44 protein-coding genes and 4 pseudogenes (1 of these 48 running past the window's edge) are annotated in these 57,671 nt (G+C 43.5%); 6 read left to right on the forward strand and 42 right to left on the reverse strand.

Annotated elements, in window-relative coordinates; all coding sequences use genetic code 11:
• From GHD25_RS19925 to GHD25_RS08045, 10 genes and pseudogenes are all read right to left on the reverse strand, one after another.
• A pseudogene (locus GHD25_RS19925) lies at positions 1–103 on the reverse strand (electron transfer flavoprotein subunit beta); the annotation flags it as partial.
• Between the two features lie 101 nt (positions 104–204).
• Positions 205–966, reverse strand: coding sequence for an IclR family transcriptional regulator (locus GHD25_RS08005; protein ID WP_164215863.1), 762 nt, complete (start codon positions 964–966; stop codon positions 205–207).
• A gap of 170 nt (positions 967–1,136) precedes the next feature.
• On the reverse strand, positions 1,137–1,472 hold the full coding sequence (locus tag GHD25_RS08010) for a PaaI family thioesterase (RefSeq protein ID WP_276207811.1): 336 nt from the start codon (positions 1,470–1,472) through the stop codon (positions 1,137–1,139).
• Between the two features lie 64 nt (positions 1,473–1,536).
• Positions 1,537–2,523, reverse strand: coding sequence for a hydroxyacid dehydrogenase (locus GHD25_RS08015; protein ID WP_164215865.1), 987 nt, complete (start codon positions 2,521–2,523; stop codon positions 1,537–1,539).
• 107 nt (positions 2,524–2,630) lie between these two features.
• Positions 2,631–3,824: a thiolase family protein gene (locus tag GHD25_RS08020; RefSeq protein WP_164215866.1), complete on the reverse strand. Its 1,194-nt coding sequence runs from the start codon at positions 3,822–3,824 to the stop codon at positions 2,631–2,633.
• 189 nt (positions 3,825–4,013) lie between these two features.
• Positions 4,014–5,162: an acyl-CoA dehydrogenase family protein gene (locus GHD25_RS08025; RefSeq protein ID WP_164215867.1), complete on the reverse strand. Its 1,149-nt coding sequence runs from the start codon at positions 5,160–5,162 to the stop codon at positions 4,014–4,016.
• Positions 5,163–5,174: 12 nt separating this feature from the next.
• Positions 5,175–5,960 (reverse strand): enoyl-CoA hydratase/isomerase family protein, encoded by a 786-nt coding sequence (locus GHD25_RS08030; RefSeq protein WP_164215868.1) that lies wholly within the window; start codon positions 5,958–5,960, stop codon positions 5,175–5,177.
• A gap of 1 nt (position 5,961) precedes the next feature.
• On the reverse strand, positions 5,962–6,816 hold the full coding sequence (locus tag GHD25_RS08035; RefSeq protein WP_164215869.1) for a 3-hydroxyacyl-CoA dehydrogenase NAD-binding domain-containing protein: 855 nt from the start codon (positions 6,814–6,816) through the stop codon (positions 5,962–5,964).
• A 36-nt stretch (positions 6,817–6,852) separates the two neighbouring features.
• Positions 6,853–7,500, reverse strand: a complete 648-nt coding sequence (locus GHD25_RS08040) for a 3-oxoacid CoA-transferase subunit B (RefSeq protein ID WP_164215870.1) — start codon at positions 7,498–7,500, stop codon at positions 6,853–6,855.
• Positions 7,478–8,173 carry a CoA transferase subunit A gene (locus GHD25_RS08045; protein WP_164215871.1) on the reverse strand — a complete coding sequence of 232 codons (696 nt, stop codon included), beginning with the start codon at positions 8,171–8,173 and terminating at the stop codon, positions 7,478–7,480. The genes GHD25_RS08040 and GHD25_RS08045 overlap by 23 nt, the downstream gene beginning before the upstream one ends.
• Positions 8,174–8,630: 457 nt before the next feature.
• Between GHD25_RS08045 and nfsA the strand changes: the two are divergent.
• Positions 8,631–9,380, forward strand: a pseudogene (nfsA, locus tag GHD25_RS20385) (oxygen-insensitive NADPH nitroreductase).
• A gap of 61 nt (positions 9,381–9,441) precedes the next feature.
• Here the strand turns inward: nfsA and GHD25_RS08055 are convergent.
• The 8 genes from GHD25_RS08055 to GHD25_RS08085 all read right to left on the reverse strand — a co-directional run bounded on the left by GHD25_RS08055 (position 9,442) and on the right by GHD25_RS08085 (position 18,107).
• Positions 9,442–10,392 carry a hydroxyacid dehydrogenase gene (locus GHD25_RS08055; RefSeq protein ID WP_164215872.1) on the reverse strand — a complete coding sequence of 317 codons (951 nt, stop codon included), beginning with the start codon at positions 10,390–10,392 and terminating at the stop codon, positions 9,442–9,444.
• A gap of 1,284 nt (positions 10,393–11,676) precedes the next feature.
• Positions 11,677–12,648 carry a Bug family tripartite tricarboxylate transporter substrate binding protein gene (locus GHD25_RS08060; RefSeq protein ID WP_164215873.1) on the reverse strand — a complete coding sequence of 324 codons (972 nt, stop codon included), beginning with the start codon at positions 12,646–12,648 and terminating at the stop codon, positions 11,677–11,679.
• Positions 12,649–12,991: 343 nt separating this feature from the next.
• A complete protein-coding gene (locus GHD25_RS08065) occupies positions 12,992–13,396 on the reverse strand; it encodes an acyl-CoA thioesterase (RefSeq protein WP_164215874.1) in 405 nt (134 codons plus the stop codon).
• A gap of 252 nt (positions 13,397–13,648) precedes the next feature.
• The gene (locus GHD25_RS08070; RefSeq protein WP_164215875.1) at positions 13,649–14,947 is read right to left on the reverse strand and encodes an aminotransferase family protein; all 1,299 of its coding nucleotides are present in this window, start codon (positions 14,945–14,947) and stop codon (positions 13,649–13,651) included.
• A 194-nt stretch (positions 14,948–15,141) separates the two neighbouring features.
• Positions 15,142–16,407, reverse strand: a complete 1,266-nt coding sequence (locus GHD25_RS08075) for a peptidase (protein WP_164215876.1) — start codon at positions 16,405–16,407, stop codon at positions 15,142–15,144.
• A gap of 67 nt (positions 16,408–16,474) precedes the next feature.
• Complete coding sequence (locus GHD25_RS19930) at positions 16,475–16,597, reverse strand: hypothetical protein (RefSeq protein ID WP_276207808.1); 123 nt, start codon at positions 16,595–16,597, stop codon at positions 16,475–16,477.
• Between the two features lie 11 nt (positions 16,598–16,608).
• On the reverse strand, positions 16,609–16,761 hold the full coding sequence (locus GHD25_RS20155) for a CoA-transferase (RefSeq protein WP_164215877.1): 153 nt from the start codon (positions 16,759–16,761) through the stop codon (positions 16,609–16,611).
• Positions 16,758–18,107 (reverse strand): aspartate aminotransferase family protein, encoded by a 1,350-nt coding sequence (locus GHD25_RS08085; RefSeq protein WP_164215878.1) that lies wholly within the window; start codon positions 18,105–18,107, stop codon positions 16,758–16,760. Before GHD25_RS08085 ends, GHD25_RS20155 begins: the two co-directional genes overlap by 4 nt.
• Before the next feature lie 247 nt (positions 18,108–18,354).
• On the opposite strand from GHD25_RS08085, the gene GHD25_RS08090 reads away from it, so the two are divergent.
• A complete protein-coding gene (locus GHD25_RS08090) occupies positions 18,355–20,007 on the forward strand; it encodes a PucR family transcriptional regulator (RefSeq protein WP_276207809.1) in 1,653 nt (550 codons plus the stop codon).
• Positions 20,008–20,237: 230 nt separating this feature from the next.
• Here GHD25_RS08090 and GHD25_RS08095 read toward each other — a convergent pair whose 3' ends face one another.
• From GHD25_RS08095 to GHD25_RS08105, 3 genes are all read right to left on the reverse strand, one after another.
• Positions 20,238–20,978, reverse strand: coding sequence for an amino acid ABC transporter ATP-binding protein (locus GHD25_RS08095; RefSeq protein ID WP_276207810.1), 741 nt, complete (start codon positions 20,976–20,978; stop codon positions 20,238–20,240).
• Entirely contained in the window at positions 20,971–21,639 is a 669-nt protein-coding gene (locus GHD25_RS08100; RefSeq protein WP_164215880.1) for an amino acid ABC transporter permease, read from the reverse strand. Before GHD25_RS08100 ends, GHD25_RS08095 begins: the two co-directional genes overlap by 8 nt.
• Positions 21,640–21,920: 281 nt before the next feature.
• The gene (locus GHD25_RS08105; RefSeq protein ID WP_164215881.1) at positions 21,921–22,742 is read right to left on the reverse strand and encodes a transporter substrate-binding domain-containing protein; all 822 of its coding nucleotides are present in this window, start codon (positions 22,740–22,742) and stop codon (positions 21,921–21,923) included.
• Between the two features lie 546 nt (positions 22,743–23,288).
• Between GHD25_RS08105 and GHD25_RS08110 the strand changes: the two genes are divergently transcribed.
• The gene (locus GHD25_RS08110) at positions 23,289–23,513 is read left to right on the forward strand and encodes a hypothetical protein (RefSeq protein ID WP_164215882.1); all 225 of its coding nucleotides are present in this window, start codon (positions 23,289–23,291) and stop codon (positions 23,511–23,513) included.
• A gap of 94 nt (positions 23,514–23,607) precedes the next feature.
• On the forward strand, positions 23,608–24,240 hold the full coding sequence (locus GHD25_RS08115) for a putative periplasmic lipoprotein (protein ID WP_164215883.1): 633 nt from the start codon (positions 23,608–23,610) through the stop codon (positions 24,238–24,240).
• A 537-nt stretch (positions 24,241–24,777) separates the two neighbouring features.
• On the opposite strand, the gene GHD25_RS08120 is transcribed toward GHD25_RS08115, so the two are convergent.
• From GHD25_RS08120 to GHD25_RS08130, 3 genes are all read right to left on the reverse strand, one after another.
• Positions 24,778–26,295 carry a tripartite tricarboxylate transporter permease gene (locus tag GHD25_RS08120; RefSeq protein ID WP_164215884.1) on the reverse strand — a complete coding sequence of 506 codons (1,518 nt, stop codon included), beginning with the start codon at positions 26,293–26,295 and terminating at the stop codon, positions 24,778–24,780.
• 24 nt (positions 26,296–26,319) lie between these two features.
• Positions 26,320–26,802 carry a tripartite tricarboxylate transporter TctB family protein gene (locus GHD25_RS08125; RefSeq protein WP_164215885.1) on the reverse strand — a complete coding sequence of 161 codons (483 nt, stop codon included), beginning with the start codon at positions 26,800–26,802 and terminating at the stop codon, positions 26,320–26,322.
• Positions 26,803–26,874: 72 nt separating this feature from the next.
• The gene (locus GHD25_RS08130; RefSeq protein ID WP_164215886.1) at positions 26,875–27,846 is read right to left on the reverse strand and encodes a Bug family tripartite tricarboxylate transporter substrate binding protein; all 972 of its coding nucleotides are present in this window, start codon (positions 27,844–27,846) and stop codon (positions 26,875–26,877) included.
• 1,009 nt (positions 27,847–28,855) lie between these two features.
• Between GHD25_RS08130 and GHD25_RS08135 the strand changes: the two genes are divergently transcribed.
• Entirely contained in the window at positions 28,856–30,460 is a 1,605-nt protein-coding gene (locus GHD25_RS08135) for a long-chain fatty acid--CoA ligase (protein WP_164215887.1), read from the forward strand.
• Between the two features lie 521 nt (positions 30,461–30,981).
• Here the strand turns inward: GHD25_RS08135 and GHD25_RS08140 are convergent.
• The 14 genes and pseudogenes from GHD25_RS08140 to GHD25_RS08205 all read right to left on the reverse strand — a co-directional run bounded on the left by GHD25_RS08140 (position 30,982) and on the right by GHD25_RS08205 (position 50,498).
• Positions 30,982–32,703, reverse strand: coding sequence for a sulfate adenylyltransferase (locus GHD25_RS08140; protein WP_205601344.1), 1,722 nt, complete (start codon positions 32,701–32,703; stop codon positions 30,982–30,984).
• Positions 32,704–33,032: 329 nt separating this feature from the next.
• Complete coding sequence (locus GHD25_RS08145; RefSeq protein WP_164215888.1) at positions 33,033–34,568, reverse strand: solute symporter family protein; 1,536 nt, start codon at positions 34,566–34,568, stop codon at positions 33,033–33,035.
• On the reverse strand, positions 34,568–34,918 hold the full coding sequence (locus GHD25_RS08150) for a DUF485 domain-containing protein (RefSeq protein WP_164215889.1): 351 nt from the start codon (positions 34,916–34,918) through the stop codon (positions 34,568–34,570). Before GHD25_RS08150 ends, GHD25_RS08145 begins: the two co-directional genes overlap by 1 nt.
• A 172-nt stretch (positions 34,919–35,090) precedes the next feature.
• On the reverse strand, positions 35,091–35,849 hold the full coding sequence (locus GHD25_RS08155; RefSeq protein ID WP_164215890.1) for a LytR/AlgR family response regulator transcription factor: 759 nt from the start codon (positions 35,847–35,849) through the stop codon (positions 35,091–35,093).
• On the reverse strand, positions 35,846–37,609 hold the full coding sequence (locus GHD25_RS08160) for a LytS/YhcK type 5TM receptor domain-containing protein (RefSeq protein ID WP_164215891.1): 1,764 nt from the start codon (positions 37,607–37,609) through the stop codon (positions 35,846–35,848). The genes GHD25_RS08155 and GHD25_RS08160 overlap by 4 nt, the downstream gene beginning before the upstream one ends.
• Positions 37,606–39,144: a solute symporter family protein gene (locus GHD25_RS08165; protein WP_164215892.1), complete on the reverse strand. Its 1,539-nt coding sequence runs from the start codon at positions 39,142–39,144 to the stop codon at positions 37,606–37,608. The genes GHD25_RS08160 and GHD25_RS08165 overlap by 4 nt, the downstream gene beginning before the upstream one ends.
• Before the next feature lie 3 nt (positions 39,145–39,147).
• Positions 39,148–39,423 carry a DUF485 domain-containing protein gene (locus tag GHD25_RS08170; protein WP_164215893.1) on the reverse strand — a complete coding sequence of 92 codons (276 nt, stop codon included), beginning with the start codon at positions 39,421–39,423 and terminating at the stop codon, positions 39,148–39,150.
• 97 nt (positions 39,424–39,520) lie between these two features.
• A complete protein-coding gene (locus GHD25_RS08175) occupies positions 39,521–39,901 on the reverse strand; it encodes a CynX/NimT family MFS transporter (RefSeq protein WP_164215894.1) in 381 nt (126 codons plus the stop codon).
• Between the two features lie 241 nt (positions 39,902–40,142).
• Positions 40,143–41,906, reverse strand: coding sequence for an L-lactate permease (locus tag GHD25_RS08180; RefSeq protein ID WP_164215895.1), 1,764 nt, complete (start codon positions 41,904–41,906; stop codon positions 40,143–40,145).
• A gap of 367 nt (positions 41,907–42,273) precedes the next feature.
• Positions 42,274–43,056, reverse strand: a complete 783-nt coding sequence (locus GHD25_RS08185; protein ID WP_164215896.1) for a fumarylacetoacetate hydrolase family protein — start codon at positions 43,054–43,056, stop codon at positions 42,274–42,276.
• Positions 43,057–43,145: 89 nt separating this feature from the next.
• Positions 43,146–44,612, reverse strand: a complete 1,467-nt coding sequence (locus tag GHD25_RS08190) for an FAD-linked oxidase C-terminal domain-containing protein (protein ID WP_164215913.1) — start codon at positions 44,610–44,612, stop codon at positions 43,146–43,148.
• A 41-nt stretch (positions 44,613–44,653) separates the two neighbouring features.
• Positions 44,654–46,032, reverse strand: a pseudogene (locus GHD25_RS08195) ((Fe-S)-binding protein).
• Complete coding sequence (locus GHD25_RS08200) at positions 46,033–47,349, reverse strand: FAD-binding oxidoreductase (protein ID WP_164215897.1); 1,317 nt, start codon at positions 47,347–47,349, stop codon at positions 46,033–46,035.
• A 971-nt stretch (positions 47,350–48,320) separates the two neighbouring features.
• Positions 48,321–50,498 (reverse strand): malate synthase G, encoded by a 2,178-nt coding sequence (locus GHD25_RS08205; protein ID WP_164215898.1) that lies wholly within the window; start codon positions 50,496–50,498, stop codon positions 48,321–48,323.
• A 154-nt stretch (positions 50,499–50,652) separates the two neighbouring features.
• Here GHD25_RS08205 and GHD25_RS08210 point away from each other — a divergent pair, with 154 nt between their 5' ends.
• The gene (locus tag GHD25_RS08210) at positions 50,653–51,534 is read left to right on the forward strand and encodes a LysR substrate-binding domain-containing protein (RefSeq protein ID WP_164215899.1); all 882 of its coding nucleotides are present in this window, start codon (positions 50,653–50,655) and stop codon (positions 51,532–51,534) included.
• A 231-nt stretch (positions 51,535–51,765) separates the two neighbouring features.
• On the opposite strand, the pseudogene GHD25_RS08215 reads toward GHD25_RS08210, so the two are convergent.
• The 4 genes and pseudogenes from GHD25_RS08215 to GHD25_RS08230 all read right to left on the reverse strand — a co-directional run.
• Positions 51,766–52,143 (reverse strand): annotated as a pseudogene (locus GHD25_RS08215) (LutC/YkgG family protein); the annotation flags it as partial.
• Positions 52,144–52,607: 464 nt separating this feature from the next.
• Positions 52,608–53,996: a leucyl aminopeptidase family protein gene (locus GHD25_RS08220; RefSeq protein WP_164215901.1), complete on the reverse strand. Its 1,389-nt coding sequence runs from the start codon at positions 53,994–53,996 to the stop codon at positions 52,608–52,610.
• Positions 53,997–54,103: 107 nt separating this feature from the next.
• Entirely contained in the window at positions 54,104–57,361 is a 3,258-nt protein-coding gene (locus GHD25_RS08225; RefSeq protein ID WP_164215902.1) for an FIMAH domain-containing protein, read from the reverse strand.
• 283 nt (positions 57,362–57,644) lie between these two features.
• On the reverse strand, positions 57,645–57,671 hold the end of the coding sequence (locus tag GHD25_RS08230) for a M14 family zinc carboxypeptidase (protein ID WP_164215903.1). It continues 3,177 nt past the right edge of the window; the window shows 27 of its 3,204 coding nt (coding positions 3,178–3,204); its start codon lies off the right edge, out of view; it ends in the stop codon at positions 57,645–57,647.

A 57,671-nucleotide genomic window follows, 5' to 3' on the forward strand; every position in this document is an offset into this window, starting at 1 on the left:
GGTTAATAATGAATTCTGCACCATCATCTTCTATCTCGCCATTGGATACATTTATTTTTTCCTCTGTATCAAAGGTTTTTTTCAATAATACATAAATATTCATGACATATCCTCCTATCTTAATCTTAATAAGCATTTTTACAGACAATTTTTTAATTCTAAATTGCAATCAATGCTTTGCTTCCTCTTATAAAAAGATAATAGCTACCTCCCCGCATAACCCAATTCCAACCAAATTCTCTCCGCCGTCTCCCCCAACTTCTCCAAAATCAATTTCTCTCTTTCCTCGGAATAATCAATTACCGGAATACTTACGCCCAAGGCAGCCACCATTTCACCATCATGGTTATATAATGGATAGGAAAAGCCGACCGTATCTTTAAAATTCTCGGAATAGCTGACTGCATATCCTTTTTCTCTTATTTTCCCTATTTCTTCTCTCAATCTTTCCTTGCTGTTCAGCGTGTTCTCTGTTAGTTTGTTCAACTCCACGTTTTCCAAATAAGCTTCCAAATCTTCATCATTCATGCTGGACAACAGCAATTTAGGTGCTGACCCGGCATACAGGGGAGCTCTTTTACCAACCTTTACGACCAGACGAACCGGCTTGGAACTATCAATGGTTTCGGCATATACTGCCTCGTCTCCTTCCAAAACGGTTATATGAACCAGTTCATCAATTTCTTCATTCAATTTCTTCATGTGCGGCAGGGCGACTTTATTATATTTAAGCTGTTCGCTTACATGTTTTCCAAGCGTTAGCAGCTTAAGCCCCAACCGGTATGTCACATCATGGCTTGACTTTCGCTCTTTTACTAAAAGTCCGGCTTCTTCCAGTGAGGAAGCCAGACGAAATACGGTTGTTTTAGGCAAATTTGCCGCTTCTGATAACTCATTAATGGTCATTTCAGGGTTTTCTATGAAACAATCCAACATTCTGATTGCTTTTACTAGACTCTTACTCATGGTTAACACCCCTATTACATCATGCAATTTGCATATGAATGCTGCGGATTCATTATATCATTTAATAATGGAATGGAAATTGGGGTACTAGTATGACCTTCCAATAAACTGCCTGTTTCAAACAATTAAATTTCAGGATCCGAAAATGATATTTACTTCCTGCCTGCGATTTATACTACCCGGAATGTACCAGTTGAATGAGCAAGCCGATTACTTTCTTCATCAAAAAGATCCGCTTCCACAAGTGCTGTTGAACGGTTTCGGTGAATCACATTCCCTTTTGAATAAACGGTTCCTTTACTCACCGCCTTCAAAAAATGAACATCCATTTCCAATGTTGTCACTTCGTCATAACCGAGAGACCGGGCGGAAAACCCCATCGTTGTATCCAAAATAGTTGCATAAACTCCGCCATGAACGGAATTTTTCACATTCAGAAACCCAGGAATGATCGGCAGTTTAAGATGGACACTTCCCTTTTCCACGGCCTCCAATTCCAACCCGATATATTCCCAAAAATTACTTTATGCAAAGTCATGTATCATTTTCTCCATCTCTTCATTCATTCCTTTAAGAGAGTTCTTCCAAATTCGCAATCGTCGGCAGTTTTTCCCCCTGCACAGCTTTTACCAGATTCGCTGCTACCGTCACGCTCATCTTTTGTGCTGCTTCCTGGCTGATCCCGCCGACGTGTGGTGTTTTTATGATTTTCTCCACATTTAGAAATGGGTGATCTGCAGGTGCCGGTTCTTTGCGGAACACATCTGCTCCCGCAGCATAGAGTTGATTATTTTCCAGTGCTGCCACCAAATCTTCTTCATTAATAATCCCGCCCCTGGCTGTATTGACCAGCACAGCATCCGGCTTCATCATATCAAAGTACGTTTTATCAATAATTCCGGCTGTTTTTTCATTTAAAGGAATGTGCAGGCTGATGACATCACAATTCCGGAAGACATCTTCCATGTTCATGGTAAGTTCTGCCCCGATATCTGCCGCTATTTGTTTTCTTTCTTCCGGTATTCTGCGTACATAGGCGAGTATTTCCATGTTAAAGCCATTTTTCATTATTTTGGCTACTTCCTGGGATATGGATCCAAATCCGATAAGACCGAGTTTTTTACCTTTCAGCTCTTTCGTATATTTCCCATCACGGTAAGCGTAATTTCCTCTTTCCATTTCCTTGTTAAAATTTACGATGTTTTTCATGACAGCAAGAATAAGGCTGACCGCATGTTCAGCTGTGGCGGTCGTATTCACTTTTGGTGCATGAAGTATAGGGATGCCTTTCCTGGTTGCATAATCGACATCAATATTATCCAGCCCGACTCCTGCGCCGGATATGGCCTTCACGCCGTCACATGCATCGAGAATATTTCGGGTAATTCTTGCCGGAGCACGCAGGGTAATCCCGTCTACTTTGTTGTTTTTTAAAAAATCGATAATTTCCTCTTCGTCAAAAGTATTAAATTTGGTTACCTTTGCATTGTCTCTCAGTACTTTTTCCCCGTCCTCATGATACATGGGGAGAATTTGCAAAATATGTATGGAATTCAAATGAATCACACCTCCGTAAATTTTAATAAGAAGAGATGGTGACCTTTGAGTGAATCACCATCTGCATGACCTTGCATTTATTACAGTGTTTTATGAGCCGTTGCCAATCAGTGGTCAAGATATTCAATAATCGTGGAAATACCCTGTCCGCCTCCAATACAAAGGGTAACCAGACCGTATCTTTCTCCTCTTCTTTCCATTTCATGAAGAAGTTTTGTCATCAGGATGGCTCCGGTTGCACCAATCGGATGTCCAAGTGCAATCGCACCGCCATTTACGTTTACTTTGTCAATATCCATTTTTGCTTCTCTGATGACTGCAAGTGACTGAGCAGCAAAAGCTTCATTCAATTCGATCAGGCCCAAATCATCCATGGAAAGATTCGCTTGCTTCAATGCTTTATAGGTGGATTCCACTGGACCGATTCCCATAATTTCTGGTGATACCCCACTCGTAGCCTGTGCAAGAATTCTTGCTTTTGGCTTCAGACCATAATCATCCAATTTTTCCTTATTCATCATGAGTACTACGGAGGCTGCATCATTTCTGCCGCTGGCATTCCCCGGAGTTACGGTACCATTTTCCTTAAATACGGCAGGCAATTTGGCGAGTTTTTCCGGATTTGTAAGGAAAGGATGTTCATCTGTATCGAACGTAATTGTTTTCTTTCGCTCTTTTACTTCATACGGAACGATCTCTTTTTTAAAACGGCCGGCTTTAATGGCATCGTCTGCAAGTGTCTGACTGCGGTGAGCAAATTCATCCTGCTCTTCGCGGGAGATATTGTATTGTTCCGCCAGGTTTTCCGCTGTTAATCCCATGGTGAGATTCCCGTATTTCTCCTGCGGCTGTGAACAAGGCTGGCTCTCCGTGTTCGGGTCCAACAAGACGCCATTCCCTGCGCGATAGCCGAAACGGGCATTCCTTAGATAGTAGGGTGCCGTACTCATGCTTTCCGCTCCGCCGGCAACGACAACATCGGATAAGCCAAGCTTAATTTGCTGGTCTGCATTGTTAATTGCCTGCAGACCGGAACCACACTGGCGGTGCACAGTATACCCGCTCACATCAATCGGCAAATCCGCCCGCAATGCAGCAAGACGCGCCAGGTTGGAAGTATCCGCACTTTGTTTCGCCTGACCAAGAATGACTTCATCCACATTCACATCTGAACCGCCATTTTGTTCCATCAGTTCACGGATTACTTTTTCAGCCAAGTGGTCCACTGTCACATCTTTCAAAGTACCGCCCATTTTTCCGACAGCAGTTCTCACTGAGCCGACTATATATGATTCATTCATGACATAACACTCCTATGTTTTCATTTTGTGGGACAAAGGGACAAATCTTTACGGTGGGACGAGCATTTAGCGTCGTCCCGGGTTTGTTGTCCTGGATTGAACAGAGGGACACTTTACAATAGCTGAGCATTTAACACAGTCCCAGGTTCCGTGTCCCTGAAAGGGGACACGGAACCTGTCCCCTTGTCCCTATTTCATTTCGCGTTTTAATTCGTTGGCGATGATATTTTTCTGGATTTCCGATGTGCCTTCGTAGATTTTTGTAATACGTGCATCCCGATAGTAGCGTTCAATCGGGTAATCCCGCATGTAGCCGATCCCGCCGTGGATCTGTACAGCAAGATCTGCGACTTTATTGTAGACTTCAGATCCGTATAATTTTGCAATGGCTGCATCTTTTACGACCCGCTGTCCCTGATCTGTCATCCAGGCCACTTTATATGTTAAAGCTTCCAGTGCGGCGATTTCTTTGCTGATTTCTGCAAGCATATGCTGAATAGCCTGCATTTCAATGATCGGCTGACCAAATTGCTCGCGCTCTGAAGCATAATCCAGGCAGTGCTCCAGCAGGCGTTTGCTTGAGCCGAGGTTTCTGGCGGCAAGTCCCGCCCGTCCATTGGCAAGGATTTTCAATGCATTCACATACCCGCGTCCTTCTTCTCCAAGCACGTTTTCTGCCGGCACTTCCATGTCTTCAAAGAAAAGCTCTGCGGAATGGGAACCGCGCAGTCCCATTTTGTCTTCCACATTTCCAAGGATGAAGCCGGGGAAATCTTTCTCCACGATAAAAGAAGTAATTCCTTTGGCGCCTTTGGATGGATCGGTAACTGCCATTACAGTAAATACATGGCCATCCACCGCATTTGTGATGTAGTGCTTGGAGCCGTTAATAATGTATTTGTCACCTTTTTTCTCTGCCGTTGTTTTCATATTCGCTGCGTTGGAACCGGCGCTTGGCTCGGTAAGGGCAAAAGATCCAATCCACTCACCTGATGCCATTTTCGGCAGATATTTTTCTTTTTGAGCATCTGTACCGAGCTCCACAATACCGACAGAGCCAATCCCGGTATGTGCACCAATCAGCGTCGTATAGCCGTTATGTGTTTTTCCCAGTTCTTCATAGATCGCACATTTTCCCACCATATCCAGGCCAAGCCCGCCATACTCTTCCGGAATTCCGAGGCTGAAAAGTCCCATTTCCTTGGATTGTTCCACTATTTTTTGCGGGATTTCATTTTTTTCCTCGATTTCCATGGCCACTGCCTCTACTTCTTCCCTTACAAACTTTCTTACATTCTGTCTCAGAAACTCAATATCCTCTGAAAAGTTAAAATCCATGGTGACATCTCCTTATCTGTTTTTAAATTCTGCCTGTCTTTTTTCAAGGAAAGCGGATGTGCCTTCCTGCTTATCCTCTGTTCCGAATGCTACAGCCTGGGAGAGTTTTTCCATCCACATTGCTGTATCTTCATCAATGTCATAGCCTTTATGCACAGCACGCTTGGCTAGCATGACTGCCACAGGTCCTTTTTTCAATATCTTTTCGGCTACTTCCCGTATTTTTTCCTGCAGTTCTTCCGCTTCTTCCACAAAATAGGACACAAGGCCAATCCGTTCCGCTTCTTCTCCGTCCATAAGTTTTCCGGTTAAAATCATATCCAATGCCCTGCCTTTTCCTACCATGCGGGATAGGCGCTGTGTGCCGCCCGCTGCAGGGACAATTCCCAGGTTCAGTTCGGGCAGACCGAACTTGGCTTTTTTCGTTGCCAGACGGATATCACAAGACATTGCCAGTTCGCATCCTCCGCCAAGGGCAAACCCCTGTACCGCTGCTATCGTAACTTTTGTGCAGTTTTCGATTTTGTTATAGAGACCTTGCATTCCGGGTACAAGTGCTTCCAGGGGTTTTCTGTCCTTCAGCTGGCGGATATCGGCACCGGCTGCAAAGGATTTTTCACCGGCCCCCTGGATCACAATCACTTTTACATCATCATTTGCTTCCGCTTCAGTGATCGCCTGATCTATTTCATTCAGCATATTGGCATCAAGTGCATTTCTGGCATCCGGACGATTAAGCGTCAGCCAGAAGATGCCCTGGTCCATTTCAGTTTTTACACTTTCAAAATTATTTCCCATGTTATCCCTCCTGGCTGTATTCATAAAAGCCGCTTCCGGATTTCTTTCCTAAACGGCCGGCTTTGACATATTTAATTAAAAGCGGACATGGCCGGTATTTCTCACCCAATGTTTCATATAAGTACTCCATGTTTCTCAGTCTCGTATCCAGTCCTACAAGGTCGGCAAGCTCCAATGGCCCCATTGGATGATTCAGGCCAAGCTTCATGGCATTGTCAATGTCTTTTGCGGAAGCTACACCTTCCATTAATAGATTCATTGCTTCGTTTCCGATCAGACAGTTCATGCGTGATGTAACAAAACCGGGAAACTCATTTACTTCCACAGTTGTTTTATTAATTTTTGCTGCTGTTTCATGAATGAATTTTACGGTTTCATCGGATGTTTCCAATCCGCGAATTACTTCAATCAGCTTCATCTTATGGACCGGGTTGAAAAAATGCATGGCCACTATCTTTTCAGGTCTGGATGTTTGTGCACCAATTTCAGTTGGACTCATGGTAGATGTATTCGTTGCCAGCACCGTTTCCGGCGGACAAATTTCATCGAGCTGCTTAAATATATCAATCTTCAAATCCATTTTTTCCAGCACTGCCTCAACTGCCAGTTCGGAACCTTCTGCCGCTGTTTTCAGATCTGATTCATATATGAGATTTTTTTTCGCAGTTTGATAGACTTCTTCTTTTAAAAATCCTTTTTCCAAACTCCCCTCAAGCAATGTATCAATATCATTTTTTGCTTTTGCCAGAATATTATCATTCAAATCGTTGACAGCTACTTCATATCCGCCGATGGCAAAAGCATAGGCAATTCCTTTTCCCATCACACCGGAACCTACTACCGTTACTTTACTCATGTCATCACCTTTTCTTTTGTCTGATTTCTTTCCTGTTTATTTTTTTACTGGATCCTTATAGGTAAAAGTCGCCCCCGTTATTTCCTTCAGCGTCTCGATACTCAAATCCGAAAGCTGCTCCACGAGTTCAGCACCGTTTGCCGTGAACTTAAACACAGCATGTTCGGTAACCAGCATATCTGCTCTTCCATTTCCGCTGCTCGGAAAATTTAATTTATCTACAAGCTTTGGTGTGCCGTCTTTTGCCTGGTGCATCGAAGCAATAATAATCCGTTTCGCCCCGGCCACCAAATCCATCGCACCGCCTACGCCTAAAATGTCTTTTCCGGGGATGGCCCAGTTGGCAATTTCTCCATATTGATCTATTTGCAGCGCACCCATGACAGCAACATCGATATGCCCGCCGCGGATCATGACGAATGAATCCGCACTGTCAAATAGAGAAGCACCTTTATCCATGGTGATCGGCTTCTTGCTTGCACTGATCAAATCCATATTAATATCCTCTTCAGCTGGTGTCGGCCCCATGCCGAGCAGCCCATTTTCTGAATGTAAATCCACCTTTTTATCACCGAGATAATCCGGAATTAGCGTTGGAATACCCACTCCCAAATTAATGGAAGCGCCATCCGGCAATTCCTTTGCAATTCGTTTGGCAATTTTAATTCGCTCCTGTTGGGACAACGTATTTACCCCCAATCTTCACATAATTATTCATGACTAGATAATCAACATACACATGTGGTGTCGTAATCTCAAACGGGTCCAGTTCGCCGGCTTCGACAATTTCATCCACTTCGGCGATCACTATTTCCCCTGCTGCGGCCATGGCCGGATTAAAGTTCCTGCCTGTGTGATCATAAATTAAGTTTCCTTTCGTATCCGCTTTCAAAGCTTTGATTAAAGAAACATCCCCTTTTATGGCCCGTTCTAGAATATATGTTTCTCCGTCAAACACCTTTTCTTCTTTTCCTTCCGCAAGCTTTGTACCGGCTGCCGTTTTCGTGTAAAATCCGGCAATCCCTGCACCACCGCATCGGATTCGTTCAGCCAATGTTCCCTGTGGCACCAGTTCAATTTCCAGCTCTCCTTTGGACCATGCTTTGACTGCATCCCTGTTTGAAGTGAAGTAAGAACCAACTGCTTTTTTCAGACATCCTGTATGCAGCAGAATGCCAAGCCCCTTATCTTTCTCACCAAGATTATTGCTCACCACGGTTAAATTCTTTTTATCCAATGCAGCCAGTTCGTCAATCAGGGTGAACGGTGTGCCCGAAAGACCGAACCCGCCGACAAGTAAAGTATCCCCATCTTTTATGTATTTGGTGAGATCCGACCTTTTTATTAGTTTATCCAATGGTTTCCCTCCCTTGTACTCCGTGAATCTTTGAAACTGTGAACCTCTCAACCATTTATGGTATGCACAAAAAATAAGAAGTATCACAATTTGTCATTCCATTTTACGGAATAATTATTCTGTTTTATGTTGGTATTAATTATAGTTCCTGAATTGTAAAAAGTCAATAAATTGTTAAAATGTTTATTATGTTTTGCTCAAATATTACATACTGAAGATGCTGCAAATATTCTCCAGTCAACATGAATCGCTATCCTTTCAGGAGGGGGTGGCACAAGTAAGGTATAGACCTTATCCTTGCTTAAAAACTGTTGGAGATTTATTTGTATATTTTTTTAAAATAATGGAGATATGATTTCCTGTTTCATTGAATCCCAATCACAGGAAATCTTCCATTTGAAATCAAAGATTCAGTGGAGTATAGTTTTTATTGAACATATAAACAAAGGAGATCACTATGAACCAAACAATAGAAACCATACTCAATCACCGCTCCATTCGTAAATTTTCAGATAAAAAACTGACACCGGAGCAAATAGAGATGATCCTTAAATCAGCCCTGCAGGCATCTACCTCCAGCCATGTCATGGCATATACCATTATTGGCATAACCGATGAAAACCTGAAATCAGAACTGCAGGCTATTTCCGGCCACCCACATGTGAAAAATAATGGGCACTTATTTGTATTTTGTGCGGATCTGCAGCGGAATTATCAGCGGACTTCCGGGGAGTAAGAAGAGGCTGTAAAACAGAACATGGAAAGTACGGAACAGTTTATTGTAGCAACAATTGATGCAGCACTTGCTGCACAAAATGCTTCCATTGCTGCTGAATCCATGGGTTTGGGAATCTGCTATATAGGCAGTTTGAGAAATGATATAAAAAGAGTGGATGAATTACTCGAACTTCCGGAGTATGTTGTCCCATTATTCGGGCTGGCAGTCGGACATCCGGAACATCAGCCGGAAATAAAACCGCGTCTGCCGCTGGAGGCAATCTACCATGAAAACACGTATGATCATGACAAGGAGAAACAGAGTAAAGTGGTAAAGGAATTTGATGAATACTTGAAGGATTATTATCAAACCCGCTCTACAAATAAGAAAATATCCACCTGGACAGAGCAGATGGAGAATAAATACAGGGTACCTACACGCATGGATGTAGGGCCATTTGTGAAAAACAAAAAATTAAATTTGCGTTAAACAGTGATTTGAACAGGTAAAGCAGCCCATGAGATGATAGGGCTGCTTTTTTCCTTTAATATTAATTCACTCTGCAAAGCGACTGTCCGCCATTCAGGACCCTGTCCACTTCCTCCGCAATCATCATCGCCGTGCGGGACTGGGCTTCCACCGTCAGTCCGGCAATATGCGGGGAAAGCCGGATGGCTTCTGACCGCAGAAGCGGAGAATCTTTTTGAACGGGCTCTTTTTCAAGTACATCAAGATAGGCACCAGCTATTAGTTTTTCCTCTACGGCTTCTACGAGATCTTCCTCATGGACGATCCCGCCTCTGGCAGAATTAATGACATAAGCATGTGGTTTCATCAGCATCATATTTTCCCGGTTGATCAGGTGCTTCGTTGCCTTGGTCAGCGGAACATGGATGGAAATGAAATCAGATTCCTTCAAGAGTTCCTCCATTTCGACTTGCTTGATCCCGGTTTCCTGGACCACATGATCAAAGGGAGCGACAAAAGGATCATAACCCACGACATTCATGCCAAATGCCTGTGCCCTTTTAGCCACACGATGTGCTATCTCACCCATTCCCACCAGTCCTAAGGTCCGATTGTTCAACTCATAGCCGGTAAAAAATTTCCGGTCCCAATTTCCCTTACGGACATCTGCATCTGCATCCTTTAGTGGCCGCGAAGCATCAAGCATTGCTGCCATCACATACTCCGCAACAGAGGTTGCGTTTGCATTTCTTGCTGAAAGGACAAGAATATTTCGTTCCCTGGCACCTTCCAGATCAATATTATCGACGCCGACACCAAGCCGGCCGATGACCTGTGTCTTTTTTGCCGCATCCAGAAATTCTGTATCTACCTTAGTTTCGTTGCGCACGATAAGGGCGTCGTACCCGGGGAGCAGGGACAACAGTTCTTCCCTTTTCCGGCTCAGCTCCATGTCATAGTCTACGGTATACCCTTTCTCTTTCAGTGCCTCTATCCCGTCTTCCCACATCAGTTCTGTAACGAGAATTTTCATTTTGTTCTCTCCTCTGTAGAATATTCTGGTTATTTATGTATCAATGTTTAATTATACTGTTAGGTTTTCAACTTGACAATATATTTTATTTTGCGTATGAATTTTGACTTTTATTATTATAAAAATAATATATACTGCGGGAAAGAAATTTTCTCAATCAGGCAACGTATGAGCGCGGTTTCTCGTTGTTCGTTTACTCTGAAGCTCAGTCTGACAAGGAATGAATGCATTTATCGTTGTTCGTTTACTGATAGGCTAAATCTGAGAAGGAATGAGCGCATTTTCTCATTGTTCATTCACTGATAAGCACAATCTGGCAATGAATGAACGCATTTTATCGTTGTTCGTCCACTCATAGGCAAAATCAAGCAATGAATAAACTCATTTTATCGTTGTTCGTTCACTCATAAGCTCAATCTGGCAACAAATAAACGCACTTTCTCATTGTTTATCCACTCATAAGTTCAATCAGGCAACGAATAAACACATATTAACGTTGTTCGTTCACTCATAAGCGCAATCTGGCAAGGAATAAACGCGATTTATCGTTGTTCGTTCACTCATAAGCGCAATCTGGCAAAGTATGAGCGCGGTTTATCGTTGTTCGTTCACTGATTAGCTCAATCTGACAACGTATAAACGCATTTTATCGTTGCTCGTTCACTCATAGGCGCAATCTGACAACGAATAAACGCGATTTATCGTTGTTCGTTCACTCATAAGCGCAATCTGGCAAAGTATGAGCGCGGTTTATCGTTGTTCGTTCACTGATTAGCTCAATCTGACAACGTATAAACGCATTTTATCGTTGCTCGTTCACTCATAGGCGCAATCTGACAACGAATAAACGCATTTTTTCATTGCTCGTTCACTGATAAGCGCAATCTGACAACGAATGAACGCATTTTCTCATTGCTCGTTCACTGATAAGCGCAATCAAGCAACGAATGAACATATTTTATCGTTGTTTGTCCACTCATAAGCGCAATCAGGCAATGAATGAACGCATTTTATCGTTGTTCGTCCACTCATAAGCGCACTCTGACAAGGAATAAACGCATTTTATCGTTGCTCGTCCACTCATAAGCGCAATCTGGCAAGGAATAAACGCATTTTATCGTTGTTCGTTCACTGATAAGTCCTGACGTGGTTACGAATAGACAACTTCCCAGGACCACAGGCTTCACCGGGAAATCCAATGATGTATTTCTTTCTCGTCGGTCATTCAGTAGCTGCAAGTTAATAAATGACAAGGGACGATGCTGTGGCACCGCCCCTTGTCATTTATTCTTCTGTATCAATTTCCGCTATGGTTTCCTCAATGATCTGGTTTTGTTCTTCCAGATAATTCGTATATTCCTCATGATTCATGAAATTTACACTAGCCCCAAGAGCAGTGATTTCTTCAATGAACGCTTCATTATTTGCCGTTTCTTCGAGTGCCTCACTCAGTATTTCAATGATTTCCGGATCTGTACCAGAAGGAGCGACATAGCCACGGTTAATTCCCATTGTCATGTCATAGCCTTTTTCCATAAGAGTAGGAACATCCGGCAAATTATCGTTCCTTTCTTCCGTACCTATTGCAATAAATTGCATATGTCCTGCTTCGACAAATTCCGAGGCAGAAGGATAATCTGTCAGCACTGCGTCTACATGTCCCCCGGCGAGTGCCTGAATTGCTTCACCCAGACCTTCGTAACCAACAAGATTGTAGTTAATATCCAGCTTTTGGCCAAGCTGTTCCAGCCATACTCGCGGAATACCGCTTACAGTTCCCCCAAAATTGATTTCATTTTCCTGGCCGTATTCAACAAATTCTTCCAGCGTTTCTATTCCGGTTTCCGTTGACACAGCAATAATATAATCTGATGCCGTCATGGATCCAATCGGTTCAAAGTCATCATAATTAATATCTGTAATACCCGAATGATGAGCTACTAGATGACCATCATGGATTTGACCAATGTGATAACCATTTGCATCTTTTTCCAGTAATTCCTCTGCTCCAATCGTACCGCCTACCCCAGGCACATTTACTACTACGACCGATTCATCGATTGTTTCCTGCGTATACTCTGCAACCGCTCTTCCTTCAATGTCACTGCCGCCGCCTGGATCCCACGGAATAGTCATTTCAATTTCCCTGTCCGGGAAGTTTTCGGCAGAATCAGCATCTCCGCCGCATGCTGCCAGGAACAAGCTTAATGAAACAATTAGCATCCCTAAAATAGTAAGTACTTTATTCTTCCCCACGACTCCCACTCCTCTTCCAGCTAGAATTTTCTGTAATTTTACGTTATAATCTGATATTAATATTATGATATTATATACCATGATTCCCTTTCGGTCAATTGCCAATTAATATAATATAACTCCATTTTGTTATGTTTTAAAAAATAAGTCAAACATTTTGTATGTGTAAAGTGGTGAAAGATCCATGGATGATGCATAAAATTATCTTCAGGAGACTATGAGGTATATGTTAAGTTATATCATTTTCATAGAAAAATATTTATGAATCAAAAACGACGCAGCCATACCAGACTGCGCCTTTTTATATCCAATATATACGTATATCTTACGAATCAAAAACAAGCTAATTCTTTTTAAAATTCCGTGCAATCTCCTCGATCACTGGCCTGCTCTTTCGTGTCGTAAAATCAATCATTACTTTGGAAACCGTAGCAACACATACCTCTTCATCTTTTTCGTTCAGAATTTTTTGTTCAAATACAAAACTGGTATTCCCGAGCTTCTTTGGCCTGGTCATTACACGAAGCTTATCATGGAGCAGTGCTTCTTTTTTATATAAAATATCTATCCGCAATACTGCCGTACCCAGATTCGCTTTATGAAAATCATCATAGGAATATCCTGCATTCTCTATGTACCAGGCCTCTCTGCCATGCTCCAGATAATTCAGGTACACACTATTGTTTACATGGTTTAGTCCATCAATATCTTTTTCACTTACCGTTATATTTTTTACCGTTTGCACCATGTTTTGTACACTCCCTGCCATTGGATATTAGATAAAAGATAATGGAAGAAGCGTATAGTGTCAAGTATCTTTCTGCGGACTAAAGTCTGTCCTCTATCAACTATACAGCAAAAAGCAAACTGATTTAAAACCCAGCCGGATTTGTCATTGATCCCTTAAGGTAAAGGTATATAGTTCCCTATTCTTTAAAAAATAAAAAGGATGAAAACCCGTCCTGCAAAAAACATTCGTCCCTGAACTCGAAAACCACTATCAAACATCCTGCATCGATTCCTGAATAATTTGTATCATATCCTCCATCTGCGCTTTCGTAATGGTGAAAGGTGGTGCGAACGCCAGCGTATCCTGGCCATCGTATACAACAGATCGGCAAATAAGCCCTTTATCCAGTGCTTTTGCCACGATATTCGGACCAATTGGTTCAGTGGATGCAGATGCTTTTTCGAATTCAATGGCACCAAGCAAGCCAAGACCCCGGACATCTTTTACCTTGCTGTTTTGTTCCTTGATCCATTTGAACCCTTCCAGCATTTGTTCTCCTGCTGCTTGAACATTTTCAATCAGGTTTTCCTCTTTAATAATTTCCAGGTTTTTTAGTCCAATCGCCGCTGAAGTCGGATGGCCGCTGTAAGTATAACCATGCCAGAAATTGCCCTCCGTTTTTTCAATAAGCTCCTGGTGGATTTTTTCCGAGACAATCATTCCGCCCAGTGGTGCATAACCGCTGGTGATACCTTTAGCCATCGTGATAATGTCAGGGATTACATCATAATGTTCAATACCGAAGTTTTTACCGGTTCTGCCAAATCCGCAAATGACTTCATCAGAAATAAATAGAATGCCATTTTCATTACAAATTTCCCGCACCTTTTGGAAGTAGCCTTCAGGCGGCATGTTGACACCGCCGGAACCTTGCACAGGTTCGGAAACAAATGCAGCGATCGTATCGGCCCCTTCTTGTTCAATAAAATCTTTTAAACTCTCTATCGAACTGTCCACATAATAAAAGTCCGGTGCAATGGAAGTGGTGAACGTATTAAATTGTTTGATTCCTGTGGCACTTGTTGCACCCATTGCCAGGCCATGGTAAGACAATCTTCTGGAAATGATTTTCTTTTTCTCCGGATGCCCTTTTATTTTCCAGTAATGACGGACGGTTTTAAATGCCGTGTCATTTGCTTCTGACCCGCCGGATGTAAAGAAAGTGGCATTTAAATCGCCTGGTGTCCAGTTGGCGATTTCAGCCGCAAGACGTATAGCCGGCTCATTGCTCCAGTTATTAAAAGCAGAAGTAAATGCCAGTTTATTCATTTGCTCTTTTGCTGCCTCCCCCATTTCTGTTCGTCCGTGACCAATATTTACATTCCACAACGAAGAAAGGCTGTCCATCAATTTTCTTCCCATGATATCCTTCAAATAAATGCCTTCCCCTTCAGTAAAAAGAAATACCGGCCCTTCCTCCTGCAGCTGTTTCATGCTTGATGTGGGATGAATGAAATGCTGTTTGTCCAGTTCTGTTAATACCTTCAATTTATGTTTTTTGTCAGACATTATTTCCGCCTCCCTAATCCGCTCCCAAGCAAGCGTCTTTTATTTGCTCCCTCTATAGGTATGTTTGCATGTCATTTGATATGCAGTCCTCAGCCTCTGGCCACTTTTCATATCCGGAAAAGGACATTCCATACTGGCCCCCCTCAACGACTGATGCCAGTATGGTAAATCTATCAATAAAGAACATGCTAATCCTATTCAGCTGCGCCACACCAATCAACGACCGTTGCAGCAATGATCTTTGCTGCCTGAAAAACTTTCTCTAACTCTATCGCCTCATTCGGAAAATGGGCAAGCCCTGTAATCCCCGGGCCAAATACAACGGATGGTGTATTTCCAACCTGGGATAACAAACCGCCGTCTGTTCCCCAAGGTGATGCTTCCATGGTTGGAACTTCATTTGTTACGGCTTCAAAATTACTGAGCAGTGAATCCATGAGTGGATGTGCTGATTCCATCTCGCCCGGAAGCCATCTCGCACCGAACCATTCCACTTGTACAGGGTGTTCCTTAAACCACGCATCTTTCTCACCTAATAGTTCCATCCATTGCTGCAGTTCCGACTGTACCGCTTCTACTTTCTCATTTGGTGCGATTCCAATTCTGCCCTCCAGTTGGACCAGGTCAGGTACAGAAGATGGCCAGTCCCCTCCTTTGATCAGACCCATATTTATTGGGATGGGAATCGGATTATTTGCATATAAAGGATCCTTTAACCCTTCGTTCCTCTTTGTCTCCAGCTCTTTTATATGCTCGTTAACCAGCAACGCCTTATCAATAGCACTTACACCTTGATATCGTGTACCGCCATGGGCAGTTCTTCCGGGAACTGACAGACGGAACCATTTGGAGCCCTGCTGTTTTGGAAAAATTTTCATATTTGTTGGCTCGGGAATAATTGCGGCATCCGCTGTATACCCTTTCAGAATGGCATCCAATGTGCCTGCTCCGCCACTTTCCTCCTCGATAACACTTTGGAAAATAACATCCCCCTTCAGACGTATGTTCAAGGATTGAAATGCTCCAAGAGCCATCATTAATGCCGTGTTTCCGCCTTTCATATCTGTCGCTCCGCGTCCGTACATTTTTCCGTCCGCCACTTTTCCGCTATACGGTGCATGGTCCCATTGCGCATGGTCCCCTTCAGGTACTACATCGACATGACCATTCAAAATGATCGACTTGCCGCCACCTTTTCCTTTTAAAACACCGACGACATTGGGACTGTTTGTAAATGCTGTACGTGTGGCATTGAAATAAGGATGTTTTTGCAGGCGTTCTCCATCCAAATCCCAAACATCCACCACAAGATTTAATTCATGGAGGAAATCCGCAACCAATGACTGCACCTGCTTTTCATTTCCTTGTGTACTTGGCTGCTGTACCATTTTTTGCAGCAGTTCGATATATTTTTGCTTATTGTCATCTATCCATGTATTGATTGCTGTTTTGATCGGCATCAAACCACTTCCCTTCTTAAAATTATGTACGAAATAATTTATACAATTACAAAGGTATTTTATGTTTCTACTTCACATTTTCAGCAACAGATAGCGCTGCACCTGTTGCTTCTATTACTTCCTCTGCAGTGTAAACATTCAGCAGTTCTGTCAGAAGCAGCCCTTCTGCTGATATCTCTATTACTGCCATATCTGTGATGATTAAATCAACACACTGTTTTGCAGTAAGCGGCAAGGTACACTTTTTTTGATTAATTCAGGCGGATTTCCAATCCCTCCAAATCCCCCGTACATTAATGAGGAACCGCTTTTTATATAGTGGATTGTCTCCGCTATACGCAGGACTTTTATCATAAAATAACCTCCCCTGCCAAGGCCTTTTCCGTTTTATCCAGGCCCCGTTTAAAGCGGCGAATCAATTCATCTGCCTCCCCCTTTGTTATGGTAAGCGGCGGAGCAATGATGACCGCGTCTCCATCTATACCGCGTTTACCCGCATTTGCCGGATACACGAGCAGTCCTTCTGCAAAATTTGCATTAACCACTTTATTCACAAGATTAACCTTCCTTGGAAATGGCTGTTTTGATCGTTTGTTCTTTACAAATTCTATACCAATAAGTAATCCTTTCCCCCGCACATCGCCAATAATCTCACTTGCTTCGGCAATTCTTTCCAGCTTCTCCCGTAAATACGAGCCCTTTTGGGCAGCATTTTCCACGAGTTTATTTTTTTCAATATAATTTAATACGGCAACAGCGACTGCAGCGGATTGCGGATTGGCGCTAAACGTATGCCCGCTCATAATTGAATTTGAACCGTTTAAAATGGGATCCATTACCCTGTCGCTCACAACCGTTGCAGCAATGGGCGTGTATCCGGCACTCAGTCCTTTACCTGTCGCCATGATATCCGGCACAACACGAAAATGCTCCATCGCAAACATTTTTCCGGTTCTTCCGGCACCCGTCATAACTTCATCGGCGATAAATAAAATATTATATTTGTCGCATAATAATTTCATTTTTTGAAAATAGGTTGCCGACGGTGTTATTGCACCTCCTGCAGCGCCAATAATTGGTTCAGCAATAAAAGCTGCGATGCGGTCCGCTCCGATCTTCAGAATCTCTTTCTCTAATTCTGCAGCATAGGCTTCATCACATTGTTCTATTGTTTTGCCATTTGCATCCCGGTAATAGTAAGGTGCTGAAATAGCAGGATATTTTTGCAGGGTCATTTCAAAACGCTCTCTGCGGGAAAGATGACCGGACATGGATAAAGCACCCATTGTAATGCCATGATAGCTCATCCAGCGGGATATGATTTTGGTTTTCTCATGCTGCCTTTTCTCCTGCCAGTACTGGATGGCAATTTTCATGGCAGTTTCTGTTGCTTCCGAACCGCTATTTACGAAAAAAGACCAATTTAACTCTCCCGGTGACAGTTCTTTCAATTTTTTTGCCAGTTTTTCCGCTGCCTCCGTGGAAAATTGAGAACGGTAGACAAATGAAACCTTATCTGCCTGCTCCTTCATTGCCTCTGTTATTTCCTTTACACTATGTCCAATGCTTGCTGTTACTGCACCGGATGATCCGTCAATATATTCTTTGCCCTTTGTATCGTATAAATAAATTCCTTTGCCATGGGTAACCACAGGATATTCCCGGTTCAACACAGGTTTGATTAAATATGAATCACTCATTTAACCCCCTCCAATCTCAACTTGCTATGTATTATTATTAAAAATTTCTGTATAATAAAATTATAGCAAATACAGCTTCCGTATCTATTCGACGAACTTTCAAAAAAGCGATCTGATTTTTATACAAGATGTATAAGGAACTTACGCAGCTTTTGCACGGGTCAGAATACACAGGGATAGAAACCGGTAAATTTAAGGGATTGCCTTCCACATTGCATTATGTTCTTTACACATATCCTTTGAGGGAGTGAGAAAAATAGCGATTACAGTAAGAAGCGCTCTGCAGCTGCCAATCATGAAGAATACCAAGTTAGCGGCCGGACAGCACGGGCTTGACAATCAAATAAAATGGGTAACCATTGTAGAAGTGCTTGAAGATATTCAAAGACTGCAAAAAGGGGAATTTTTAATTACAACAGGGTTTAAATTGCTGGAAGATGAAGATAGAATGGATGTTTTCCATGACCTGCTGAAATCAAATTTTCTCTCGGGCGTTGCCATTTATACAAGCTTCTATATGGAGAAAATCCCTCAAAGTTTTATAGAACTTGCAGATGCGGGTGATTTGCCAATAATCGAAATTCCAACAGACATTAATTTTTCCGAAATAACAAAAGCGATCCTCGAGCAAATCGTGAATAATCAAATGTATTTACTGGAACAGTCGGAAAAAATTCATCGGGAATTGACTGATTTAATTTTAAATGACCAAAGCCTGCAGGAGGTTACGGAGCGACTGGGGCAATTGACTGCTTCTGAAACAGTTATCTTCAATGCCCATCATGATATCATTCATGCCAACGATGTGCAGCAAAACAACGTTGTAATTTCCTCCAGCAGGATCACCATCAATCAGCATGAATCCGATCTAACCAATTATTTAAACTTGAGCGTAAAGACAGAAACAAAAACCCTTTTTTCCCTGGACAATTACGTCATTACGATTCATCCCATTCTTGCCAAGCGAACCAGCTTTGGCTGGATTGTGATGATCAAGCCAAAAGCTGCGTGGCAAAAATTGGACGACATTGCCATGGAGCGGGCAACATCCATTTATGCAATGGAATTTTTGAAACAAGCCGCCATTGAAGAAACACGGTTACGCATTCAGAGTAATTTTCTCGATGATATTTTCCATCAAAATTATGGGAATGAAAATATCATTAAGGAACGTGCACGAAAGCTCAATTATGATCTTTCTGTAAATCAGACTGTATTTCACGTAACATGTAAACAATCCGAGAAAATGAATACAAAGATAATGGACAGACTCTACTATATTACGGAACAAATGCTCACCCAAAAAAATAAGCAGCATATCATACAAAGGAAATTTCATTCGCTTATTTTTTTAACCAATGTGGCCGGCGAAACAAAGAAAAATAAATACAGGCATTGTATTTCCCTGGCTGAGGAATTGCACAAAGAATGGAAATATCATTTCCCCGAGGTCGATATGATAGTCGGGATTGGGAAAGACTATAACCAAATAGAGCTGTTGGGAAAAAGTGCAAATGAGGCACAATATGCCATTGAATTAAGCGATTTAATCAGCCCCGCATCACAGGTGGTACATTATGGGGATCTTGGCATGTATGACTTGCTTTTGGAAATGAAAAGAAACGGAATACATTTACAATCCATGTATGAAAGCAGTATGAACGGGCTGTTGAGGCAATCCGCGAAAGAAATTGATTTAATAGAAACCATGGAGATGTATTTTAAAAATAATCAGAGCATCCGGCAGACGGCGGAGGAATTATTTATTCATCGTCATACATTAAGATACAGGCTCAATCAGATCGAAGCGAAAACAGGGCTAAATCTTAAATCAGCTGACGATCGACTGAAGCTGGAATTAAGTGTGATGGCGTATAAATTGGATGAAATATTAACATGATGGGGGAGGCTGAGACAGAACGCTGGGTAAAAATAGAAAAGACAAACAATCTATCATATTAGCTCCGGAAATATACATAGACTCCATTGAGAGCAAAGGCATCGGTAAGACCGTTAAAGACGAGTCACCATGGCGAAAGCGGAGTATACTTCCGGAGCGGGTTTTAAGCTTAGTGTATAAGGATGTGCGGGTTTCTGTTTTCTAAAATTGTTTTGTCCCAGCCGCTTTTTTCACAACACTTTACTCAAAAACTCCTTCGTTCTTTCCTCTTTTGCCTGATCAAATATTTGCTCAGGAGGTCCGACTTCTGCAATTTTTCCTTTATCCAGAAAGGCGACACGGTCGGCCACTTCACGGGCAAACCCCATTTCGTGCGTAACGATCACCATCGTCATTCCTTCTTCAGCAAGCTCCTTCATGACACCGAGCACCTCTCCCACAAGTTCGGGATCAAGCCCTGATGTCGGTTCATCAAACAACATAATCTTCGGCTTCATGGCAAGCGCCCTTGCGATTGCTACCCGCTGCTGCTGACCGCCGGATAATGTATTTGGATAAACATGTACTTTGTCAGACATTCCCACCTTTTCCAGATACTCCTTTCCCAGCTTGACAGCTTCTTCTTTCTTTAGTTTTTTTACATACACAGGTGCTTCAATGACATTTTCCATTACAGTCATATGCGGAAACAGATTAAAATGCTGAAACACCATCCCGGTACGGGTGCGGATTTTATTCAAATCATCCTGTTTTACATCAATCTCTTTTCCTTCCAGTGAAATCTGTCCGCTCTGCTTCATTTCCAGGAAATTCAGGCACCGCAGTAATGTGCTTTTGCCAGAGCCGCTCGCCCCGATCAGGCAGACCACTTCACTTTCATGCACTTCCAGATCCACATCTTTCAGTACATGCAGCTTGCCGAAATACTTGTTTAACTTTTTCACCTCAATCATCTTTTTTGTATTACTCATGTTTCACACCTCTTTCACTTCTGGCTAAATAGCGTTCCACCCGGTTGACAATAAAGGTTAATATGAGCACAAGAACTAAATAATATATTCCGACAATGACATACGATTCCATCGCCATACCTGTAGATGATTGAATTCTTTGCGCCCGGTTGAACAGTTCCTGAAACCCGATAAACGCTACGAGAGAAGAATCTTTCAGGGCAATGATAAATTGATTGCCAAGTGGCGGGATAGCACGTCTTAATGCCTGAGGCAGCACAATTCTGCGCATGGACAGGGTATAATTCATGCCAAGGCTCCGTGCTGCTTCGGACTGGCCGCGATCCACCGACTGGATGGAACCCCTGAAAATTTCCGCAATATAAGCACCATTATGTACACCCAAAGCAATCCCGCCGGATAAAAACCTCCCGAGATCAATAAATTGCACCAGACCAAAGTATAAGACGAAAATCTGTACAACCAGTGGTGTGCCGCGAATAATATTAATATATAAATCCGCAATAAATATTAATATTTTATACTTGGAAACTTTCATAAAGGCAAATATTAAGCCGATAATCACGCCAATGACAATCCCCAGCAATGTAATTTGTATCGTTGCAAATATAGCGTCATAATATCCTGGCAATGTTTCTGTAAACAATTCCCAAAAGGACATGAACAAACCTCCCTGAAGCCGTTGTTGAAATAGAAAGGGCTGGGACATAACTAAAGTAATTTATTCTAAATACGAACGATGAACTAAATTAGCGGAGGAAATATACGTAGACTCCTGCGGGAAGCAGGAGATCGGTGAGACCCCACAGGGCGTCAGCCCGAGGAGGCTCACCACTCCCCCGCGGAAAGCGAAGTATATTTCCGGAGCGGGTTATAGGTGCTGATTATTATTGTTCGGATTTTACCTTGATAAAAATACTTTTGTCTCAGCCTCCGCCTGTATTATTCCAGAATGTTTTCCCCGAACCATTTTTGGCTGATTTCATCATATGTCCCATTTTCGATGACTACTTCCAGCGCCCGGTTTATTTCATCCAGTAATTCCTGATTTCCTTTCCTTACCGCGGCCCCAATATGTTCATCAAAAACCCGGTCACCTACGGCTTTTACAGGAAGATCCTGCTCCTCGATTTGCAGAAGTCCGACAAACTTATCCGTCATGACCGCATCCAGTCTATCTGTCCCGGCCGCCAAATCCGTAATGGCTACGTTATCGCTTTGATAGGTTGCCAGATTGTCTTCATCAATGTATTCAAGCACCAGATCTTCATAAGTACTTGCTGTGATCACACCGACATTCCTGCCGACTAGGTCATCCATGCTTTCAATATCATCCGTATCTTCATGAACAAATATAACCCCGCCGGATACATAATAAGGTTCTGAAAAATCAACTGCTTCTGCCCGTTCTTCCGTAATCGTCAAACTGCCCATAATGACATCAAGGCGGTCACTATTCACCTCTTCAATCAGCGCTCCAAAATCCTGGGTAAAAACCGGGTTCGGCTCCAGTCCCATTTCCTCGGCAATCGCATTTCCGAGATCCACTTCAAACCCGGCCATTTCACCGTCCAATTCTTCATAGTTAAATGGCTTGTATAACCCGCTGGAACCAAAAGTCAATTTTCCTTCTTCCGTTGTAGTTACCGTGGCAGCATCCCCTGTTTCTGCATCGGTGGATGCCTCTTCACCGCCACCACAGGCTGTTAATATAATTAAAAAAATAATAGTGATCGGGAAATAAAATCGTTTTCTTTTAGCCATGTTATTAACCCCTTTTTACATATTTAAAAATGTATACATATTCCTTAGTGGAACAGACCAATTTACATTAAGTATGGAAAGGAAAAAACACCTCCTGTTAAATGGTGCTGCCCGCCGAGCAGTCCTCACATAAACAGCGTGTTAAAACGCTTACAATATTTGTGTTTAAACCATCATAAAGTGACTAAGTCGTTAAACTTCTGTTCCCTGCTGATCTTTTTACCGTAAAGCAAGCTGTCCGGCAATAACTCCAGTACAATTATTACTTTGATTAGGAATATTAAGATAACTATACATAAAGCAAGTGTACGTGTCAATGTTCCATATAAAAAATTCCCTTTATTCCGAAACTTAATAAACATTTTACCAGTACCAGGGCTGCTTTTCATTATCCAATTTATTATATTGCAGCTGGTTTTTTTGTACGAAATGTATAAAAGAAATTTTAAATGAAATTTTATAAGAGCGGTAATTGCTTCAGGTGCAATCCAAGTTTTGCAGAGCTAAATTGCAGGTGTCTTTTTATTTATAAAAGGAGTGCTGATCATGACTGACAATAAGTCGAGCGAAGGTAAGAAAACAATAAGTGCTGGTACAGTGATATTTATTGCTGACGTTTCCGATGCACTCAAAGTATTAAAAGCAGTACAACACGAAGCAAGGAAAGCTACTACTGCATTGAAAGAACTTGAAGAGCAGCAGAATAAGAATATGTCTTCTCCGAGACAATTGCCCGTTAAACCTAGAAGGAACGTCTACATTAGGTCATGATAAGTAATGACCAGAACAGTGTCTATTTTTAGTATTGCATAAACCTTCCAATTGAATCATAATAAACCTATACATAGGTATAGGGGGAATAATGATGAAAAAGCTTTTCATCCTGTTTTTAGCTGTCTTATTTTTAGCAGCTTGCGGATCCGATGAAGAAGATACTGAAGCAGTTACAGAAAAAGAGCCTGAACAGGAAATTGAAGAAGAAGTTGAAAAAGAAACTGAAGAAGAAGTTGAAGAAGAAGTTGAAGAAGAAACTCAAGAAGAGGAAAAAACAACTGAAGAAACAACAAAAGAAGCTGCAACTGAAGAAGAATCAGAAGAGCCGGTTGAAGAAGAAACCTCTTGGGATGATGTGAAAAATATGAATAACATAGTAGGCAATAGCAATAAAGACTTCACTGAGCTAACTGACAGCAGTCCTTCAGAGGTAAGAAACGACAACACTGGGAATTGGAGATATATAACCATATCCGAAAATGTGGACATGGAAGAATATGCATTGTCTTATGAAGAATTACACATGAATGAAGATGAGGTACATTTTATTATTAATTTTAATTATAATACAACTACGATGCTTAACAATCTAGATGGCCTTTTGTATCTAGATGTGTATGAATACGAAGACGGTGAAGAACACGATGCATCAACCCTGGCAAGTGGGGTATTTCTAAAGAGCTATGCCGTATATCCTGATGGGGACATAGAAGAAGTGGAATAAAATAACACCAACATTAAGACACTACTTAAAAGTAGGTGTCTTTTTTAATGGTGATAAACATAAGTCAACAGGTAAGTGACACAGGCTTCTATCAAACAAAAGAATGGCGTGCCTGCAGGAATGGATACTACAATCACATGCACGGACGAGAGGTGTGAATCTCCAGGCAACATAGCCCATCATACAATTTATTTAACTCTTGCAAACTATACTGATCCAAAAATATCTTTGAACTGGGATTATTTAGAGTTATTATGTGGGGACTGTGACAACAAAGAGGCATAAGACAGAGAGTGCGACGGTTGATGGGCTGGAGTTTAATGAGAATGGGGAATTGGTGCCAGTAGGCAGCCCCCTATTTCTAAATTGACTGACAACTCACCGTAACCGTCCGCCCCAGTTTCAATTTAAAAATTAAGTCACCTATGCTATGACTGCATAACTTTTATAAGGGGGGACCCCTGATTTTTTCCTAATTGACTTCTGTAATACATCAGGGACCCCATTAATACTTATTCAATAAACCTTTTCACAGGTTTAGCCCTGTGCCTTTCTGTGTTTCACTCTCCTGGACTGCCAGATCGTAAATGCGATCGACAGCACAGCCAGAATTAAAAACACAAGCGAAATCGGCCGGGAAAAGAACAGCGTCCAATCCGGATCTGCCATAAATGCCCGACGTAAATTTACTTCGGCAATCGGGCCCAGTATTACACCAATGATGATCGGCGCTAAAGCGAATTTATATTTTGTAAACAAATAACCTATAATTCCTATTACAAATAACAGATAAATATCCGTAATGCGGTTATTTAAAACAAAGGTACCTGTTACACAAAGCACCATGATCAGCGGAAATAAAATTTGCGTTGGTACCTCCGTGACTCGGACAAACAACCGGATACCCAAAAATTGTGTAATAAGCATGAAAAAGGATGCAACCAAAAATGCAATGAAAATACCGCCGACAATATTTGGCTCATTCGTAATCAGCAGTGGTCCCGGATTTATGCCGTGCACCATCAGGGCCGATAACAAAACTGCAGTTACCGCTGAACCGGGAATTCCCAAGGCAATCGTTGGAATTAAGTCGCCGCCCACGGTGGAGTTGTTTCCGGCTTCGGAAGCCACTACCCCCTCATCATGTCCTGTTCCAAACTTTTCAGATTCCTTCGACCACTTTTTTGCCTGGTCATAGGCAATGATATTTGCAATACTGCCGCCAGCACCCGGGATCGCTCCAATAATTGATCCAATGGCTGATGAACGGATCAGGTTAACCGGTTTCTTTATAATGGACATAAACGTCTCTTTGGGCTTTAGCACAAATTTCATACTTTTCATTTTATCTTCCTGTTTTTGTTGAATATCACTGACCAGTTCAGTCCGCTCCACAGAATTCATTAACCTTGAAATGGCAAACATGCCAATTAGTACAACAAGAAATGGAATCCCTGCACGGAGTACATCCACATCAAAAGTAAAGCGGGTAATGCCGGCAATCGGATCTGCACCGACTGTAGCAATCAGGAGACCAAATAATCCGGCAATCAGTCCTTTTAAAATGGATTCCCCTGTCACACTCGCAATAATCGTTAACGCAGCGACAATTAAAGAAAACATTTCCCATGGTCCAAATTGCAAAGCAAAATTGGCTACCTGAGGTGCAATGGCAATAAGTACAACAAGACTAATAATTGAACTGAGAAAGGAAGCCCAAATCCCAAGAGATAACGCTTTTCCCGGCTGCCCTTTCCGTGACATCGGGTATCCATCAAATGTAGTTGCTACCGCGGAAGGAGTCCCGGGGATTCCCAGCAGTGCTGCTGTAATCAGACCCCCGGACATCCCCCCGACCGTAACAGCCACCATTGCTGCTACACCCATAATCGGCTCCATTCCGAATGTCAATGGGAGTGTAAGCACAATAGCCATCGTTACAGTAAAACCCGGGATCAGCCCTGCGAGAATACCGGCAACAACGCCTAATAATATAACAATTAACATATCTATTTGAAAAATTTCGCTTACACCAAGTAAAAATAAATCCGCCATGTTCACCATCCCTTTATAAAAAAACTAAAAGAAAATACCATTTGGAAATCTGACGTATAAAACATTTTCAAAAAAGAAATACACCCCAACTGTCATGACAAAAGAGACAATACTGATGGTGATGACATTCTTTTTCTTTATAGGGCCAATCAGCAAACCAGCTGCTATGATGAAAATTATAGTGGAAACGATAAACCCAAGTATGTTTAATAAGAAAATATATAATCCAAGCACGACGAGCATGTAGATAACCAATTTGTATTCATGCCATTGTTTTAGCATAAAATTCTTAAAACCATCTTTAAATCCGAATTCTTTTGCTTTCACTAATGTCACTGTCTGTTTAATAATCAAGATCAGCGATAGTGAAAATAATAATGCAGCAATCAGTTTCGGATATGATCCCGGATCCAAATGGGTCTCGTTCAGTTGTGGAAAATCTCCCGAATTAAAATATATGAGTACACTCAGCAGGATTAAAAAAATCCCGATTACTATTTCACCCATGATGACCTCCCCAATTCACGCAATAATAAAGGACAGGGGCGATAATTTTAGCCGCCCCTTCACCTGTAACACCTATTCTTCTATATCAAGTTCGTTTATCGTTTGTTCTATGACTTTGTTTTGTTCATCCAGATATTGAGCGTATTCTTCAGCGTTCATAAAGTTTACCCCAACGCCCAGGGAATTCACTTCTTCAATAAATTCCTCATTCTGTGCTGCTTCCTCAAATTTTTCACTTAACACCTGAATGATTTCAGGGTCGGTTCCTGCAGGTGCCACATAGCCGCGATTCAGTCCAAATGTAATGTCATAGCCGGCTTCCAAAAACGTCGGCACATCAGGCAAAAAGTCCAAGCGCTCTTCTGTCCCCACGGCAATGTAATTCATATGTCCGGCTTCCACAAATTCAATGGATGAAGGGTAATCGACAATGACGGCTTCCACGTGTCCGCCGGCTAAAGCTTGAATCGCTTCTCCTAGTCCTTCATAGCCGACCAGATTGTACTGAATATCCAGCTCCTGACCGACTTGTTCCAGCCAAACTCTTGGTATACCACTAACCGTTCCGCCAAAATTAATTTCATTTTCCTGACCATATTCCACAAACTCTTCTAAAGAGGTTATCCCTGTATCAGATGAAACAGCGATGATCTGATAAGAAGTTGTCATGGAGCCAATCGGTTCGAAATCATCATAATTAATATCTGTAATACCGGAATGATAAGCTACAAGGTGTCCATCATGTATTTGGCCAATATGGTATCCATTCGCATCTTTTTGCGATAATTCCTCCGCACCAATCGTACCACCAACACCAGGCACATTCACCACAACCATATCTTCCCCTATAACTTCTGAAACATAATCGGTAACAACCCGGCCTTCCAGGTCACTGCCGCCGCCCGGATCCCACGGAATTGTCATTTCTATCTCACGGTTCGGAAAATTTTCAGCAGAATCATCATCTCCGCATGCTGCAAGGAACAGCAATAAAGAAGTAAAAATAAATAATCCGATAACTGCCTGTCTCGTCTTATTTCTCATAAGCTCCTCCTTCAATAGGGCTTGGCCCTCTAATCTAGCCATTTTCTCGGCTTTCTTATTTAATACTTTATCGCACAAAAGTAAATTAATAATTTATGATATTATAACTCACCTTTCACTTTCGGTCAATCAGTATTTTTAAATAATTATTTCATTTTGTCTAGTATTAATAAAAAATTGCATTCTTTATGTTTGAAAACGCATTCACATATTTATGTGGGGGCTGACTCGGTAATTCCTAAAGATATTTTCGTAAATCTAAGAATAGTAGTTAATGCTTAGTATTTCCGGTTGATTATGCCAGCATTCAAAAACTGTATAAAAATTAAAAAACAGTGTACAAAAGTGGCATTTTCTCTCATTAAAAACCTCTACTTTATTTTGATTGTCTCTTTCTCTTAATCTTATCCTTCTTCCAGTTTCGCCTGCTGGACAGCATTATTCTTATCGATTCACCATCTTCAGATCTTTACTGCCAGAAGTTTTTTTATTTGAGAAATTCCAGGTGCTTCCGTGTATTCTGCTCCTCCACCTTTACTTTAAACTGATGGCTGGAATAAGAGTTGTAGACTAACGTTTGCCGGATCTGCAGAATCTTTATATTCATACTTTTATTCCCAGCACTGTTTACAAAAGAAATCATCTTTTCAATTAATAGTTTACAGAATAATGGATATAGATTGACAATTAGGTTGAAAGTACTATACAATTTAACACAATATAGTTTCTAATTTTAAAGAAAGGAGGTAATTGTAAGCGCTTTCTAAAAATATAAAGTAAACTTCTTTTACTGGATCCATGTAATCCAGTAATCAGGAATTTTAAAACTAACTTGGACTCCAATCTAAAACCATGAGACAGGTAATATGTAATTCTGTTTATTCTTATATTTTGAGGAAGCCAACCTTTATTTCAATATAGTATAAAATTCCGGTTAATTAAGTATTACTTTCCCAGCATTGCATGCATACAAAAGATTTACCTGAAAATTTAGAAGGAGATGATGACCATGATGAACACTCCATTAACCATTACATCGATGATTGAAAGGGCTGAAAAATATTTTTCCAAAAAGAAGGTGATTTCCAGAACACAGGGAGGCATTCATGAACTAACCTATAAAGATATTGGGAAGAGAGTGCGGGCTTTATCCAGTGCATTGGAAGAACTGGGAGTTGAGCAAGGGGATCGGGTCGGGACACTTGCCTGGAACCACCACCGCCATTTGGAAGCATATTTTGCCATACCATCCATGGGAGCAGTACTGCACACGATAAATATCCGGCTTCCTGCAGAGCACCTCATCCATATTATTAATCATGCCGAAGATAAAGTGCTGCTTGTGGATCCGGATCTTTTGCCGTTGATTGAGAAAATAGCCGATCAGATTCCTGCCGTAAAAGCATTTATTGTAATGGGGGAAGACTTTTACGTTCCTGAATCATCACTTGATCCGCTCTATGCTTACGAACATCTGGTTGCAGAAGGGGATAAAACTTATGAATATACCGCCCAAATTGATGAAAATGATCCAGCAGGCATGTGCTACACTTCTGCAACCACCGGAAAACCTAAAGGGGTGGTCTACTCTCACAGGGGAATCGCACTCCATAGCATGAGCCTCGGGCTTGCTGATACAGCAGCATTATCAGAGTCTGATGTATCTATGCCTGTCGTTCCAATGTTTCATGCAAATGCATGGGGTGTTCCGTTTAGTGCAACATGGTTCGGAGCAACACAGGTTCTGCCGGGTCCATATGCTGCTCCAAAAATACTGGCCGAACTGATAGAAACATATAAAGTGACTACATCAGCAGGAGTCCCGACGATTTGGCTCGGATTACTCAAAGAGATTGAAACAAATAATTACGACCTGTCGAGCATAAGAGCTATCCTTTGTGGAGGTTCTGCCGCACCGGAAGGACTGATCCGTGCCTTTGAATTAAAACATGGCATTCCATTTATTCATGCATACGGCATGACAGAAACAACGCCTCTTGTCACTTTGGCCCGGCTAAAAAGCTATCAGAGTGACTTGCCGGAAGATGACAGGCTTTCTATCCGGAAAAAACAGGGACTGGTTGTTCCCGGGCTGGATATCAAAGCGATTAATGACAGCGGAGAAATTAAACATGACGGGGAAGATATGGGTGAACTGCTCATCCGCGGGCCATGGATCGCAGACGAATATTACCGCGATCCGGATAAAAGCGTAGAAACCTTCCGTGATGGATGGCTCCATACCGGGGATGTGGTCACCATTGATGAGGAAGGAAATGTGGAAATTGTCGACCGTACCAAAGATCTGATCAAAAGCGGCGGAGAATGGATTTCTTCTGTAGAACTGGAAAATGCCCTCATGGGCCATGAAGGCATTTTCGAAGCAGCGGTTGTTTCCATGCCCGATCCGAAATGGCAGGAGCGGCCTGTCGCCTGTGTCGTATTGCATGAGGGTGTTGAACTTTCCAAAGAGGAGATCCTGGCGTACTTGGAAGCAAAATTTGTAAAATGGTGGGTGCCGGATGATGTGATTTTCATGGAGGAAATCCCCAAAACCAGTGTTGGTAAATTCTTAAAGCGGACGTTGCGGGACCAGGTCCGGGAGATGGTTTAAAAGGTGCCTGGGACTGCGCTGAATGCTCGTCCCACCGTAAAGATCTGGGACTGCGCTGAATGCTCGTCCCATCGTAAGGGCTTGTCACTCCCCGAAAAAGAGCGGACTCTATCGAATAATTTGGATGTGCGGCTGTTAGTAGCAAGGGCACAGTTACAGCAATAAAGGGTACAACTCATCATAATATGAGCGTACCCTTTCTTCCATATATTGGACATCAAATCATTTTCTGATCAAACCAGCCGGTGATCATACTGGCATATTTCTGGCATAAAAGCCGATTGGAGCCATTAGACCCGCCAATCTCTCCAGGACTCTCAAAACCGGACCGATAAAACCAGCTGCCCGCATATTTTACGGTGGGCATCCGGCAATCATACAATTTCCAACAAGGGGAGTTATTTATAAAGGGGTTGTACTCCTCTGTCCCTTTCAACCACTTTCCCAACTTAATTAAGTATACCAATTTTTTACTAAAAGGGACAGGAAACCTGTCCCCTTGTCCCTATGTCCCCTTGTCCCTATTCATCTCCGCTGCGATATCGTTTATATGGCAGCGGGTTCCAGGTTCTGTAGGCCATTTCTTCTTTGCGCATGGCGGTTGGGATATCGGCGGCTATTTTTTGGGCTACTTTCAGTTCACGTTCCGCTTCTTCCCTGTCCTGGTACATGAATTCATCTGATGCCTGTTCCGGTGCCTGCTCCACCTTTGCCTCCAAATACTCCACAACCATTTCCTGCTGTTTCCGGATAGATTCACGGGTATCTGCCACCCAATCCGGCTGGACAGAGCGAAGCATGTCGGTCAGATAGCTGAACTCTCCAAAAATATCACCATAGACCTTATCGGCATTGGCACGTACATCCATGATCACTGTTTCTAAATCTTCTATTGTTAAATCTTCCGGTTTGAGCGGTTCTTTCCGTTCCGGACCGCCCAGCCGCTTATAATGCAAATAATACGGGAAAATGCTTTTGATCGTTTTTCCTACCGGATTGATTGCCTGCGCATTCTCATCCATACCCTTTGGCTGTATGCCCTGCATGGCAATCCGTGCTGACTCCGGACGGACAATTTCCTTTGGCGGCAACACGCCATATCGGAGCAATTCCCTTATCCCCGTACCGGAAATATTAATCCGATACTGTTTCCCGTGAGGACAGGTTTGCTCTGTTGCCGGGTGGTCACAGCGCGTGCAATAAAACACTTCATGGAACAGCCGGATATCAATTTGCAGTTCCTCCGGCGTATACTCATCAAACACCGTGTGGCTTGCGTATTTATCATAATAATCGCCAATCCCCGCATGGTCTCTGCCGATCAACGCATGGGTACATCCGTAATTTTTCATGATAAGTGCGTGGAGTACAGCTTCCCGGGGTCCGGCAAAAATATATGTTACACGCAGCGGTGCAAGCACGGCCCTTTCTTTTGGATAATACGTATCCATCACACTCCGGTAGGAAAGCACACGGAACTCATGGCGCGTATATTCGCGCTTTGCCATTTCTACCAGCGGCTGCACGAATAATGCATCCATTTCCTCCAATGCGTTCCGGTGTATATACTCATGCCCGCGGTGCAATGGGTTTGCGCCTGTAATAAAACCGCCGACAGATTTAAATTTCTTTTTCTCATAAAATAAATCCCATGTATCCTTAGGTTCCATCCGAATGCTCTCAAACGGCCCCCAATTCGCTCTGTTCAGCAGTTGAATCGGACCGCCCAAAGCTGTATCGCCCATTCTCCGGTATATGGAGTCCACACCCGGGTGATTGCGGTCCGTCGTGCCGAATAAATGTTTTGCACGAAACTCCCGGTCATAATGAAAAATATCATTCAGTTTCAAAATGGCATATGGCTCTTTCTCTCCATCGGTAAGCACGACTTCATCCCCGACAGATAAGGTGTCAATGATTTGTTTGTTGCGCTCGCCAATTGGTGCAAAACTGAGCGGCACCGGCCATACGACACCATTTTTCAACCGCCCCTCGGTCAGTACGGATTTATAATTTTCCTCATCCATAAACCCTTCATTTGGGGACAGCACACCGGTTCCAATCATCTCCAGTGTAATGATTGCTTCCATATCCACCATAATCATCGGCAGCTGCTTCGCACGGGCAAGCGCATCCTCCCGTTCCTGCCCTGTCAGCACCCGATTGACTAATTTCCCGCCATGCGGCTGCTGCGGGTAAGTTGCAAATTTTTTCTCATCCGGCATCAATATTTCTTGACTCACAGAAATCTCCTCCCCATTCCCCAAAAATTTAATTTAACCTTGTCAAACATCTGCAGCAACATAAAATGCAAAGCATCATATAAAAAACCGTTAGAATGCTGAATGTTTAACTGTTCATTCAAAACTGCCGATCACCTATAAAACCGGCGGCCCTCACAACCTTTAAAATCTAAACAATAGTTCATTGATTACAAATTTTATAATATTTTTAGAAAGTATGCAACTCTTTGAGCAATATGCCAATAAATAGATAACAGGCTTCTCCTGTCGGATTAAATGTAAAATAATGCTGGAATTGCAGTTTTTACCGACAATGAGCCTGCAAACTTTTAACTCGTCTCCCTATAGCCAGTATGTGCTTTCACCTTTACTTCCGCGTATCGTTTTAAATCCTGCTCTTTGGAGAATATGGTTCCCAGGTAACCTCCAAGGAATCCTAGCGGCACACTGACAATGGCCGGATTTTCAATCGGGAAAATTGGATTGCCCACAAATAAGGCCGCTCCTTCCACTGGTGAAAATACACTTGGACTCATGGAGACGAGCACCAAAGCCGAGATCAATCCGAACAATATGGCCGTCACTGCCCCAGTGGTATTAAACCGCTTCCAGTAAACGGTATACAAAATAACCGGTAAGTTGGCGCTGGCTGCAATACAGAATGCCAGGGATACGAGAAATGCCACGTTTAAAGTTTGTGCACCCAATGCGAGCACGATGGAAAGTACCGACACCCCAAGTGCTGCATAACGTGCTGCCAGCATGGCTTCTCGGTCCGTTGTTTTTCCTTTTTTAATAATTTGACCATAAATATCATGGGCAAAGGCAGAAGCACCCGATAAAACAAGCCCTGCCACTACTGCCAGAATCGTAGCAAACGCAACAGCAGAAATGAAAGCAAATAAAATGTTTCCTCCTATGGCTTGTGCAAGCAATGGTGCTGCCATATTCCCGCCGGGATTCGCTGCCAAAATGCCGCTTTCTCCGACAAATACTGCTGCACCGAAGCCAAGGAACAATGTTAGCACATAAAAAATACCAATTGTCCATGTTGCCACTACAACTGAGCTTCTGGCTGTTTTTGCATCCTTTACCGTGAAAAAACGCATCAGGATATGCGGCAGGCCGGAAGTACCAAGCACGAGGGCAAGCATCAGCGAAATCGTACCTATTCCGTTGTCATATTGTATGCCCGGTTTTAAATAATCAGCACCATGACTTGTCGCTGTCTTGACCTCGGTAAACATCGCCGAAACATTGAAATTAAAATGCCACAGGACCAAAAAGGAAATAACGATCATACCAGCCATAAGCAGCACTGCTTTTGTGATTTGTACCCAGCTGGTTGCAATCATTCCGCCAAACAGCACGTAAATTGTCATCATCACTCCGACAATTAATACAGCAATCCAATAATCGATGCCGAATAACAGCTGAATAAGCGCCCCCGCACCAACAAGCTGTGCAATCATATAAAACAAGACAATCGTAATCGTGCTGAGCGCCGCTGCCCCTCTCACCTTTTTTGCATCAAAGCGGGAATTGATCATATCAGCAAGCGTATATTTACCAAGATTCCTTAATGGTTCAGCAACTAAAAACAACACAACTAAATAGGCAATTAGAAAACCTATACTGTAGAAAAAACCGTCAAATCCATTTAAGGCGATAGCACCGGCAATCCCAAGAAATGATGCTGCCGATAAGTAATCCCCAGCAATGGCCAGGCCGTTCTGCCAGCCGGTCAGGCCGCCACCCGCGGTGTAAAAATCTCCCGTTGATTTTGTGTTCTTGGCTGCATAATACGTAATGGCAAGGGTTAATAGAACGATAGCAAGGAATAGTACAATAACAGTCGCATCCATTACGTTCGGCCCCCTTTATTTATCTGCTCATTAATGATTTTCTGTGCTTTCTTATCAAAGGAAGCCGCTTTCCTTACATAGATGGTACATAACACCCAAACCATCACAAATTGGGCAAAGGCAAAGATCCATACCCATGATATATCACCAAATACCGGAGTGTTTAAAAACGTGGTGTACGATGTTAATACAGGAAGCGTGAAATAAAAAATAAGGAAAAAAACCGTAAAAGGCACAATGAACTTTTTCTTATTGTCCAAAAAACGCTTAAACTGGCTGCTTTGTTCGACCGCTTCGTAATCGACCTTTTTATCCCGTAAATCTTCAGCATAGTCGTGTTGAGCACTCATAAAAACCATCCTCCTCGTTTATCCTTTTCATAGAATGCACTTACAAAAGGGACAAGTGACCTTGTCTGTAAGCGCTTACTGCGTATTATAAAGTTTTTAGCGATTTGCAGGACAAAGTCAGGATAAACGGTTGATTTTTATACCTGAATGGTATTTATATCATGGCGAATGGTTAGATTTTAAACTTTTCCAGAATGGCTTTGCTTGCTGTCCGGCTGACGGGAATTTTTGTTTTATTTTTATCCTTCAGCGTTAAATTGCTCGTTCCATTGAACCACGGAGTGATTTCCAATATATGATTTAAATTGACCAAATAGCTGCGGTGGGCACGGAAAAAAGCATATCCTGATAACTTTTCCTCCAGTTCCTGCAATGTCATCCTGCTGTAGAGCACTTTATCCGCTGTATGGATTTCCAGCATTGGTTTACTCGGCACGGCATAATAAATAGAATCGGGCGATAAGGCCACCATTCTCTCGCCGTCATCAATGAGCAGTCTGGAAGGTGCTGAACCGTTTGAAACGGACGGATCATTTTTGAACCTGTTTTTTTCGGCCATGCGCATACTGTTGCGGACTCGTGACATGGCTTTATGGAACCGCGTTTCTTCGTATGGTTTCAGCAAATAATCCACTGCCTCTATTTCAAATGCATCGAGCGCATATTCATCATAGGCAGTCGTGAAAATAAAACGCGGAGCCGGACTTTCCGATCTTTCCGTAATATACCTGGCAGCCTCCACTCCGGTTAAACCGGGCATTTCCACGTCGAGAAAAATGACATCCGGTTTATGCGCCGAATACAATTCAATCAATTGCTCACCGGTTTCAGCATGCGGGGCAAGCACGATATCTTTTTCGTTTTTCAGCAAATACAATAATTCCTTCCTTGCCATTAATTCATCCTCAGCGATCATTACGTGCAATTTCATGGTATCGCCCGCCTTTCCATTTCAGTCGTTCCCGGTATTCTAAAATATACTTCACTGCCGCCTGCAGGCAAATTACGTATCTTTATTTGAGCACTGTCCCCCAGCAGGCGGATGAGACGCTGATTCACATTGTATATTCCGGTGCCCCCATTTTTTATCCCTTGTAAAGGTGTATGACTTGCATCAGCCAGTATATGCTCCGGAAATCCGCATCCATTGTCGCGCACCATAATGGCAATCTCCCCATTCAGCTTCTTAATTTTTATTTCAATTCTGCCTTGGTCCGTTGTATCTTTAAGACCATGCTGCATACTGTTTTCCACTAAAGGCTGGATTGTTGACGGTGGAATATAAATGCCGGACAGGTCTTCCGGCTTTTCAAAGTTGATTTCCAGCCGTCCGGCAAATCTCGCTTGAATGATGGATGCGTATGCTTCTGCATGCTCCCATTCTTTTTCCAATTCAATTAACGATTTGGAAACGAGCCGCAGATTAAACCGCATATAATGTGCCAGCTGCAGCGTGATATGGCGTGCTTTTTCCGGTGATTCCCGGAATAAGGTGGCAATCAGCTGCAGTGTATTAAACAGAAAATGCGGATTGATCTGTGCCTGCAGATTTCTCAGCTCTGCATCCCGAATATGTGCTTGAACCTTTTCCGCGGAAAGGACATGGAACTGATTGGAAATAAATTGACCGAGCCCCTGTGCCATCGTCAGTTCGACCGGCGAAATATGATGTGCTTTCCGAAAATAAAATTTAATTAGCCCTTCCACATGGTTTCCCGCCATGATAGGGATCACAATTGCCGCTCCCAGCGCGCATTTTTCATAACCGCAGGCAATTCCTTCCCTTGTATAGGCTACTTTCATTTCCTTTGTCCGGATTGCCTCCAGGGAAACCGGCGCTCCAATCAGATCCCCCGGCTGATGGTGGTGCTTTCCAATGCCCCGGTGTGCAAGCACCTCCCTGCTGTTGGTCACAGATACAGCCGCAAGCTCAAGTCTTTCGTAAAGTAAATTGGCAATGCCTTTTGCCCCATCAGTTGTAAAGTCTTTTTTCAAATAGGGAAGTGCTTCTTCTGCAATGGTGAGCGCCTGCTTCGTTGCGAGAGCCGCCTCATTTTCCTGTTCCCGCAAGACAATCCCGATCATTGCCGTAAAAACGGCAATGGCAATACTGTTCGATAAAACAAGCGGCAATCCGATACGGTCCACAATTTCTACCAATTGATCCGACTGCGTGTAAAGAATAAGTAAAAGCTGCATTTGCAAAATCGGCGGAAAAACACCTATAAACAAGGCTTTCCACGGCGAAATAACCCGTTCATTGGAAAAAAATCTTGCTGTCAGTCCTGCCAATAATCCGGTCAGCGGGTTAACCAGCCCATTGGCAAGCCAGCCGATTCCGCCAAGAAACATAAGATGCACCCCGGCAATGATGCCGGCGCCGAGTCCGACAATCGGGCCGCCCAGCAGCCCGGCAATCACCACCGGCACAAGACTGGAACTTACGATCAGCTGGTTATTTTCTACGGGAAGCAGAACAAAATCGCGAATAACCGTCTCCTCTGTAATAATGACGCCTGTAATCGTAATGGCGATGCCGAATATTCCAAACACAACCGCATGCACCATAGACATTTTCCAGCTGAACTCACGGTATAACAGTTTTTTAAATCCCGGTGTCCTGGTCATCACAAAAGCAATCACCAATAATAGCCCGATCCGCTCCAGTAAAATGATCGTTAAATCTTTCACGCGCTTTCTCTCCCTGATCCGGTTTGTGCCCGCTTAAAAAATTCTCTGAATTCCGCATTATCCTTTTTTTCCTTTCGTGCTGCCAGGGTCCCGATCATGGCTCCCAGGAAACCAAGCGGAATGGCAATGATGCCTGGATTGTACAAGGGAATGACTGCTTCTCTTTGAATCCAGCCGCCATCCACATTCATAATATTCGGTCCCAGCAACAGCAGGGTGACAGATGCAAGCAATCCGCTCAGCATACCAGTAATGGCACCAATCTTATTAAACCGCTTCCAATAGATCGTCAATAAAAGAACGGGAAAAATGCTTGAAGCTGCCACAACAAAGGTCATGGATACCAAAAATGTGACATTGATCGTCTCAAGCCGGAGCGCAAACAAAGTAGAGATGAGGCCAATTCCCAGCGCCGTCCATCTCGCCGCAACCAGCTGCTCTTTTTCCGTCGATTTTCCCTTTTTCAAAATATGGTGATAAATGTCATGGGAAAATGCCGTTGTTGCTGAGATAACCAGACCCGCAACTACCGCAACAATCGTTGTAAATGCTATTGCCGAAATAAATGCCAAAAGGAAATCACCACCGACCTCCCTGGCAAGAAGCGGTGCAGCCAGGTTCCCGGTAGCATCAGCCCCAATGAGCGTGTGATAACCAAGAATGGCCACCGTGCCAAGTCCTAAAACGAGGGTCATTATGTAAAATAGACCAATGATCCAGGTGGCACTCATTAAAGAGCGGCGCACCTCCAAGGAATTTCTGACAGTAAACAGTCTGATTAAAATATGGGGAAGACCAGCTGTGCCAAGTACTAAAGCAAGCTGCAGCGATAAAAATTCCAAAGGATTCCCGAATAAATGACCGGGCTGAAAAAATTGCTCTCCCAACGGGGTGCCCTCCTGAACCCGCTGCATAAAGTCAGTCATGCTCCAGTTAAAATGGGAAAACACGATAAGCGATAATAAAAAAGTTCCCGACATGAGTACAATCGTTTTCACAATCTGCACCCAGGACGTGGCAACCATTCCGCCAAAAACCACATATACGGTCATTAATCCGCCAATGACTGCAACAGAAATCGAATAATCAATATCAAGCAGAAGGCGGAGCAAAAATCCGGATGCCACGAGCTGCGGAATCATATAGAAAATTGAAATCATAAAAGTGCCGATCGCCATCATCCAGCGCATTTCGATCCCGGGAAAACGGGAACAGACGACGTCTCCGAGTGAATATTTTCCGAGATGATGCACCGGCTCGGCAATCAGAAATAGCACCACCAAATAGGAAACCAAAAAACCGATGGAATATAAAAACCCGTCATAACCATTAATAGCAATTGTGCCGACAATCCCTAAAAAGGAAGCGGCACTGATAAAATCCCCGGCAATCGCCATGCCGTTTTGAAATCCCGTTAAACTGCCTGCCGTTGTGTAAAAACGGTTGGTTGTTGTACTGCGCTTCGCTGCCCAGTACGTAATAATCAGCGTACAGACGATAATACATATAAAAAATAAAAAGTATGTAAGATTCAAAGTTTACTGCAGCCCCTTCCGCCTGATCTCCTCCAGCTCCCTGTCAAACTTTTTCGATTTTTGGTGGTACATCCACCCCAGAAGCCATGTCATCGGAATCTGCAGGAAGGTATACAGCCATCCCCACGACAACCCAGGGATAATGCTCATTCGGCCCATAGCTTCGGGGAAAAAAGCAAGTGACAATGGGAGCATGAAATAAAAAACGAGCAAAAAAATAAGCATGGGCAAAAGAAAGCGTTTCTTTTCCTGCATGATCAGTGAAATCTTATCATCCATCACTAACCCTCCATTCAATTGCATGGACAAAAAATGTAAATATCAGTAAATTTACTCTTTTAAGAATAATAACCTAATCTATGGTAAAAGTAAACCCTTATGTTAATGGGGATCTATCTGCTATCTTGTTATTCGCTCCCGCTTTCAGTCCGGTCACCACCAGGATCACTCCAATCATGCCAACGATGAGCAAAGGAAAAATCCAATTCCCCGATATATCATGGATAAATCCCAGCAGCACCGGACCAATCGCTGCAATTAAGTAGCCAAACGGGGATACAGCGGCAAAGGCAAGCAGCGGCAGTGTCGTCAGACTGCCTGCTGCAGTATGGCTGATTGCCAAATCATCACGGATATAAGGCAGCAGGGCTCCGATTGAAGTCAATGGAGCACGTAAATTGGCAGCGATCAGCAGCACCCCGATCAGCATTCCCCAGCCGGCCAGTTTATTCCGCTTTATTTTTGCAGTTATGTTCACCGCTACCACTCCTATTAACCATGCATTGATCCTGCAGGCAGCCAAATGAAAAGAGATAGCAGACCGCTACCTCTTTTCACCAGGCTGTCAACGTTCCTGACAGGAAAAACCAACTGCTGTTACGATCCCCGGCACGCTTTAAATCATCATATCACCATCTCTATTGCAGTCCACAGTGTGAATGTTTCTGCCCGTCTGGTTAATTTTCACACGCTGCCCCCGCTGCATTTTTTTAAAAAAACTATGCCGTTTTATGCTTTTCAATGGCATTCAGACGCCTGTTGTTTGTTGCAATAATGTAAATCGCGATCGCCCAGATAATGAGCGCAATAATCGTTCCTATATTAAATATTCCTCTTTCCGCTGTCCACATAATTGAATAACCGACAGAACCCAGTAATAGGGCGTAATAGACAAAAGGAATCAGCGTTTTCCGAATGACATGTCCTTCCTTCCCTACGAGGCCGACAACAGCCGATGCGGCAACGACGTTATGCACACAGATCATGTTCCCGGCTGCACCGCCCACTGCCTGCAAAGCCACCATCCAGGATGGATCTCCGGCAATACGTTCGGCAACACCATATTGAAAATAGGAGAACATCATATTGCTGACAGTGTTGCTTCCTGCTACAAATGCGCCAAGCCCGCCAACAAATGTAGCAAAAATCGGATACACTGTACCTGCAAGACCGGCCACACCTTCCGCTAAAGCTATCGGCATTTCCGGATAGCCGGCAGCTCCACCGCCGGAATTAAGGAACACCTGTACCATGGGAACCGTAAACACCAGTGCCGAACCAGCCGCAATAATAGTTTTGCCTGATTCTTTCCACGCTCTGGCATAATCTGACGGTTTCATACTATGGATAAAGTAGGTCATGACAGACACAACAATGAAAATAAAACCCGGGGAAAACAGGATTTCCCAGTCGGAAGTAATGCCTGATCCAAAAATATTCGGCACTACAATCTTGGCAGCTTTCAGCATGTCCCCTGCCGGTGTCAATCTTGTGAGCAGTAGTAATGCGGCAATCAGCACATAAGGTAACCAGGCACGCCACATGCTGATTTTTCCGGCATAAATGTCGCTCTGTTTCAATTCCAGCTTCCCTGTCCATGTCGGATCCCAGCGATCTTTTTTCTCAAAATCCCAAACTTCCTTTTCTTTTGGCATAAGAAATCCTTTTTGAGCGGCAGGGATGACAATAAGCAACCCAATCAAACCGCCGAGCATGGCAGGGAATTCAGGTCCTAATAAATGGGCAACGATCACATAAGGTATCGTCATGGCAAGAGAAGCAAATAAGGCAAATTTCCATACCTTCAACCCCTCACTGAATGACTTGTTTTTCCCGAAAAATCTTGTCATGATTCCGACTAAAAACAGCGGAATTAACAATCCTGCAATCGAATGGAGCAAGGCTGTTTTTGCGGCAACATCAAATACAAAAGCGGAAGTATCACCAATTTGGGTTAGCGGATCAATTCCTGTACCTACTCCGACAATCATTGGCGTACCGACAGCCCCAAAGGAAACCGGTGTACTCTGAATAACCATTCCGGAAACAACCGCAGCCATTGCCGGAAAGCCAAGTCCAACCAGCAGTGGCACCGCTACAGCTGCAGGGGTACCAAACCCTGCAGAACCTTCTATAAATGAACCAAATAGCCATGCGACAATAATCACCTGAACACGGCGGTCCGGAGAAATATCCGTAAATCCCCGGCGAATCGTATGAAGTCCTCCACTTTCCTGCAGTGTGTTCAAAAGCAATATCGCACCAAAAATAATAAATAAAAGCGTAACAGCTACGATCAGCCCATGAACAGTGGCTGCAGCTACTTGCGGAAATGCCACATCCCATACGAAAAGTGCCAATAAAACTGCCGTGATGTAGGAAAGCGGCATTGCTTTACTTGCAGGCCATTTAAGCCCAACGAGAAAAATGGCAACGACAACAATCGGAAGTAATGCCAGAATAGCTAATATTCCATCCCCCAATTTAATTCCCTCCTTAAAAAAATTTTATATAGTAACCGGCAATATGCATTGCGGAGAATTAATATTGCCGGTGACTGGTGACTTTGGTTAACTATTTTTATATGTTAGCCTTGTCTTAAAGGATGCGGCAGTGGATGCATGGCTTGTTTTATGGCTCAAAACTATCCTGCCTGAAGTCATTAATATTACGGGAAAACTTGATGTCAATACTTCTATTATTTTTAAAGTAATAAACCTTCTATAATAAAGACGGGGTTATTTTAAGCAGCGTGACCTTTTGTACTAAGAACGATCATGTTTTATTGGATGAGGCTTTTCTGCGATAACCTTTTTGTATGTGCGGATTTATGAAATTTTTGCTTTATCGTCAGCTTTGTTCCACAAGCTGATGAAGTTTTACAGTGTTCCGCAGCTCACCTATTCCATCGATTTTACATACAATTTCATCGCCTGCTTTCATCATTTCCGCACCAAGCGGGCTTCCGGTTAATATGACATCGCCGGGTTTCAGTGTCATCACACTGGATAAATACGCAATCATTTTCCTCATGGACACAATCATTAGTTTAGTGGGGCTATCCTGTTTTTTCTCCCCGTTTAAGTATGCTTTCACCGTGGCTTGCTCAGGGTCCAGTTCTGTTTCGATATAAGGGCCGAGCGGTGTAAATGTATCAAATGATTTTCCAACCATCCAATGGCCGTCTTCATGAAAAAACTGCGGGGCTGTTACATCATTGGCTACCGTATAGCCAAAAATATGGTCTGTTGCCTCTTTTTCCGAAATATGGCTTGCCTTCTCGCCAATTACAACAGCCAGTTCTGATTCAAATTTAACCTCTTCAATTTGGGACGGGATAATGATCGGTTTCCCGATGCCAATGATGGAGGAAGTTGGTTTATAAAAGAATACGGGCAATTCAGGGGCTGAAGCAGGCAAATCCTCCGTTTTGCCGGCATAATTTGCACCGATTCCAATGATATGCCGCGGTGTAACCGGTTCCAAAAGTTCTATATCTTCTATATTATGCAGCTGATTTGTATGCTCCCAGTCTGCAAATATATCTCCTTTAATTTCTTCAATACAATTTTTTGTTACAATTCCCGATAAAATTGTTTCATCATGCTGTCTTTTAAATCTGGCAAATTTCACTTCATTACCTCCCCGGGACCAGCGGGAAAAACTTTGATTCCCAGCTGTCCCCCTTTTCTTCTTTTCAATTATTGAACAGCGAATTTCATCTATGTCCCTGCACTCTGTTTGCCCTGGGACACAGTACCTGTCCCCATGTCCCCCTGGGTTATTTCAACACAGCGGCCTGGCTGCGGGAATAGTTTGCCGGGGTTTAGGAGGTCCTCCGGGTTGAATACATTGCGGACATTTGTTTGGGCGGCCATTTCCTCGTCAGTAAACACAAAGCGCATTTCTGCTGATTTTTCAATACCGACGCCATGCTCTCCTGTAATCGATCCGCCAACATCCGCACAAACCTTCAAGCATTCAGATCCTGCTTTAGAGGCACGTTCGCTTTCACCGGGGACGCTTGCATCATACAGGATAAGCGGATGCAGATTTCCATCGCCTGCATGGAAAATATTCGCAATGCGCAGCTCATACTTTCTGCTGATTTCCGTAATCTTTGCAAGTACTTCCGGCAGTCTGGTTCTCGGAATCACCCCGTCCTGCACGAGATAATCCGGGGAAATAGCCCCCATTGCCCCAAAGCCCATCTTGCGGTTTGCCCACCAGAGACCGCGTTCCGCTTCATCCTTGGCAACTTTTACCTCACGCACATTATTCTTTTTACAGACGGCAAGGATTTCTTCAATTTGATCATCAATCCCTGCGGCAATCCCATCTACTTCAATCAGAAGAAATGCGGCAATATCCCTCGGATGACCGACCGGGTAGGCGGCCGATTCCACGCCTTCAATGGCGATCTCATCCATCATTTCAAGCGCCGCTGGAATAATTCCTGCAGCAATGATATCCGAAACGGCCTGGCTTGCATCGTCAATATCATCATAGTAGGCGAGCACTGTTTTCTTTCCTTCCGGGTTTTTCAGTACCTTTACCGTCACTTTTGTCACAATGCCGAGCGTTCCCTCCGAGCCGGTCAACAGGCCCAAGAGATCATAACCCGGCCGGTCCGGGACGCCTTCTTCCCCCAGTTCCACTATCTCTCCGCTCGGCAGCACAATCTCCAGTCCCAATATATGGTTTGTCGTTACACCGTATTTCAAGCAATGAGCACCACCCGAATTTTCAGCCACATTGCCGCCGATCGTACATGCATACTGGCTGGAAGGATCAGGTGCATAATAATAACCCTTGTCTGAAATGGACTGGGTAAGTTTCAGGTTGATATACCCCGGTTCCACAACAGCTTTTCTATTTTCCAGGTCCAATTCGAGCATTTTTTTCATCTTGACAAGACTAATCAGCACCTCCCCGCCAAGCGGAGTTGCCCCGCCGCTCAGTCCAGTGCCTGCTCCCCTTGCAATATACGGAATTTCTTCCCGATTCAAATATTTCACAACATTGGAAACCTGTTCTGTATTTTGCACAAACACGACCGCTTTCGGCATTCCCTTTGACATCGTGTAGCCATCACATTCGTAGGAAATGAGGTCTTCTTTTTTATAAAGCACTTCCTTTTCACCGGCAATATCCATTAATCGCCTCACAACAGCATCCGGTCTTTCCATTTTCCGTTTCTTTCCGAACAAACCAAACACCCCCTTGCGGATTATGATTTTAATTGCTGTTTCTCTTTTTCATAAGCCCAGTCCAGCAGCTGGACCGTATGGACGACTTTCTCGCTTCGGCCATGTTTCTCGACACCCATTGCAATTTGCAGCATGCATCCCGGGTTCCCCATAGAAATCATTTCCACGTTTTCGGGTACATCATCAATCTTGCGGTCAAGCAGTTTTCCGGCCATCTCAGGATGGGTGAGATTGTAAATCCCGGCACTGCCGCAGCATCTGTCCGCATCAGGCAAGTCGACCATTTCCACTCCCGGTATTTCCTTTAAAATTTCCCTGGGTTCCTCCCGCACTCCTTGCCCGTGAGCAAGGTGGCATGCGTCATGGTACGTAACTTTTGTATTAATTTCCGCTTTTGGACGTTTGAAATTATTGTCATACAAAAACTTGGAAACATCCTCCACTTTTTCCGAGAACTCTTCTGCCAGCGGCAGCATTTCCGGGTCATTGCGAAAAAGTTCATCATATTCCCGGAGAGCGCAGCCGCAGCCCGCCGCATTGACAAGCACCTTATCATAGTCTTTAAAAGCTTCTATATTTTGTTTGGCAAGCGCCTTTCCTGTCTCCCTGTCTCCTGCATGAATATGAAGTGCCCCGCAGCATCCCTGCTGTTTTGGAAGGCCAACTTCATAGCCGTTATGGTTGAGCACACGCACGGTCGCCTCGTTTACATCACTGAACATTACATCCATTACGCAGCCTGCCAGCATGCCAACCTTCTTTTTCGTTTCCCCTTCAGCAGGAACCGCTTCCGGATATCTGCCCAGCACTGGTTTTTCCACTTTTGGGAGAATGGCTTCCATATCCTTCAAATGGCTTGGCATGATATTCAGCACCCCTGTTTTTCTGGCGACCGTTTGCATGCCGCTTTTCTGGTAAAAACGCAGGAGTCCGCCAAGCATATCCATCCGCTTCTTATTCGGGAAAATACCATTTAACACCGTCTTGCTCATTTTTCCTTTTATCCCTTTCAACGGTATTGCCTGGCGGATTTGCCCGCGGGCTTCCTCTATGAGGCCGCCGACCTGAACATCTGCCGGACACGCTGTTTCACAGGCCCTGCAATCAAGGCAGTCAAAACAGGCTTGGAAAAGGCTTCATTAATATCAATTTTTCCTTCTGCAACCGCTTTAATTAAATAGACCCGGCCTCTTGGTGAATGCTGCTCCTCTCCTGTTTCCTGATATGTCGGACAAGCTTCCAGGCACATGCCGCAGTGCACGCAATCCGCCCATTTATCCGGATCGGGAAGATCATCCCAAAGATAGTTTCCCAATGTCTTCGTTTCACAAGCTGGTCCGCCATTTTCCAGGAGATTTACCAGGTTCACTGTATCTCTTTCTTTCTCACCCACGTTCATTTATATACCTCCTACAAATCGTTTGCGGTTAAGAATACGCTTGGGATCGTTCGTTTGTTTAATTCCTTCCAGCAAAGCAAAATGCCCCGGCTGATCACCCCAGACGCTGACAGTCTCTCTTAGTGCAAACGGCAAATGCGTGCACACCGCATATCCAAGTTTTTCTTCCGCTTTTGCTCTTAGTGCATGAATGTATGAAACAATATCTTCAGGAAGCCCTCTCACAAAGATACGGGAAATCCCATGCCCTAAGCCGCCATGTCCCGCAGCGTCAACATGATGGGCTTCGGCAAGCTGTTCTGCAGCTTGCAAGTGAACCAGCACATCAAGGTTATTGCTTCCTATTTTCAGGGCAGCCCGGCTGGTTGCCTCATTATTTTCATCATTATATCCATTAGGCCCGATGTGACGGAAACCTTCCCACCATTTTTTCGCATTTTCCTGGTGCAATATGGTATGTTCCACACCGTCCGGCAAGTTTTCCTTTATCCATTTTTCTTGTTCAAATACCGCTTTTTCCCTGTCTTCAAAAGCAATTGCCAGCGTATAACTGCTTTTTCCAATAAGCCGTTCAGCAAGAGACGGTGTTAACAATTCCAGTGCAGCCGGTTCCATCATCGAGTCCAGCAGTCTCACGGAAAAATTATGAATTTCTTTTTCTTTGCCTCTGGAAAAATGAAGCAGAGACAAACCTTCATATTTTGGCAGCGGGCGTAATTTGATTGTAATTTCACTGATGACACCAAGGGTACCCATAGCACCGATAAAAAGCTTATTCATGTCATAACCCGCTACATTTTTAACCACTTTCCCACCTGTACGAATTACCCTGCCATCCGGGTAAACAACTCTCAGCCCAATCACCAGATCCCTCGCAGATCCATAAAGCAGCCGCTTGGGACCGCTGTCATTTGCAGAAATAATACCGCCAATCGTCGCCATTTCCGGCCAGGGTGTGTCAAGTGCGGCAAACTGTCCGCTTTTTGAAAGTTCGTCTGTAATTTCTTTTAATGTGGTGCCAGGTCTGACAGTCATCGTAAGGTCGCCGGCAGAATGTTCCACAATACCTTTGCAGTTTGCAAGCGATAACAAAATATCCGCCTGCTCCATTTCCCCGCCAAATCCCCGTTTTGTGCCGCCGGATATGACATGAACCGTTTTATCATTTTCATGCGCATACGCGAGCACGCTGGAAATATCCTTCTCAGAATAAGCTTCCATCGTCTGTACTCCGCTATTGCCAAGCAAATGTGACGAATCATTGCCGGCTTTGACCTGTTCTGCCGGCAATACATCTTCTTTGTTCGAGTAAAACATGTAAAATCTCCCCCCTTTGGACAGAATAACCTTTATTGGTGTGCAGTTGAGCATTAAACGCCGCTCCCGGTCAGTGACAGGGACGGGCTTTTCGTGCTGCCTCTCCTTACGGCAGCAAATGCATGCACGCCAGTCCCCAATTTTACCGGCGGTGCAAGTATCCGGAGTCGCCCGGGTCCCCTGTTCCAGGTTATCCTTTTAATTTACATACTGTACGTGTGTCTGGTCAGTAAATGATAAAATACCTTAATTAAATTAACTTAATTAACTGATATACTTTCCTTCTGTTGTAGTACAGCAAAAATGTTTAAAAAGAAATCACTTTTTTGGATTTCTTTTATCATTCTTTATGCTTGGTGGTTATTTAGTTTGGTATCAGCTTTAGGATGCCAAGTGTAACTTTGCATTGTTACGGCGATTATAAATGGATTTCGAGCTGCTTTCCCGATTTCGGAAAATTTTCCAAGGTTTCTTGAGCAACTTATTACGGATATCAGGAAACTTTCTTTTTGAACAATTTTTGCCGGGTACTGACCACGTTCAAATATGAGGAGCGGCTTTTTTCAGCCCCACCCTGATTTGCCATATATTACGGCTTTTCTTCTTCCATATTCATTTTATAAAACCTTCCAACTTTAAAATGTATTCTGATAAATTTGGTAATAGTTAACCATTGTTTCCAGCTAAAGTCAAGTTCATTTTTTATAAGTCTGTGCAGGAATTCATCCCGTTGAGTGTGTGATAAAATCAAAAGCCTCCACACAGTATTTCTGCTTTCACCTATATTTTAATGCAGCATCTATTGGCAGCAGCGGCACTGATTTGGTAATCATGCCAAACCAGTGAATGCTGCCTGCTTTTACGCTTCCATTGCCAAAGTCAAAAAGCTTAAATCTTCCTGAAAAGGATCTTTACATTCGTTTTTCTTTACTATTCCGCTGTTTATCCAGTTACCACCGGGGAGAAAAAAATTAACTTTTAACGCTAAACTTCTCCTTTGCCTCCAGCCGGCGGCGGTGCAAGATTGGTTCCGTATAGCCGCTGGGCTGCTCTTTTCCTTTGAAAACAAGATCACATGCAGCCTGGAAGGCAATCGATTGTTCAAAGTCCGGAGCCATAGGGCGGTATGCTGCATCGCCTTCGTTTTGTACGTCAACGACTTTTGCCATGCGTTTCAGCGTATCCATTACTTGGGCTTCTGTGCAAACGCCGTGATGCAGCCAATTGGTAAGCATCTGACTGGAAATCCGCAATGTGGCACGGTCTTCCATAAGGCCAATATTATTTATATCCGGCACTTTGGAACAGCCTACACCCTGCTCCACCCAGCGAACAACATAGCCAAGCAGTGTTTGAGCACTGTTATCCAGCTCTTCCCGGATTTCTTCAGCAGACCAGTCTGCATTTTCTGCGACCGGAATTTGTAAAATATCGTTCTGGTAATCTGTTTTATCGTTCAGCAGTTCTTCCTGTACTTTATTGACATCAATTTGGTGATAGTGAATGGCATGCAATGTTGCTGCGGTCGGTGATGGCACCCAGGCCGTGTTTCCCCCTGCTTTTAAATGGCCTCTCTTTTGCTCGAGCATATCAGCCATCAGATCCGGCATCGCCCACATTCCTTTTCCGATTTGGGCTTTTCCTTTCAATCCGGTTTCCAGACCGGTCCGCACATTGCTTTTCTCATAACCGTTCAGCCACACCGAAGTTTTCATTTCGCCTTTTCGGATCATCGGACCGGCTTCCATCGCAGTATGAATTTCATCACCTGTACGATCGAGAAATCCTGTGTTAATAAAAACGACTCTGTCTTTTACCTCATAAATAGCATTTTTCAAATTCAGGCTGGTGCGCCGTTCTTCATCCATGACACCAATTTTCAGTGTGTTCCGCTCCATATCAAGCATATCTTCCACCCGGCTGAATAATTCATTGGCAAAAGCTACTTCCCTGGAACCGTGCATTTTTGGCTTCACAATATAAACCGACCCTTTGTCGGAATTCTGATATACACCATTTCCAAGCAGGCTATGTTTTGCCATTAAGCTTGTAAACACGCCATCCATAATTCCTTCAGGGATTTCTTCTCCATTTTCATCTAAAATGGCACTGTTCGTCATTAAGTGGCCAACATTGCGGACGAACATGAGCACACGGCCGGAAAGCGTAACCTTTTCTCCGTTCGGTCCCGTATATTCGTGGTCCGGGTTTAAAGTACGCGTAATTTCTTTTCCGCCTTTTTCAAATTCGGCACTCAGGTCCCCTTTGTTCAAACCAAGCCAGTTACGGTATACAAGCGTTTTATCATCGGCATCCACAGCTGCAACGGAATCCTCACAGTCCATGATGCTGGAGGTGGCAGATTCCAAATACACATCTTTTACACCTGCTGGATCTGTTTTTCCGATCGGATGGCTGCGGTCGATTTGAATTTCTATATGCAGTCCATTATTTTTTAATAATATCGCTGCCGGTTCCGCTTCTGAACCCTGGTATCCGGCAAATTTGCCATAATCCTTCAGGCCAGTTTTTTCTCCGTTCTGCAGTATTACTTCCAATTTACCATTCCTGACGGCATAGCCTTTGGCTTCAGTGTGGGAGGACGTCTCAAGGGAAGCATGCTCATCAAGGAATTTTTTCGCAAAGGCAATTACTTTTTCCCCGCGTACAGGGTTATAGGCGCCTTTTTTCCCGGCACCGCCTTCCTCGCTGATGACATCCGTCCCGTATAGCGCATCATACAGAGAACCCCAGCGTGCATTGGCCGCGTTCAGTGCATACCGCGCATTGTCAATGGGGACAACAAGCTGCGGTCCTGCTTGCTGTGTAATGACATCATCGATATTTTCCGTCTCAATTTTAAAATCGTCCACAGGTTTCTCCAAATAGCCGATTTCCTCCAAAAAAGCCTTGTATTTATCAAAATCAAATGTCTTATTTTCTTTATGCCAGGCATCAATCTGCTCCTGTATTTTATCACGCTCGGCCAATAATGCCTTATTTTTCGGAGCCAGATCAGACACAAGCTTTCCAAAATCCATCCAAAAGTGATCACGGTCAAGCCCAGTACCCGGGAGTGCTTCCTGGTTTACAAAATCATACAGTACTTTTGCAACTTGCAGACCGTCCTTTTTTACATACCCTTCCATTTGGTTCCCTCCTCTTTTCTCTCTATACCTAATATTCTAATAGTTTAAGAGCAGAAACAGAAATACAAGTTTTGCATACTCATTATTCCTTTTGGTTATACCTTGGCGTATAATAGTGTTACCAGCATAGTACGGAGGAAAGGAGAGGGCTATCTTGGATATAAGGCAGGTAACATATTTTGCAGAAGTCGCGAAGCAGAAAAGCTTTACAAAAGCAGCGTCCACGCTCCATGTCTCCCAGCCGTCTTTGAGCAAAACCATTAAAATTCTGGAGGAAGCGCTCGGCACACCGCTTTTTTACAGGGGAGCAAAACAATTGGAACTCACGGATACGGGTGAGGTTTTTTTAGCCAATGCAAAAAATGTCCTGGATGCTTTTGACAATCTGACAGCGGAACTGGATGATGTGGGGGATCTGAAAAAAGGGGAAATCAAGATAGGAATTCCTCCAATTATCGGAGCAGCATTTTTTTCTAATTTAATCAGCAAATATATTGAACTTTATCCATCAATCCACATGAGTTTACACGAAGTAGGCAGCAATAAAATCAAGCAGGGGGTAAGCGAGGATGAGCTGGATGTCGGTTTAATCTGCAATTTGCCCATTCAAAAGGAAAACTATGAAATGATCAGGTTATTAAGGGATCCATTGATGCTGATTGCCCACCAAGATAATTCTTTGGCTGAGAAAGAGCAAATAACATTTTCCGATATAGAACACGAGCCGATGATCCTGTACAGACGCGACTTTTCCCTGCACGACAGGATTATGGAAGCGTGCGGCAGCCATGGGTTTTATCCGAATGTCGTGTGCGAAAGCTCGCAGAAAGATTTTATCATTGAAATGGTTGAGGCAAAATTGGGCGTCGCTTTATTGCCAAGCAAAATTTGCAGCCAGCTTTCCAATGAAAATATGAAAGCCATTCCATTTGCAAAGCCGGCAGTATACCTGGAACTCACTATGATCTGGAAAAAAAATAAATACCTGTCCCATGCAGTAAGGGAATTTATTAAAATGGCGAAGTTGCAGGTGTGAGGGCGGATGGTGCCCGGAACTGCGTTAATAAGCTTCCCGCCAATAGAAATAGCAGCTCGCGAATCTTGTGATTATTGTCAGATGCCTGTATTAGTATGGCTAATACTGAGTAAATGGGTACAGGTGCAGGCTGCTTTTGGGCGGGTTCGGACAACTTTTTACAGTTCGGGCAGCTTAGGCCATGTTTCAGGCAGCTTACAGACGTGACCGGGCAGCGCGGGCCGCAGCAGTCTACCTATCCACCACCAAATACACTGCCTTCACCGGCCCATGCACACCTTCCACAATATTCATTTCAATGTCGGCGCTGTTGCTTGGACCTGATATAAAATTAATGCATGTTGCTATTTCTTCACCGTCCACCGCCTGCTTGTGAATTCCATACATCGCCTGGGTCATCCGCGGAACGATGGAAGCCTTAGGTACGATGGCAATATAGACCGCCGGCAGCAGGCTAACCGACCTGGCAATATTTCTATCATTAAACTGGACAACGGTTCCGGATTCTGCCAGACTGATATCACTAAAAAACACACCCACATTAGCCACTTCCGCTTTCCCTATATTTTCCCTGCCGGCAGCAGGGTTCCACTTATGGGTATCTTCATTGTCAAATACAGCATCCAGCTCGTATGCCTGCCCCCGCGGCAAGTCGACGTTACAGCCAAGCCTCTCCAGCACTTCCACCACATCTTTCGCTGCATCCTGATAAAAAATCTCCCCAAGACAGGTCACAAATAAAGAAACATTCATGATTATTCACTCTTTCGTTTCTATTAGTTTAGATAACTTTATCTATTTTTCTGTCATTTATATGTATAGAGATTAAATAAATATGCAAAACAATAACGGAATTGCAGGGCACTCGCCTTAGTTTAGTTAATCCTATAGAAGTTTCCAAATATGTCAACGTTTTATTACCTTGTTAATTAGGGAAATATCCTTTCCATTTGCTGCAGCAATGAAGAATCTGAATAAGGTTATACTTGACTATTCATATAGGAGTCAAAACTGAAGGAGGCAATGCGTCCAGACACCTCCCGATATTTCTCCAATAATGTAATTAATTAATTTTACCGTTCATGATTTGATACGTACTCGGCATAATCGGCCAACAGTCTTGCCCCATATCCACTCGCTGAATTTGAATAATAACCGGCTTCTTTACTTTCCTTTACCCCTGCCATATCAATATGCAGCCATTTATTAACGTCCTTAACAAAATGACGTAAAAATAATGCAGCAATAATCGAGCCCGGCGCATCGTCCGAACTTATATTGCCAATATCGGCATAATCACTTTTTAAGCTTTTCTTATATTTATTTATTAAGGGCAGCGGCCAGACAAAATCTCCATTTTTATTTCCTATTTCCTCTAATTTTCGGGACAATTTTTTATCGCCAAAAACACCTGCCATTTGATTTCCCAATGCCTGCCTTACCGAACTCGTTAGTGTAGCAATATCCACAACATATTCTGCACCAATTTCATTTGCACGCAAAAGCCCATCTGCCAATACCAGTCTTCCTTCTGCGTCTGTATTGCCAATTTCAACAGAAAGATTATTTTTATATGTAATGATATTCCCCGGCAAATACGAGTTTTCACCCAAAATATTTTCTACAGCCGGAATGAATCCCACTACATTCACTTGAGCTTGCATAGCTGCCAGTAACTTTACTGCACCTGCGACAGCTGCAGCTCCTGCCATATCCATTTTCATTCCGCTAATATTTCTGCGGACCTTTAAACTTACCCCTCCCGTGTCAAAAGTTACCCCCTTTCCCACGAACACCATCAGTGGTTTCGTTTGGTCGCCACAGTATGTTAATTCTATAAAAGCAGCAGGATGTTTACTCCCTTTGCTTACAGCCATTACACCGTGCATTTCACTCATTTCAGCTTCATCCAATAACTTAACATCAACGTTTGAATTATTGAATTCCTTCTCTAAATATGCTGAAAAAGTGGCAGGATTTAATGCTTCAGGTGTTTCATTTACCAAGTCACGGGCAAAGGCTGTTGCATTAGCTCTTAGCTTGCCCTTTTCTATAAATGATTTAATACCAATAATGTCGTTAAATTCCAACTCAACTTTTCTTCTAAACTCACTTGTTTTGTACTTCGAGAAAGAATAATTACCTAACTTCCAGCCTTCTGTGAATGCAGCAATAAGATCCGGTTTATTGATATATGCAAATGTTCTTATCAGTTCATTGGGATCAACTTTTCCGGTTTTTATCCTATGTTTCCCTAATTCTCTTGATATACTGCCGGCCAGCATTCTTATTTCATCCAGTTCATATGTATAATTGTCTATGCTTACAATGAATATTATTTCTCCATCCAGCGTTGTTAAGATGCCGGCTTTATCATTTCCTGATGGTAATACATGCTGCAGATTAATATTTTCTTTTATTTTTTGGCTATTTGAAAATAATACCTTGATCTGTTCGGTCATTATGTGTTTCACCCTTTATATATTTTTCAAAGCATCATGGTTAATGATTACAAAGCAGCATCATCCCCTGTGAAACAGGGGGATGATGCTTACTGCTTATCCTCTGCTTATTCCCACTGATCAATCAGTGATTCGCCGTCAGTGTAAAGAGAATTGTACGCTTCTTCGGAGATCTGATCGCTTTCATTTATATGATCAAGCAGCAATAAAAAGCTTTCCATATGTCTCACTACTTTTTCTGCTTCTTCCTGGGATTCATACTGATCCACTGCAGTTAAATGAAGGGTTAGTGATCTTACAACCTGATCTTCTGCAAAAGCTCCTTCTTCATCAAACTGTTCAATACTTGTGATCATGCCGGCTGCGCTGATCGGTTCTGTTTCTCGTTCTTCCAATCTGTCACGGGCTTCATTCAGCCCGGTCAGCGCAGTATCCACTTCTTCCTGTGTTGCCTCTGGATCATTCAGTACTTCTTCAGCCGCAGTCAAAGCATCCTGCAATGCCTGCCAGCTTTCATCTGTATAATCGGCTTCGTTCAAATTTTCAGCATGAATCTCATTAACGCGATCCTGCAATTCCGTTTTGTCAACTGCAGGGTCGAACAGATCTTCCGGTGCGCGAGGGGCGGTTTCACTGCCTGTACCGACACCTACAAATGCCCAGTCATTAACCACACCATCCGTCAGGTGCACCAGTCCCACCTTTCCATGCTGATAACTGCTGTCCGTAACTTCGACCTGCCATTCACTCGGCTCATCCTCGCCAAACGGCCATACTTTGGCCCGGATCATGTTGCCTTCCCGCTTTACAACGGTTTGGTACCAGGTATCTTCCTCTATGGCAAAAGACAAATTTGAAGTGCCAAGCACAGAGAAGCTGCCGCTATACCGGTTCAGACGAACTTGATAATTACTGCCTGACCGAAATGCATCAAGGTAGTAAAGATTTATGTCATCCTCTGAACCGCTCATATGGAATCCAAGCTGAAATTTCGACAAGCCGGTATCCCGGGCTCGTACGACAGCAGATACTTCAACATCCCCGCGGACTTCGCCAACCTCATCCCAGGTCAACGCCCGGCGTGCACCCTGATCACCAATAGATTCATGTTCAAGCCGGCGCGGGTCATCCAGTATGGTCCAATTACTTTCTCTCCATAATGACGACCAATCATCAGGTGTACTGCCGGCCGCATAATTGGAAAAATCGGTTTCATACTGCGCTGAAGGAGTCTCCAGATCAGAAAAGGCTTCATTCAAATCTGTCAGTGCTTCATTTATTTCCGGTTGTGTTGCCTCCGGGTTATTTAATACATTTTCTGCTGCAGATAACGCATCCTGTAATGCCTGCCAGCTTTCTTCCGTGTAATGAGATTCATCGAGATCCATATCATGGATTTCACTCACACGCCGCTGCAGCAGTGATTTATCAATATCTGGAAGTAAATTTTCAGGTGCACGGGGGGCCGGATCACCGCCAGTACCTGCGCTGAAAAACGCCCATTCATTTAACATGCCTGAAGTAACATGGCCCACACCAACCCGGCCATCACTAATAAAACGATCTTCAGCCGTTACCTGCCACTCTTCGGGCTCTTCTTCGCCATATGGCCACACCTTGCCGCGAAGTGTTTCACCCTCACGCTGAAACACAACGTTATACCAGGTATATTCTTCTGCTGCAAACTGGAGTTCTGACGATTCGAGTGTCGAGAAGGCACCATTAAGGTTACGGTTAATCCTTACATAATCAGTACTCCGTAAATCAAGGTAGTAGCTATTTTCATTACCGAATGGGGCAGATGCATGCAGATGAATCTGGAACATGGTAGTACCGGAACCGCTGGCACGGACCAAACCAGATATCTCGACATCATCGCGAACATTGCCAACTTCATCCCAAGTTAATGCCCGGCGGCCGCCGCCAGCAGTTACATTATGTTCCAGGCGGCTTGGCTCATCAAATATTGTCCAGTCACTGTTCCTCCATAAAGTGGACCAATTATCAGGCTGCTTTCCGACTTCATTTTCGCTGAAATCAGTCTCATATTGCACTGGATCCGCCAGTTCCGGTGGAATTGGCGGTTCTACATCCCCCGGATCAGTACAATCATACAGCGCCAGCCCATCGACCACATTATTCTGCGCACCTTCATCAAGCAGAAGCGGCACGACTGTCATCATTGGCTGGGCCATTGTGACAAATACGCCATTTTCACTGACCTGTTCTGTTTCCAGAGAAAACATTTCAATGTGTTCGCTGATTCTCTCCGCCTGTAATGTATGGAGGAGATAACCACAAGGAGGCGGGTCCATCACGGCTGAGTCCGGCGGGTTTGATTCAACATCCCCATCCAGATAATACGGTTCCGATTGATTGGCACCTGCTTCTGTTTTACGTTCTGCAGACCCGGTAACTGTTTCCTGTACTTCTCCGGACCGCTCACGATAAAATCGCAAAACCGATGTGACAGTTTCTTTCTGCATCTGAACACGATCAATTGGATCTAAGTTTCTGCCGGACTCAAGCAGAACAGCAATGGTATGCTGTAAGCCGGCCATGTTACGCAAATTCCACTCAGCCCCAATACCGTTATACCGGCCAGTAGTATAGCCAGCATCTCTGATATCCGGCCACACATAATCCTCAACCATCTCTTTATTCAGTTCGTACAATTGACTATCCACATTAAGATTAGACGGCCAATACATCGTGATTTCAGGGCTGGAACTGATCTTTTCATGGGAACTGACAAGTACATCAGGGCTAAATTGGTTAATTACCCCTGCAATCGCTTTCGCTTCAGGTGTGACCAACTTTATTCTATCCTGGTTCATATCCTTTCCTTCCGAAGTATATCGGTAATTCCCTTCAGATCCGTCCGGATTTTGTGACGGTACAAATAGTATTGTAACTTCACTCAGCTGTTCCAATAGTACCGGATCATCTGTGAACGCCAAATCGCGTAAATATTGCAACGCCATCTCCCGGCCCGCCGGCTCATTGCCATGTGGAGTGCCCATGACCAGGATGTTATTTCCAGCTGCAATGTCCTCATCTGATGGCGGCTCCGGGAAACCAACGCGTACTAAGTGCAATGGGCGGTCTTCAGCCGAGGTGCCTATCTCAGAATATGACATTCTCTCCGACTGTGCTGCAACTTCCTCCAGAAAAGCCAATTCTTCAGCATGCGTTGTCCATCCGTCGCCATTCCGATCCTCAAAGCCGGTAGTTACTTTTTTCCCGGCAGAAATAATACCATTATTGTTACTTTCTGCTGCCACTGCTGTTAAAGAACCTGCCATAAAAAGCAATGACAAGAACAAAACGAAAGTAAACCTGGTTCTAATCCCTCTAAATAACATTATGTTCTCTCCTTAACATTAGGAATATTAAAATTATAGTTTCCACAGCTTCTTTCCAATGCGTTCCTAGGGAAAATCATCATATCTCTCTTCAGTAAATTAAAATGGTTTCACCACCCCTTAAAATATTCATTATGTTACAACAACATTCTAAAAGGTAGGCAAATAACATTTGCAGGAAATCCATTTGTCCTCTGCTTGAAAACAGTATCATCCCCCGTTAAACAAAGAGATGATACATAACAAAATTTATAATCCGAACCTGGTTCGCCAACATTTACTGCTATTTCCACTTGTCAATCAGCAATTC

This window comes from Virgibacillus aidingensis (genome assembly GCF_010994035.1).
GTDB lineage: Bacteria > Bacillota > Bacilli > Bacillales > Amphibacillaceae > Virgibacillus_N.

What these genes read in the sequence shown, in the direction of transcription:
- GHD25_RS08005 (WP_164215863.1), bottom strand. Translation starts at nt 966, where the DNA reads ATGAGTAAGAGTCTAGTAAAAGCAATCAGAATGTTGGATTGTTTCATA.
- GHD25_RS08020 (WP_164215866.1), bottom strand. Translation starts at nt 3,824, where the DNA reads ATGAATGAATCATATATAGTCGGCTCAGTGAGAACTGCTGTCGGAAAA.
- GHD25_RS08025 (WP_164215867.1), bottom strand. Translation starts at nt 5,162, where the DNA reads ATGGATTTTAACTTTTCAGAGGATATTGAGTTTCTGAGACAGAATGTA.
- GHD25_RS08030 (WP_164215868.1), bottom strand. Translation starts at nt 5,960, where the DNA reads ATGGGAAATAATTTTGAAAGTGTAAAAACTGAAATGGACCAGGGCATC.
- GHD25_RS08035 (WP_164215869.1), bottom strand. Translation starts at nt 6,816, where the DNA reads ATGAGTAAAGTAACGGTAGTAGGTTCCGGTGTGATGGGAAAAGGAATT.
- GHD25_RS08055 (WP_164215872.1), bottom strand. Translation starts at nt 10,392, where the DNA reads ATGAAAATTCTCGTTACAGAACTGATGTGGGAAGACGGGATAGAGGCA.
- GHD25_RS08065 (WP_164215874.1), bottom strand. Translation starts at nt 13,396, where the DNA reads ATGGTGCAAACGGTAAAAAATATAACGGTAAGTGAAAAAGATATTGAT.
- GHD25_RS08070 (WP_164215875.1), bottom strand. Translation starts at nt 14,947, where the DNA reads ATGTCTGACAAAAAACATAAATTGAAGGTATTAACAGAACTGGACAAA.
- GHD25_RS08075 (WP_164215876.1), bottom strand. Translation starts at nt 16,407, where the DNA reads ATGCCGATCAAAACAGCAATCAATACATGGATAGATGACAATAAGCAA.
- GHD25_RS19930 (WP_276207808.1), bottom strand. Translation starts at nt 16,597, where the DNA reads ATGGCAGTAATAGAGATATCAGCAGAAGGGCTGCTTCTGACAGAACTG.
- GHD25_RS20155 (WP_164215877.1), bottom strand. Translation starts at nt 16,761, where the DNA reads ATGATAAAAGTCCTGCGTATAGCGGAGACAATCCACTATATAAAAAGC.
- GHD25_RS08085 (WP_164215878.1), bottom strand. Translation starts at nt 18,107, where the DNA reads ATGAGTGATTCATATTTAATCAAACCTGTGTTGAACCGGGAATATCCT.
- GHD25_RS08095 (WP_276207810.1), bottom strand. Translation starts at nt 20,978, where the DNA reads ATGAGTAATACAAAAAAGATGATTGAGGTGAAAAAGTTAAACAAGTAT.
- GHD25_RS08100 (WP_164215880.1), bottom strand. Translation starts at nt 21,639, where the DNA reads ATGTCCTTTTGGGAATTGTTTACAGAAACATTGCCAGGATATTATGAC.
- GHD25_RS08105 (WP_164215881.1), bottom strand. Translation starts at nt 22,742, where the DNA reads ATGGCTAAAAGAAAACGATTTTATTTCCCGATCACTATTATTTTTTTA.
- GHD25_RS08110 (WP_164215882.1), top strand. Translation starts at nt 23,289, where the DNA reads ATGACTGACAATAAGTCGAGCGAAGGTAAGAAAACAATAAGTGCTGGT.
- GHD25_RS08115 (WP_164215883.1), top strand. Translation starts at nt 23,608, where the DNA reads ATGAAAAAGCTTTTCATCCTGTTTTTAGCTGTCTTATTTTTAGCAGCT.
- GHD25_RS08120 (WP_164215884.1), bottom strand. Translation starts at nt 26,295, where the DNA reads ATGGCGGATTTATTTTTACTTGGTGTAAGCGAAATTTTTCAAATAGAT.
- GHD25_RS08125 (WP_164215885.1), bottom strand. Translation starts at nt 26,802, where the DNA reads ATGGGTGAAATAGTAATCGGGATTTTTTTAATCCTGCTGAGTGTACTC.
- GHD25_RS08130 (WP_164215886.1), bottom strand. Translation starts at nt 27,846, where the DNA reads ATGAGAAATAAGACGAGACAGGCAGTTATCGGATTATTTATTTTTACT.
- GHD25_RS08135 (WP_164215887.1), top strand. Translation starts at nt 28,856, where the DNA reads ATGATGAACACTCCATTAACCATTACATCGATGATTGAAAGGGCTGAA.
- GHD25_RS08145 (WP_164215888.1), bottom strand. Translation starts at nt 34,568, where the DNA reads ATGGATGCGACTGTTATTGTACTATTCCTTGCTATCGTTCTATTAACC.
- GHD25_RS08150 (WP_164215889.1), bottom strand. Translation starts at nt 34,918, where the DNA reads ATGAGTGCTCAACACGACTATGCTGAAGATTTACGGGATAAAAAGGTC.
- GHD25_RS08155 (WP_164215890.1), bottom strand. Translation starts at nt 35,849, where the DNA reads ATGAAATTGCACGTAATGATCGCTGAGGATGAATTAATGGCAAGGAAG.
- GHD25_RS08170 (WP_164215893.1), bottom strand. Translation starts at nt 39,423, where the DNA reads ATGGATGATAAGATTTCACTGATCATGCAGGAAAAGAAACGCTTTCTT.
- GHD25_RS08190 (WP_164215913.1), bottom strand. Translation starts at nt 44,612, where the DNA reads ATGGAAAGACCGGATGCTGTTGTGAGGCGATTAATGGATATTGCCGGT.
- GHD25_RS08200 (WP_164215897.1), bottom strand. Translation starts at nt 47,349, where the DNA reads ATGTTTTACTCGAACAAAGAAGATGTATTGCCGGCAGAACAGGTCAAA.
- GHD25_RS08205 (WP_164215898.1), bottom strand. Translation starts at nt 50,498, where the DNA reads ATGGAAGGGTATGTAAAAAAGGACGGTCTGCAAGTTGCAAAAGTACTG.
- GHD25_RS08220 (WP_164215901.1), bottom strand. Translation starts at nt 53,996, where the DNA reads ATGACCGAACAGATCAAGGTATTATTTTCAAATAGCCAAAAAATAAAA.
- GHD25_RS08225 (WP_164215902.1), bottom strand. Translation starts at nt 57,361, where the DNA reads ATGTTATTTAGAGGGATTAGAACCAGGTTTACTTTCGTTTTGTTCTTG.